51 protein-coding genes (1 of these 51 running past the window's edge) are annotated in these 57,671 nt (G+C 56.4%); 16 read left to right on the forward strand and 35 right to left on the reverse strand.

Annotated elements, in window-relative coordinates; all coding sequences use genetic code 11:
- Nucleotides 1-199 precede the first annotated feature (199 nt).
- Nucleotides 200-760: a D-glycero-beta-D-manno-heptose 1,7-bisphosphate 7-phosphatase gene (gene gmhB, locus QLG07_RS09930; RefSeq protein WP_282469141.1), complete on the reverse strand. Its 561-nt coding sequence runs from the start codon at nt 758-760 to the stop codon at nt 200-202.
- 190 nt (nt 761-950) lie between these two features.
- Here gmhB and metN point away from each other — a divergent pair, with 190 nt between their 5' ends.
- From metN to proS, 6 genes are all read left to right on the forward strand, one after another.
- Nucleotides 951-1,982: a methionine ABC transporter ATP-binding protein MetN gene (gene metN, locus QLG07_RS09935; RefSeq protein ID WP_099755068.1), complete on the forward strand. Its 1,032-nt coding sequence runs from the start codon at nt 951-953 to the stop codon at nt 1,980-1,982.
- The gene (locus QLG07_RS09940; RefSeq protein WP_048915019.1) at nt 1,975-2,628 is read left to right on the forward strand and encodes a methionine ABC transporter permease MetI; all 654 of its coding nucleotides are present in this window, start codon (nt 1,975-1,977) and stop codon (nt 2,626-2,628) included. The genes metN and QLG07_RS09940 overlap by 8 nt, the downstream gene beginning before the upstream one ends.
- Before the next feature lie 36 nt (nt 2,629-2,664).
- Entirely contained in the window at nt 2,665-3,480 is an 816-nt protein-coding gene (locus QLG07_RS09945; protein ID WP_048915018.1) for a MetQ/NlpA family lipoprotein, read from the forward strand.
- Nucleotides 3,481-3,617: 137 nt separating this feature from the next.
- Nucleotides 3,618-4,022: an Rcs stress response system protein RcsF gene (gene rcsF / locus QLG07_RS09950; protein WP_048915017.1), complete on the forward strand. Its 405-nt coding sequence runs from the start codon at nt 3,618-3,620 to the stop codon at nt 4,020-4,022.
- A complete protein-coding gene (tsaA, locus tag QLG07_RS09955) occupies nt 4,019-4,726 on the forward strand; it encodes a tRNA (N6-threonylcarbamoyladenosine(37)-N6)-methyltransferase TrmO (RefSeq protein ID WP_282469142.1) in 708 nt (235 codons plus the stop codon). Before rcsF ends, tsaA begins: the two co-directional genes overlap by 4 nt.
- A 92-nt stretch (nt 4,727-4,818) precedes the next feature.
- A complete protein-coding gene (gene proS / locus QLG07_RS09960) occupies nt 4,819-6,537 on the forward strand; it encodes a proline--tRNA ligase (RefSeq protein WP_191149489.1) in 1,719 nt (572 codons plus the stop codon).
- Between the two features lie 65 nt (nt 6,538-6,602).
- Here the strand turns inward: proS and QLG07_RS09965 are convergent, their stop codons facing one another.
- The 3 genes from QLG07_RS09965 to QLG07_RS09975 all read right to left on the reverse strand — a co-directional run bounded on the left by QLG07_RS09965 (nt 6,603) and on the right by QLG07_RS09975 (nt 9,846).
- Nucleotides 6,603-8,459: a M48 family metallopeptidase gene (locus QLG07_RS09965; RefSeq protein WP_282469143.1), complete on the reverse strand. Its 1,857-nt coding sequence runs from the start codon at nt 8,457-8,459 to the stop codon at nt 6,603-6,605.
- Between the two features lie 419 nt (nt 8,460-8,878).
- Nucleotides 8,879-9,295, reverse strand: coding sequence for an alternative ribosome rescue aminoacyl-tRNA hydrolase ArfB (gene arfB, locus QLG07_RS09970; RefSeq protein ID WP_048915013.1), 417 nt, complete (start codon nt 9,293-9,295; stop codon nt 8,879-8,881).
- Nucleotides 9,292-9,846, reverse strand: a complete 555-nt coding sequence (locus QLG07_RS09975; RefSeq protein ID WP_048915012.1) for a YaeQ family protein — start codon at nt 9,844-9,846, stop codon at nt 9,292-9,294. Before QLG07_RS09975 ends, arfB begins: the two co-directional genes overlap by 4 nt.
- A 132-nt stretch (nt 9,847-9,978) precedes the next feature.
- Here QLG07_RS09975 and QLG07_RS09980 point away from each other — a divergent pair, with 132 nt between their 5' ends.
- Both QLG07_RS09980 and rof read left to right on the forward strand, forming a co-directional pair.
- Entirely contained in the window at nt 9,979-10,188 is a 210-nt protein-coding gene (locus QLG07_RS09980; protein ID WP_099754171.1) for a YaeP family protein, read from the forward strand.
- Complete coding sequence (gene rof / locus QLG07_RS09985) at nt 10,166-10,429, forward strand: Rho-binding antiterminator (RefSeq protein ID WP_282469144.1); 264 nt, start codon at nt 10,166-10,168, stop codon at nt 10,427-10,429. The genes QLG07_RS09980 and rof overlap by 23 nt, the downstream gene beginning before the upstream one ends.
- 42 nt (nt 10,430-10,471) lie before the next feature.
- Here the strand turns inward: rof and QLG07_RS09990 are convergent, their stop codons facing one another.
- From QLG07_RS09990 to rpsB, 22 genes are all read right to left on the reverse strand, one after another.
- A complete protein-coding gene (locus QLG07_RS09990; protein WP_282469208.1) occupies nt 10,472-10,783 on the reverse strand; it encodes a cytochrome c in 312 nt (103 codons plus the stop codon).
- 22 nt (nt 10,784-10,805) lie between these two features.
- Nucleotides 10,806-12,107, reverse strand: coding sequence for a tRNA lysidine(34) synthetase TilS (gene tilS / locus QLG07_RS09995; protein WP_282469145.1), 1,302 nt, complete (start codon nt 12,105-12,107; stop codon nt 10,806-10,808).
- Nucleotides 12,108-12,356: 249 nt separating this feature from the next.
- Nucleotides 12,357-12,752, reverse strand: a complete 396-nt coding sequence (locus QLG07_RS10000; RefSeq protein ID WP_282469146.1) for a VOC family protein — start codon at nt 12,750-12,752, stop codon at nt 12,357-12,359.
- 80 nt (nt 12,753-12,832) lie between these two features.
- Nucleotides 12,833-14,983, reverse strand: coding sequence for a lysine decarboxylase LdcC (locus tag QLG07_RS10005; RefSeq protein WP_062820897.1), 2,151 nt, complete (start codon nt 14,981-14,983; stop codon nt 12,833-12,835).
- A 70-nt stretch (nt 14,984-15,053) separates the two neighbouring features.
- Nucleotides 15,054-15,779 carry a hypothetical protein gene (locus QLG07_RS10010; RefSeq protein ID WP_222941245.1) on the reverse strand — a complete coding sequence of 242 codons (726 nt, stop codon included), beginning with the start codon at nt 15,777-15,779 and terminating at the stop codon, nt 15,054-15,056.
- A gap of 120 nt (nt 15,780-15,899) precedes the next feature.
- Complete coding sequence (accA, locus tag QLG07_RS10015) at nt 15,900-16,859, reverse strand: acetyl-CoA carboxylase carboxyl transferase subunit alpha (RefSeq protein WP_048915006.1); 960 nt, start codon at nt 16,857-16,859, stop codon at nt 15,900-15,902.
- A 12-nt stretch (nt 16,860-16,871) separates the two neighbouring features.
- On the reverse strand, nt 16,872-20,354 hold the full coding sequence (gene dnaE / locus QLG07_RS10020) for a DNA polymerase III subunit alpha (protein ID WP_062818111.1): 3,483 nt from the start codon (nt 20,352-20,354) through the stop codon (nt 16,872-16,874).
- A gap of 30 nt (nt 20,355-20,384) precedes the next feature.
- The gene (gene rnhB, locus QLG07_RS10025) at nt 20,385-21,008 is read right to left on the reverse strand and encodes a ribonuclease HII (protein ID WP_099754172.1); all 624 of its coding nucleotides are present in this window, start codon (nt 21,006-21,008) and stop codon (nt 20,385-20,387) included.
- On the reverse strand, nt 21,005-22,150 hold the full coding sequence (lpxB, locus tag QLG07_RS10030) for a lipid-A-disaccharide synthase (protein ID WP_048915004.1): 1,146 nt from the start codon (nt 22,148-22,150) through the stop codon (nt 21,005-21,007). The genes rnhB and lpxB overlap by 4 nt, the downstream gene beginning before the upstream one ends.
- A 3-nt stretch (nt 22,151-22,153) precedes the next feature.
- Nucleotides 22,154-22,942 carry an acyl-ACP--UDP-N-acetylglucosamine O-acyltransferase gene (gene lpxA / locus QLG07_RS10035; protein ID WP_048915003.1) on the reverse strand — a complete coding sequence of 263 codons (789 nt, stop codon included), beginning with the start codon at nt 22,940-22,942 and terminating at the stop codon, nt 22,154-22,156.
- A gap of 3 nt (nt 22,943-22,945) precedes the next feature.
- Complete coding sequence (fabZ, locus tag QLG07_RS10040; RefSeq protein ID WP_048915002.1) at nt 22,946-23,401, reverse strand: 3-hydroxyacyl-ACP dehydratase FabZ; 456 nt, start codon at nt 23,399-23,401, stop codon at nt 22,946-22,948.
- A 160-nt stretch (nt 23,402-23,561) separates the two neighbouring features.
- Nucleotides 23,562-24,584, reverse strand: coding sequence for a UDP-3-O-(3-hydroxymyristoyl)glucosamine N-acyltransferase (gene lpxD, locus QLG07_RS10045; protein WP_048915001.1), 1,023 nt, complete (start codon nt 24,582-24,584; stop codon nt 23,562-23,564).
- Between the two features lie 3 nt (nt 24,585-24,587).
- Nucleotides 24,588-25,085: a molecular chaperone Skp gene (skp, locus tag QLG07_RS10050; RefSeq protein ID WP_048915000.1), complete on the reverse strand. Its 498-nt coding sequence runs from the start codon at nt 25,083-25,085 to the stop codon at nt 24,588-24,590.
- 124 nt (nt 25,086-25,209) lie between these two features.
- A complete protein-coding gene (gene bamA, locus QLG07_RS10055; RefSeq protein WP_048914999.1) occupies nt 25,210-27,615 on the reverse strand; it encodes an outer membrane protein assembly factor BamA in 2,406 nt (801 codons plus the stop codon).
- Nucleotides 27,616-27,670: 55 nt separating this feature from the next.
- Entirely contained in the window at nt 27,671-29,020 is a 1,350-nt protein-coding gene (gene rseP / locus QLG07_RS10060) for a sigma E protease regulator RseP (protein ID WP_048914998.1), read from the reverse strand.
- Between the two features lie 9 nt (nt 29,021-29,029).
- Entirely contained in the window at nt 29,030-29,887 is an 858-nt protein-coding gene (gene cdsA, locus QLG07_RS10065) for a phosphatidate cytidylyltransferase (protein ID WP_099754165.1), read from the reverse strand.
- A gap of 18 nt (nt 29,888-29,905) precedes the next feature.
- Nucleotides 29,906-30,658 (reverse strand): (2E,6E)-farnesyl-diphosphate-specific ditrans,polycis-undecaprenyl-diphosphate synthase, encoded by a 753-nt coding sequence (gene ispU, locus QLG07_RS10070; RefSeq protein ID WP_048914996.1) that lies wholly within the window; start codon nt 30,656-30,658, stop codon nt 29,906-29,908.
- Nucleotides 30,659-30,831: 173 nt separating this feature from the next.
- On the reverse strand, nt 30,832-32,046 hold the full coding sequence (ispC, locus tag QLG07_RS10075) for a 1-deoxy-D-xylulose-5-phosphate reductoisomerase (protein WP_282469147.1): 1,215 nt from the start codon (nt 32,044-32,046) through the stop codon (nt 30,832-30,834).
- Nucleotides 32,047-32,180: 134 nt separating this feature from the next.
- Nucleotides 32,181-32,738, reverse strand: a complete 558-nt coding sequence (gene frr, locus QLG07_RS10080) for a ribosome recycling factor (protein WP_048914994.1) — start codon at nt 32,736-32,738, stop codon at nt 32,181-32,183.
- 266 nt (nt 32,739-33,004) lie between these two features.
- Nucleotides 33,005-33,730, reverse strand: a complete 726-nt coding sequence (pyrH, locus tag QLG07_RS10085; RefSeq protein WP_048914993.1) for a UMP kinase — start codon at nt 33,728-33,730, stop codon at nt 33,005-33,007.
- A gap of 154 nt (nt 33,731-33,884) precedes the next feature.
- Nucleotides 33,885-34,736: a translation elongation factor Ts gene (gene tsf / locus QLG07_RS10090; RefSeq protein ID WP_048914992.1), complete on the reverse strand. Its 852-nt coding sequence runs from the start codon at nt 34,734-34,736 to the stop codon at nt 33,885-33,887.
- Nucleotides 34,737-34,907: 171 nt separating this feature from the next.
- Nucleotides 34,908-35,633 carry a 30S ribosomal protein S2 gene (rpsB, locus tag QLG07_RS10095; protein ID WP_048914991.1) on the reverse strand — a complete coding sequence of 242 codons (726 nt, stop codon included), beginning with the start codon at nt 35,631-35,633 and terminating at the stop codon, nt 34,908-34,910.
- A gap of 375 nt (nt 35,634-36,008) precedes the next feature.
- Here rpsB and map point away from each other — a divergent pair, with 375 nt between their 5' ends.
- The 4 genes from map (at nt 36,009) to QLG07_RS10115 (ending at nt 41,095) form a co-directional block, all read left to right on the forward strand.
- The gene (map, locus tag QLG07_RS10100; protein WP_099754164.1) at nt 36,009-36,800 is read left to right on the forward strand and encodes a type I methionyl aminopeptidase; all 792 of its coding nucleotides are present in this window, start codon (nt 36,009-36,011) and stop codon (nt 36,798-36,800) included.
- A gap of 91 nt (nt 36,801-36,891) precedes the next feature.
- Nucleotides 36,892-39,549 carry a bifunctional uridylyltransferase/uridylyl-removing protein GlnD gene (glnD, locus tag QLG07_RS10105; RefSeq protein ID WP_048914989.1) on the forward strand — a complete coding sequence of 886 codons (2,658 nt, stop codon included), beginning with the start codon at nt 36,892-36,894 and terminating at the stop codon, nt 39,547-39,549.
- A gap of 96 nt (nt 39,550-39,645) precedes the next feature.
- Nucleotides 39,646-40,470, forward strand: a complete 825-nt coding sequence (dapD, locus tag QLG07_RS10110) for a 2,3,4,5-tetrahydropyridine-2,6-dicarboxylate N-succinyltransferase (RefSeq protein ID WP_048914988.1) — start codon at nt 39,646-39,648, stop codon at nt 40,468-40,470.
- 232 nt (nt 40,471-40,702) lie between these two features.
- Entirely contained in the window at nt 40,703-41,095 is a 393-nt protein-coding gene (locus tag QLG07_RS10115; RefSeq protein WP_048914987.1) for a DUF3461 family protein, read from the forward strand.
- A 203-nt stretch (nt 41,096-41,298) separates the two neighbouring features.
- On the opposite strand, the gene degP is transcribed toward QLG07_RS10115, so the two are convergent.
- Both degP and dgt read right to left on the reverse strand, forming a co-directional pair.
- Nucleotides 41,299-42,741, reverse strand: coding sequence for a serine endoprotease DegP (gene degP / locus QLG07_RS10120; protein ID WP_048914986.1), 1,443 nt, complete (start codon nt 42,739-42,741; stop codon nt 41,299-41,301).
- A 140-nt stretch (nt 42,742-42,881) separates the two neighbouring features.
- Nucleotides 42,882-44,387 carry a dGTPase gene (gene dgt / locus QLG07_RS10125; RefSeq protein ID WP_282469148.1) on the reverse strand — a complete coding sequence of 502 codons (1,506 nt, stop codon included), beginning with the start codon at nt 44,385-44,387 and terminating at the stop codon, nt 42,882-42,884.
- Nucleotides 44,388-44,506: 119 nt separating this feature from the next.
- Here dgt and mtnN point away from each other — a divergent pair, with 119 nt between their 5' ends.
- From mtnN to QLG07_RS10140, 3 genes are all read left to right on the forward strand, one after another.
- Nucleotides 44,507-45,205, forward strand: coding sequence for a 5'-methylthioadenosine/S-adenosylhomocysteine nucleosidase (gene mtnN, locus QLG07_RS10130; RefSeq protein WP_187497551.1), 699 nt, complete (start codon nt 44,507-44,509; stop codon nt 45,203-45,205).
- Nucleotides 45,198-46,025: a vitamin B12 ABC transporter substrate-binding protein BtuF gene (gene btuF / locus QLG07_RS10135; protein ID WP_282469149.1), complete on the forward strand. Its 828-nt coding sequence runs from the start codon at nt 45,198-45,200 to the stop codon at nt 46,023-46,025. The genes mtnN and btuF overlap by 8 nt, the downstream gene beginning before the upstream one ends.
- Nucleotides 46,026-46,143: 118 nt before the next feature.
- A complete protein-coding gene (locus tag QLG07_RS10140; RefSeq protein ID WP_048914982.1) occupies nt 46,144-46,392 on the forward strand; it encodes a hypothetical protein in 249 nt (82 codons plus the stop codon).
- 56 nt (nt 46,393-46,448) lie between these two features.
- Here QLG07_RS10140 and erpA read toward each other — a convergent pair whose 3' ends face one another.
- Both erpA and clcA read right to left on the reverse strand, forming a co-directional pair.
- Nucleotides 46,449-46,793, reverse strand: a complete 345-nt coding sequence (gene erpA / locus QLG07_RS10145) for an iron-sulfur cluster insertion protein ErpA (RefSeq protein WP_048914981.1) — start codon at nt 46,791-46,793, stop codon at nt 46,449-46,451.
- Between the two features lie 96 nt (nt 46,794-46,889).
- Complete coding sequence (gene clcA / locus QLG07_RS10150; RefSeq protein WP_282469150.1) at nt 46,890-48,305, reverse strand: H(+)/Cl(-) exchange transporter ClcA; 1,416 nt, start codon at nt 48,303-48,305, stop codon at nt 46,890-46,892.
- Between the two features lie 169 nt (nt 48,306-48,474).
- Here clcA and hemL point away from each other — a divergent pair, with 169 nt between their 5' ends.
- Complete coding sequence (hemL, locus tag QLG07_RS10155) at nt 48,475-49,755, forward strand: glutamate-1-semialdehyde 2,1-aminomutase (RefSeq protein ID WP_048914979.1); 1,281 nt, start codon at nt 48,475-48,477, stop codon at nt 49,753-49,755.
- A gap of 100 nt (nt 49,756-49,855) precedes the next feature.
- On the opposite strand, the gene fhuB is transcribed toward hemL, so the two are convergent.
- From fhuB to fhuA (QLG07_RS10180), 5 genes are all read right to left on the reverse strand, one after another.
- Complete coding sequence (gene fhuB / locus QLG07_RS10160; protein WP_282469151.1) at nt 49,856-51,832, reverse strand: Fe(3+)-hydroxamate ABC transporter permease FhuB; 1,977 nt, start codon at nt 51,830-51,832, stop codon at nt 49,856-49,858.
- Nucleotides 51,832-52,710, reverse strand: a complete 879-nt coding sequence (gene fhuD, locus QLG07_RS10165) for a Fe(3+)-hydroxamate ABC transporter substrate-binding protein FhuD (protein WP_282469209.1) — start codon at nt 52,708-52,710, stop codon at nt 51,832-51,834. The genes fhuB and fhuD overlap by 1 nt, the downstream gene beginning before the upstream one ends.
- Before the next feature lie 15 nt (nt 52,711-52,725).
- Entirely contained in the window at nt 52,726-53,520 is a 795-nt protein-coding gene (fhuC, locus tag QLG07_RS10170; RefSeq protein WP_048914976.1) for a Fe3+-hydroxamate ABC transporter ATP-binding protein FhuC, read from the reverse strand.
- A 48-nt stretch (nt 53,521-53,568) separates the two neighbouring features.
- The gene (gene fhuA, locus QLG07_RS10175; protein WP_282469152.1) at nt 53,569-55,770 is read right to left on the reverse strand and encodes a ferrichrome porin FhuA; all 2,202 of its coding nucleotides are present in this window, start codon (nt 55,768-55,770) and stop codon (nt 53,569-53,571) included.
- A gap of 178 nt (nt 55,771-55,948) precedes the next feature.
- Nucleotides 55,949-57,671: the 3' portion of a ferrichrome porin FhuA gene (gene fhuA, locus QLG07_RS10180; protein ID WP_282469153.1), read on the reverse strand. The gene runs 443 nt beyond the window's last position; 1,723 of the gene's 2,166 nt are visible here — the last part of the coding sequence; the start codon falls outside the window, past its right edge — the gene reads right to left on this strand; the stop codon is at nt 55,949-55,951.

The raw sequence follows: 57,671 nt of genomic DNA on the forward strand, positions 1-57,671 counted from the left end.
CGCTTTCCTCCTTCGGAGTCAACTTCTTTTTGAGAAGTTTTTCCGGCGGTTCAGATACTTCCTGAACCTCCTGAGCCGCTGGCCTGTAAGCCGTTGTGCCGTCTCAGTGGTTGCGCATTATAGACAGGCGCTTCGGGAACGCAAGCAGTAATCTTAACTTTTTTACTGCCTGCTGAAAGTTCACGCGAAACGCTGCTTTTTAGCCCTGTTTGATACGTGCCGGCAGCTCTTTCAGGCTATTTAGCACCAAATCGGCTGCGGCTTCGCCTTCAGCAGTGACGGGCTTACCGCTACGCACTAATACTTTTTTACCCACTCCAGCAGCTTTTGCCGCCAGCATGTCTTCAATCTTGTCGCCAACCATATAAGAAGAAGCCATATCAATGTTCAGCTCCTGCTGAGCAGTGAGCAACATTCCCGGCTCTGGTTTACGGCAGTCACAGGACTGGCGCAACTCTTCTACTATTGCTTCAGGATGATGCGGGCAGAAATAGATACCGTCGAGGTCGACATCGCGGTCGGCCAGTGACCAGTCCATCCATTCGGTCAGCTGCATAAACTGATCTTCACTAAACATGCCACGGGCAATACCGGACTGGTTAGTCACCAGCACCAGCGCAAAGCCCATCCTCTTCAGTTCACGCATGGCATCAATGACGCCATCGATAAACTCGAAGTTATCGATTTCAGAGACATAACCGTGATCGACATTAATAGTGCCGTCTCGATCGAGGAAAATTGCGGGGACCTTGTCAGCCACGTAGTAACTCCTGCTACAAAATTTGCCGTAGAGTATCGCATGATTGCCTGAAAAGAGAGAATGGCAGTTTGAATGACTTCGATTGATTTAGACGTCTGGATGCCTTAACATCCACTCGCCATCCCGGAAGCGCGGGATGGATTGATCATTTACGCCACGGATAATTCCCATCACGATAATAAATAACTCAATGATAAAACTTTCAAATATCACCAAAGTGTTCCAGCAGGGTTCACGAACTATCACAGCGCTGTCGGATGTCAGCCTGCACGTTCCCGCCGGACAAATTTATGGCGTGATCGGCGCATCCGGTGCGGGTAAAAGTACCCTGATCCGCTGCGTTAATCTGCTGGAGCGCCCCACTTCCGGTAGCGTGCTGGTTGATGGTCAGGACCTGACTACCCTTTCAGAAGGGCAGCTCACGCTGGCTCGCCGCCAGATTGGTATGATCTTCCAGCACTTCAATCTGCTGAACTCACGCACCGTAGCCGGCAACGTCGCGCTGCCGCTTGAGCTGGGAAATCTGTCCAGAACCGAAATTAAAGCGCGCGTCAGTGAGCTGCTGGAGCTGGTCGGCCTGTCAGACAAGCATGACACCTGGCCAGCAAATCTTTCCGGCGGCCAGAAACAGCGCGTGGCCATTGCTCGTGCGCTGGCCACCAATCCCAAAGTGCTGCTGTGCGATGAAGCCACCAGCGCGCTGGACCCGGCAACCACGCGCTCAATCCTCGAACTGCTGAAAGATATCAACCGTCGTCTGGGCATTACCATCCTGCTGATCACCCATGAAATGGATGTGGTGAAACGCATCTGCGACTGCGTGGCCGTCATCAGCAATGGCGAACTGATTGAGCAGGATACCGTCAGTGAAGTGTTCTCCCATCCGAAGACGCCACTGGCGCAGCAGTTTATTCAGTCAACGTTGCATCTGGACATCCCGGAAGACTACCTCAAGCGCCTGTCGCCAGAAGCGAGTGCGACCACCGTCCCTCTGCTGCGCCTGGAGTTTACCGGTCAGTCTGTCGATGCGCCGCTGCTTTCTGAGTCAGCACGCCGTTTTAACGTTAACAACAACATTATTAGCGCGCAGATGGATTACGCCGGTGGTGTGAAGTTCGGCATCATGCTGGCGGAGATCCACGGTGAGGCAGCCGACACCCAGGCCGCCATCGCTTTCCTGCACGAGCATCATGTAAAGGTAGAGGTATTAGGTTATGTCTGAGGCAATGATGTGGTTACTGGGCCGGGGCATTTGGGAAACGCTGATGATGACCTTTGTCTCTGGCTTTTTCGGCTTCGTGTTGGGCCTGCCAACAGGCGTTCTTCTCTATGTCACTCGCCCGGGTCAGATTGTGGCGAATGCCAAACTCTATCGCGTGCTCTCCGCTGCGGTAAATATCTTCCGCTCGATTCCGTTCATTATCCTGCTGGTCTGGATGATCCCGTTCACGCGCATTATCGTCGGCACCTCCATTGGTTTGCAGGCCGCTATCGTGCCGCTGACCGTTGGCGCTGCCCCCTTTATTGCCCGCATGGTGGAAAATGCGCTGCTTGAGCTGCCAACCGGACTGATCGAAGCTTCCCGCGCAATGGGGGCCACCCCGTTACAGATCATCCGCAAGGTTCTGCTGCCGGAAGCACTGCCGGGTCTGGTGAATGCCGCTACTATTACTCTGATTACCCTCGTCGGCTACTCAGCAATGGGTGGCGCCGTCGGCGCAGGCGGTCTGGGTCAGATTGGCTATCAGTATGGCTATATCGGCTATAACGCCACCGTGATGAACACGGTATTAGTCCTGCTGGTTGTTTTGGTGTATTTGATTCAGTTCTGTGGCGATCGCATTGTTCGTGCGGTCACCCACAAGTAAACACAACAGTAATTTCTCTCTATTTAAGGAAGGGATATGTCTTTTAATCTTAAAACGTTTGCCGCAGTAGGCGCTCTGATTGGTACCCTGGCGTTAGTTGGATGCGATCAGAAAGAGAAAGATCCAAACCACATCAAGGTTGGTGTGATCGTTGGTTCTGAGCAGCAGGTTGCCGAAGTGGCAGCCAAAGTGGCGAAAGAGAAATACGGTCTGGATGTTGAGCTGGTGACCTTCAATGACTACGTACTGCCGAACGAAGCGCTGAGCAAAGGCGATATTGACGCCAACGCCTTCCAGCATAAACCTTACCTCGATCAGCAGATTAAAGACCGTGGCTACAAGCTGGTTTCCGTGGGTAGCACCTTTGTTTACCCAATCGCGGGTTACTCTAAGAAGATCAAATCTCTGGACGAACTGCAGAACGGCGCACAGGTTGCTATCCCGAATGACCCCACTAACCTCGGCCGTTCCCTGCTGCTGCTACAGAAAGTGGGCCTGATCAAACTGAAAGAGGGTGTTGGCCTGCTGCCAACCTCACTGGATGTGGTTGAGAACCCGAAAAACCTGAAGCTGGTAGAGCTGGAAGCACCGCAGCTGCCACGTTCACTGGACGATCAGCAGATCGCACTGGCAGTGATCAATACCACTTACGCCAGCCAGATCAACCTGACTCCAGCGAAAGACGGCATCTTTGTTGAAGACAAAGACTCCCCTTACGTTAACCTGATCGTGGCGCGCGAAGACAACAAAGACGCGGAAAACGTGAAGAAATTCGTGCAGGCTTACCAGTCTGACGAAGTCAACGACGCCGCTAATAAAGTGTTTAACGGTGGCGCAGTAAAAGGCTGGTAACCAGCCGCATGCGGGCAGCGCCAGCTGCCCGCAGCTCAATAGATATTGCCAGATGTGCCTGCCTGATGCTCTCCGCTTGTTATTTCCGTTCCAGCTTGCTTCAATAACGCCACTTTATCGATCATGAGGATTTTCCCATGCGTTTTTTACCGCTCTGTTTGTTAGCGCTGACGCTGACAGGGTGTTCGTTATTCCCTAAGCCCTATGAGCCTGTTAAACCTTTTCCGCAGTCAACGCAGACCGATGCTTCCCAGGCGAAACCTGCCGCTCGCCCTGCCCCGGTAAAACTGTATACCGATGCTGCTGACCTGGTGAGCAAGCCTTTCCGTGACCTGGGTGAAGTGTATGGCGACGATTGCCAGAGCAGCTCACAGGACTCACCGCCGAATCTCGCCACCGCGCGTAAACGTATGCAGATTCGGGCATCCGCTATGAAAGCCAACGCTGTGCTGGTGCATAAATGTGAGATCGTCACCGCTGCGCAGGGCTGCTATCGTCAGGCGATTTGCCAGGGCTCCGCACTGAAAGTCAGCAATCAATGAGTGCATTCTCCTTCTCCCAGATTGGTGTGATCCACTCTCCGTGGAAGGAAAAGTTCGCCGTTCCCCGCCAGCCTGGTTTGATTCAGGATGGCGGTGGAGAACTCCACTTCGCAGCGCCGTATAACCACCCGGAAGCCGTGCGCGGCCTGGAAGCGTTCAGCCATCTGTGGCTGCTTTTTGTCTTCCATCAAACGATGGAAGGCGGCTGGCGCCCAACGGTCAGGCCCCCGCGCCTGGGCGGTAATACCCGCATGGGCGTGTTTGCCACCCGTTCGACCTTCCGCCCTAACCCCATCGGCATGTCGCTGGTCGAGTTAAAAGGTATTCGCGTTGAGAAGCAGCAGGTGATCCTCGAACTCGGCAGTCTGGACCTGGTCGACGGCACGCCGATCGTCGATATCAAGCCGTACCTCCCCTTCGCTGAGGCGCTGCCCGATGCTCGCGCCGGATTTGCCCAGCAGGCTCCGCAGGCGGACATGCCGGTGAGCTTTACGCCTGAAGCGCAGCAGCAGCTGGCTCTGCATCTGCGCCACTATCCCCACCTTGAGCGTTTTATTCAGCAGGTACTGGCGCAGGACCCACGTCCGGCCTATCGTAAAGGGGAAGAGCCCGATCGCGAATACGCCGCCTGGCTGCTGGAGTTCAACGTGCGCTGGCGCGTTACGCTTAGCGGCACCGAAGTAATTGCCATCGACCCACGTTAATTTCTTCCGGCATCTTTTGAGTCACCTGTCACGCTGGTACACTAGCGTCCACGTTTTTTTTGGCTCTCTGCGTTCATATGGAATCGTAACTCATGCGTACTACTCAATATCTGCTCTCCACACTTAAGGAGACACCTGCCGACGCTGAAGTGATCAGCCACCAGCTGATGCTGCGCGCCGGGATGATCCGTAAACTGGCTTCCGGCCTGTATACCTGGCTGCCGACGGGTTTGCGCGTGCTGAAAAAAGTCGAAAATATCGTGCGCGAAGAGATGAATAACGCCGGTGCGATTGAGATTTCCATGCCGGTGGTGCAGCCCGCGGATTTGTGGCAGGAGAGTGGACGCTGGGAGCAGTACGGCCCGGAACTGCTGCGTTTTGTTGATCGTGGCGAGCGTCCGTTTGTTCTCGGCCCAACGCACGAAGAGGTGATCACCGACCTGATCCGCAACGAGCTGAGCTCTTATAAGCAGCTGCCGCTGAACCTGTTCCAGATCCAGACTAAATTCCGTGATGAAGTGCGCCCGCGCTTTGGCGTGATGCGTTCACGTGAATTCATCATGAAGGATGCCTACTCGTTCCACACGACCCAGGAGTCGCTGCAGGAAACCTACGACGCCATGTATCGCGCCTACAGCCAGATCTTCACCCGCATGGGTCTGAATTTCCGTGCGGTGGATGCCGACACCGGTTCGATCGGCGGCAGCGCTTCTCACGAGTTCCAGGTGCTGGCACAGAGCGGTGAGGATGATGTGGTGTTCTCTACCGAGTCAGACTACGCGGCAAATATGGAAAAAGCGGAGGCCGTTGCTCCTGCTGCTGGCCGCGCTGCTGCGACTCAGGAGATGACGCAGTTCGCTACGCCGAACGCCAAAACCATCGCTGAGCTGGTTGAGCAGTATAATCTGCCGATCGAAAAAACCGTGAAAACGCTGATGGTAAAAGCCACCAAAGAGAGCGGCCATACGCTGGTTGCCCTGCTGCTGCGCGGCGACCACGAGCTGAATGAAATCAAAGCGGAGAAGATTGATATCGTTGACGCGCCGCTGACTTTCGCCACGGAAGAAGAGATCCGTGCGCTGGTCAATGCAGGTCCAGGTTCACTCGGCCCGGTCGGTCTGAATATGCCGATCGTTGCGGACCGTACCGTTGCGGCAATGAGCGACTTCAGCGCGGGTGCCAATATTGACGGTCAGCACCTGAAAGGCATCAACTGGGAACGCGACCTGCCATTACCACGCGTGGCCGATCTGCGTAACGTGGTTGAAGGCGATGCCAGCCCGGACGGAAAAGGCACGCTGCTGATCAAACGCGGCATCGAAGTGGGCCATATCTTCCAGCTCGGGACGAAGTATTCCGAAGCGATGAAAGCCTCGGTGCAGGGTGAAGATGGCCGTAACCAGATTATGACCATGGGCTGCTACGGTATTGGTATTACCCGCATCGTGGCCGCAGCCATTGAGCAGAATCACGACGAGCGCGGCATCATCTGGTCCCCGGCGCTGGCACCTTTCCAGGTGGCTATCCTGCCAATGAACATGCAGAAGTCGTTCCGCGTCAAAGAGCTGGCGGAAGAGCTGTACAGCACGCTGCGTGCCAAAGGCATTGATGTGATTCTGGATGACCGCAAAGAGCGTCCGGGCGTGATGTTTGCCGATATGGAACTGATCGGCGTGCCGCACACCATCGTCATCGGCGACCGTAATCTCGACAGCGAAGAAGTGGAATACAAATCACGCCGTGAAGGTGAGAAGCGTATGATCAAAACCAATGAAATCGTTGATTTCCTGGTGAGCGAGCTGGCGGTTTAAGATTCCCCCCGCTGAGCCACACGTTCAGAGATAAAAAAGCCACCGCATGCGGTGGCTTTTTCTTTTTAGCTGAGCGCTGTCACAGCCTGGTCTTGCTCCTGTAGCGCCCGCATCGTCTGATGGCGCTGCCAGTAGTGACTCAGGGTGTATTTAAACACCTCAATATCCTTCTTCACGCCAGGCAGACGGATCTCAGTGCGTTTTTTACCCGCTGCATTAGGCTGAACGTGTTGCAGGTACAGCACGTCAGTGCCAAAGCGGCGAATCACATTGATATTTTTGATGTTATCCCACGGCAACAACTCGGCGGTCAGTGGCTTTACAATCCCCTGATACGCGATCTCAATCTGGCTACCATCTTTCAGCGTCCAGGCAACCGGCGGAAAATGCTTCAGCACCAGCGCCGTCTCTTCCTCTCCCTCAGGCAAATAACGCCATGCCAGGCTGACTTCATGGGCGGAAGAGAAGTCACGCTCATATTTCTGCCACAGATGTTGCTCAATCTCTGCCGCTACCGGCATCAGGTCAACCCAACTCTCCGTCGGTAATTGCGCCGCGATCGCGGCGTAGCCGGTTTCATCCACCGTATAGCCGACGTTGCGCATACGCTCTGCCAGCGGTGGGTGTGAATCAAACGGGTGCGGCACATTCTGTTCACGCATCATGCCGATAAAATCCGGTGAACTGACGTGCTGTGGCAGGCCCTGAGCAATCGCTTTGCTGATACCCAGTTCATTCTGATGCAGGGTTTTATTATCAAACAGGGTCTGCTCAACTTCGCTGCGATAGCTGGCATAAGCAGAGATTTTAATCAGGGACTCGACAATCGCCGCAGGGGCAATCAGGCTGGCGGCATTACGGTCGGCAACGAATTCACGCTGGCGGCTGTTGCGCTGCCACGCCAGTTCAAACAGCATGCGATAGAGGCAAAGGGGATAATAGACCATCACCGTAGAGATATCTTTTCTCATCAGATGGAGGTACTGATCAAAACGATGGAGTTTCGGCCCCAGTAAGGCACCTGATGCCGTATCGCCTGCATGCAGATGGGTTAACTCATGCACCATGACGCCATCAGCCTGCGCGGTAGTCAACTGGCGCAGCAACGGGATGCTGACATACAGCTTGCGGCCGTCAAGGGCCTCTCCTTCGAGGCTCAAAGGCGCTTCGGTCACATAAAAGTTGGTATCGATACCGGCAATAATATGGTCCGGTGGTGCCGTTCCGACCTGCGAGGCCAGCGTATCAATGCGCGCCCACAGGGCCGGCGCTGCCTCACGCGTCACCACATCGCCTTCAACATCCTCTTCCGGCGGCAGCTTTTTGAAGATGCCCCTGATCATATAGTACATCGCGACCAGCACCAGCAGCCCCATCGCCATCACCAGCTTCGGATAATAGGTTTGGGTAAAGAATGCCGTTCCCCAGAAGGAGAGCCAGACCAGCATTCCCCCCTGAACCAGCACTTCCAGCGCACTCGCCAGCATCAGGAACGGACGTGCCAGCGTCAGGCTTTGCAACTGACCCTGACGACTTTTAAATGCCAGCATGCTGAACAGCACAATCATGCCCAGCATGACGACGCCGCCCACCAGCGTCCAGAAGGCCACTTTATCGATCATCCAGAACTGCCACAGCTCCGATTTCTCCGCACAGACGGCACTCTTATAGTCGAGCAGATCATCCGGCACTGGGCCACACGCGCTGGACGGCGGGTTCTGATGCAGGAAAGTGGTGAGTTTATTGACGTCCTGGCCCTGACCACGTGCATCATCAATAAAGAGCGCACTGTATTCCTGATCCAGTTGACGCGTGCCATATTCGGCAAACAGCAGCGTAATAGTGGGGATGAGAAAAAGCGTGACTAAAAGCCAGAGGAATACCCGGGTATATCCTTTTTTCAATGCCGTTAATTCGTTCAAGATAATAAACTCGCAATTTGTGTGTTAAAAGAAAAAGCTGCTTATATCAGGCAATAGCGAAAGAGAGATCTCTCTGCAGAATGAAAAATGGCGTGAGATCCTTCTCTGGTCATGCGTCAGCTATATTAAAACTTAGGGGAGTCAACACGACCATAAGACAATATTTTAACAGGTGCAACAAGAGGTTAACGTTGCTTTAGGATTATTTACCTGGCGCAGGAAAAGAGTGCCGTTGCAGAACGGGGAATACTCTGCAACGGAGGAGATTAATTTGAGTTAATTACAGATAAGACCTTTTAAATCACCCGGTATTATTGGCGGAATACCGTTCCGGCACTGACAGTATCTTGCGCTTATTCGCCGTCAGATGATTGAGAACAGCAGCTTTCGGCGTCGCTGCGGCAAAAAAAATAAATAACTCAGTCGCCGCGCACTTTGCCGCGCAGCGATTTGGTCGAAGCTTTGCGTGCTTTACCTTCCAGCCGACGTTTTTTGGACGCCATCGTCGGGCGCGTTGCCCGGCGAGTCTTCTCCACCACGGTGAGTTCAACAATCAGATTTTCCAGCCTTTTCAGCGCGGCTTCACGATTCATCTCCTGGCTGCGATACTCCTGGGCCTTAATAATCACCACCCCTTCCGGGGTGATCAGATGGTGGCTAACCGCCAGCATACGCTGCTGATAAAACTCAGGCAGGCTGGAAGAGCGAATATCGAAGCGCAGGTGGATCGCCGTCGAACTCTTATTCACGTTCTGGCCACCGTTGCCCTGCGCCCTGATCGCGGTGATCTCGATTTCGGCATCCGGAATAGTGACGTTACGTGATAAAACAATCATGTGCGCTTTCCGGCATCCAGCCACTGCTCGAACTGAATTTCCAGATGATGACTGTTATCTGACAACCAGATAGTGCCATCCTGAATAGTGGCCTGCAGCGTCATCGAACGCGAGGCCAGCTGCACCAGGGCGCTGAGCTGCTCGTCGCTGATATAGCGAATGGTCAGGTTATCATGCTGGGTCAGCTTATTCTGGTTCTGCTGCCACCACGGCTGAGCGGCGCGACCGTTGTAGGTATACAGCCAGACGTGCTGCGAGCGGCTACAGGCCTTTTTGATTCGGCGCTCTTCCGGCAGGCCGAGATCAACCCACACATCAATGCCGTTATGGTCGTTCAGCTGCCAGATTTCCGGCTCATCTTCCGCGCTCAGGCCGCGGGTGAAGGTCAGGCGTTCGTTGGCATGAACCAGCCATGCCAGCAGGCGCAGCATCAGCCGCTCTTCCGTTTCCGAAGGGTGACGTGCCAGCGTCAGCGTGTTGTCGATAAACACGTTACGGTCCATGTCGGCGACATTGACGGTAGCTTTATAAATCGTAGCTTTAAGTGCCATGAGGTTCCTTATTTCAATTCGCGCCTATTGTAACCTGATGAGTGAGCAAATCACCCGCTTGCGGGCTGATTTCCGATAAATGGCTGTGCTATAGTCGGATAATCGCCAGAGAAAACTCTGAAGGAGGTGCATGTGCCAAAGTATTGTGAGTTAGTTCGCCAAAAATATGCCGAGATAGGCAGTGGCGATCTGGGATACGTGCCGGACGCATTAGCGTGCGTGTTGAAAGCACTTGATGAGGTAGCGGGTAATCCTGAGCTACACTCTTCCATCAGGGAACAGGCAGCTTTTGCTGCCGCAAACTTATTGGTGAGCGACTATGTTGACGAACGAAGCGTATAAACCGATCAACTGTGATGACTACGACAATCTGGAACTCGCCTGCCAGAACAGCTGGCCCCTGTCGCTGACGCTGAAAAATGGCGAACAGCTGACGGCCAAAGCTAAAGATATGGTGTCGCGCAAAAACGTTGAATACCTCAGCATTGAGATCAATGGCGAGGAGCGCCAGCTGCGCCTCGACCATATCGACACCTTTAGCCACCCTAACCTGGGTACTGTAAAGGTCAGCGAGTCCGATTAAGCCCCGTTTTAGCCTGGCGGATCGACGATCCGCCTCTTCATCCTAAGGTTTCAACCCCGCGTAATACGCCGCCAGATCGGCTATATCCTTATCGCTTAGCCCGGCAACGAAGGCCTTCATGACTTCCGCCTGCCCGCCGCTGCGCGCACCGCTTTTGTACGCCTGTAAAGCCTGTTCAAGATACGCCTCATGCTGCCCGGCAAGGCTGGGATAGACTGGCGCAGCCGCTTTGCCGTCGGCGCCGTGGCACGCCATGCAGCGGGCTGATTTCTCCTGTCCGGCGCTGCTGTTGCCCGCGCCGAGCGCAGGCAGGCTGCACGCCAGCAGCATCAGCGCCAAAAGTCGGGTACTCATCATTGATCTCCAGTCAGTTATTTTAGCGGCACCAGTGCAGATGCCAGCAGGCTTCATTTTCCAGCGGCGCGCCCTCGCGGGTGACAAAAACGCCAATGGCGGCAATCAAACGATCGCCATAAAAAAGTAACGGGGTGCGCTCACGCAGCCAGGGCGCAACGGCCAGCTCCTGCCACAGCTTTTTCAGCGGGCGGCTGCCTGCACGCCCCTGGATGTGAAAAGCCCCCTGCGCCTGAAAACGAATAGTGACCGCTTCAGCAGGCTGCGGCGCACGCAGCGCAATGCCATGCGCCCCCAGCTGCAGCTGGCCCAGCCCGTCGGGCAGCGCTAATGGCTGCCACGGTGGCGGCCAGTTCAGGCGGATCTCACGCAGCGGCGGGTAAAGCGGTAGCCAGTAGAGGCGATCGCGGAAGCGGCGGATTTGATGGCTGCCCAACCGCAGGCGCGGCTCTGCATCCTCACGGCTGCATGCCACTTCCTGCCAGAGCCGCTGTAATGCCTCGCGCGACGGCATGCTGGCATGATGAGTGGCGATCCAGCGCCGCAGCAGCGCGGCCCGCCGTGCATCGCTCATCTCCAGCAGCGGCGCAATCGACAATGCCCCCTGCTCGTCCACCAGCAGGGCCAGCGATTCGGCCAGCAGCTCATCAAGCAGCTGCTCCTGCTCGCCGCACAGCGCGGCGCTGCGTGCCACGGCGCTGGCAAAATGCGGCCAGCGGTCATTGAGCAACGGCAGCACCTTTAAACGCAGAAAGTTGCGGTCATAGCGCGGGTCCTGATTGCTGTCATCCTCAATCCATGACAGCTGGTGATGCTGCGCCCACGCTTCCAGCTGGCTGCGGCTTACTGCCAGCAGCGGCCGCAGATGGCGATGTTGCCCCAACCAGTGCTGCTGGGGCATCGCGGCCAGACCCGCCGGGCCGCTACCGCGCTTCAGGGCCAGCAGCACCGTTTCACTTTGGTCATCAAGGTGCTGGGCGGTCAGCAGCGCCTCGTCCGGCAGCAGCAGCTGGCTGAACGCGTCGTAGCGCGCGGTGCGGGCCGCGGCTTCGATCCCGCCTGCGCGCGCATCAATCTGCACTTTCACCACCTCAAGCGGCACCTGCCACTGCGCGCACTGCTGCTCACAGTGTGCCACCCAGCTATCCGCCAGCGGATTCAGCCCGTGATGGATATGAACCGCCCGCAGCTGCAGCTCCGGCCGCTGGTTTCTCAGCAGCACCAGCTGATGCAGCAGCACGCTGGAATCCAACCCACCGCTGTAGGCCAGCAGCACAGCAGGCTGTGACGCAAGTGCGCGTTCAAGGTGGGCGATGGCAAACATGGGCGTTCCTGCAATAATGAAAAGGCTTAAATTATCGAATAATTGGCGCCCCTCGGGGGCCGACTTTGGCTGCAGCAAGGCAGCAAGTCAATGACAAATCGGTCAGGAACGGATTTGAACAGCACGGGTGCTGCCCGCAGGGTCAGCCCCAGGGAAGAGGCTCATTCATCTCCGGGAGCTTACGCCAGTGAGTGACCGGGTTGAATGCACGCAGCTCACGCAGCTGCGGCTTCAAGAATGACGGCTATTTTAAGCCTGGTAGAGCTCCAGCGGCAACCCATCCGGATCGTTAAAAAAGGTAAAACGCTTACCGGTCAGTGGGTCGACGCGGATCTCCTCACAGCGCACGCCGTGGGTTTCCAGATACTGCTTTGCGGCGTCAATATCATCGACGCTGAAGGCCAGATGGCGCAGACCACAGGCTTCCGGCTGCGTCGGGCGCGCGGGCGGCTGCGGGAAGGAGAACAGCTCAATTGTATAGTCACCATTCAGCGCCAGATCCCCTTTCCACGAATCACGCGCCTCACGGTAGACTTCTTCCATCAGGGTAAAACCGAGAATATTGCAGTAAAAATTACGACTGGCCGGATAATCCCGCGCAATAATCGCGATGTGATGCACTTTTTTTAACTGTAAACCTGACATACCTGCTCCTGTTAAACACTTCTCCGTCACGTTATCCGGCCCTCTTCGATAGCGCAATGGCATGATTCTGGAAAGCGATATCAGATAATGGCGTCCGCTTTCAGCACCCGCACCAGATACTGCCCCTCATCGGTCAGCGTCGCGCCGTGAATATCGGTTTCAAAGCCCGGATAGTGCTGCCCAATGGTACAGAGCATCAGCAGGAAATCGAGCACCGCCCGGCTCTGTTCGGTAATCACCTCCCCTGGCATTACCACAGGCACGCCCGGCGGGTAAGGCAGGATCATATTGGCCGAGATGCGCCCGACCATTTCGCTCAGCGGCACGGTCTCAACATTGCCCTTCACCTGCTGCTGGAAAGCCTGATGCGGCGTCAGCTTCATCTCCGGCAGCGTGGCAAAGGCCTGCAGCATCAGGCGCGGCAGATCGTGCTGGCGGATCAGGCTATGGATCCCCTGCGCCAGATCCTGAATGCGCGTATGACGGTAGAAGTCCGGATCCTCAGCATACAGATCCGGCAGCATATTCTTCACCCGCAGGTTGAGATCGTACGCGCGTTTGAACTCGGTCAGCCCGCGCAGTACGCTCATCGCCTTGGTTTTATCAATGCCGATGCTGAACAGGAACAGCAGATTGTACGGCCCGGTTTTCTCCACCACCACGCCGCGCTCATCGAGGAACTTCGCCACCAGCGCCGCCGGGATCCCCTGTTCCGCCATCTCGCCCAGCTCGCTCATACCCGGCGTCAGGATCGTCACCTTGATCGGGTCGAGGTACATATGGTCGGCATCAGCATCGCGGAAGCCGTGCCACTCCTCTTCACCGGGCTGAATAGGCCAGCACTCCGGTTCATCAACCCCTTCCGGCTGCCAGATATCAAAGAACCAGCCGTCCGACTCTTCACGCAGGCGCTGTACTTCGCGGCGGAAATGCAGCGCCCGCTCCACGGAACGGTTAATCAGGCGCTTGCCGGGATTGCCGCGCAGCATCGCGGCGGCAGTCTCTATCGAGGCGACAATCGCATAGTTTGGCGAGGTGGTGGTGTGCATCATGTAGGCTTCATTAAAGGTCTGTTCGTCGTACTCGCCTTTAATGTGGATCAGCGAAGCCTGCGAGAACGCCGCCAGCAGCTTATGCGTCGACTGCGTTTCGTAGATCACCTTGCCCGGCGTGCGCTCGCCGCTCATGCCGCTCAGCCCCTGATAGATCGGGTGGAAGTTGGTGTACGGCACCCACGCAGAATCGAAGTGGATCGACGGCACGTCCAGCGTCTCTTTAATGTACTGCGTGCTGTACAGCAGCCCGTCATAGGTGGAGTTAGTGATTACCGCATGCACCGGCCAGCTGGCGCGCGGCGTTTGCGCCACTTTCAGCGCGATACTCTCTTTGGTGAATTCGCGTTTGGGGATGCCGCCGAGGATGCCGAGCGCGTTACGCGTCGGTTTTAGCCAGATAGGAATAATGTCGCTCATCATCAGCAGATGAGTCAGTGATTTGTGGCAGTTGCGATCCACCAGCATCGTGCTGCCCGCCGGAGCAGCGTACATGCCGACGATTTTGTTCGACGTTGAGGTACCATTTGTCACCATATAGCTCTGCTCCGCGCCGAAGGTACGGGCAACATACTCCTCAGCCTCAAGATGCGGGCCGGTATGATCGAGCAGCGAACCCAGCTCGGTGACGGAAATAGAGATATCTGCTTTCAGCGTGTTCGCGCCAAAAAAGTCATAAAACAGGCTGCCAACCGGGCTTTTCTGGAAGGCCGTTCCCGCCATATGCCCCGGGGTACAGAAGGTGTACTTGCCCTCTTTGACATAGGTAAATAGCGCTTTGGTCAGCGGTGGCGTAATGGTATCGATATATTCATCAGTATAGTGGCGGATGCGCTGCGAGATCTCTTCGGCGGCGCTCAGCGCATACTCGAAGAACCACAGGGTCATGCGCATTTCGTTAATGCTGACGTCCATCGTCGAATGAGTATTGATAAAGGCATACAGCGGCAGATATTCATTTAGCTGGTTGATTTCGCTGCACAGTTCGAGGCTGTGCTCGTCCCAGTCGAACACCACGCCGCAGATACGCGGATTATGCTCAATCAGTTTTAGCAGGTCGCTGGCATCGTGCGGATAGATGGTCTGAAAGCCCTGGAGTTTTAACGCGGCGTCAAGCTCTCGGATGGGTTCATCTTTGTAAAAGGCGTTTTGCGGTCCCACGATCGCGATAATATTCAATGCTTATCTCCTGCTGTAGGGACGAGGCACGCCTCGTCCGATACATAATCAAAACATAAGCATAGCGGATTTAGCCCTGCGGGTAAGCCTTCGCAATGTTTGCCTGCGCACTCATCGCCAGCTGGGCGGCGACATCCTGCAGCACATAGAGGTCGCGGCGACGCGTCCAGCTCTGGTCAGAGTGCACATCGTACCAGGCTGGCAGGCCAATGCCCCTCGGAGCAAACCCCTTCACCTTGCGCCCGGCACAGGTGAGAATGCAGCGCTTGACGTGGTCGCGATGACCGATCACTGCGGCCTTGCCCATTGAAGCCGGATCGTTGTGGTAATACTTCTCGACGATCTCCTGCACCACGCCGTCAGTGCTCAGGTACACCAGCTTGCCTGTGTCATCCCAGTAGGGTTCGATCGAGATAATATCTTTACGCGGGATGTACGAAAACTCCGGCTCATACAGGCAGCGGGCAATTTCCCACTGCACAAACATCGGCAGGTGTTTTTTATGCCAGACGGCAGCACAGCAGCGCGCCAGCTCTCTATTCATCGGCCCCGGCAGCGCCAGCTTGTCAGGATCATGCTCGGCGTTTGGACGGTTACCAAAGGCAAAAGCAATCAACAGGCTGGCCTCATGAATAAAGCCTGAAGGCGGGGTCATATTAAAACCGGCATCGGTGATAAACGGCGCCAGAATCTCTGCGGTACGGCGATCGCACAGCTGCTCGCTGAGCTTATGGATGGCCTCGTGTTCAAAGTTAGCGCACTGAGAGGCACAATGGGTGAGAGGTTGATTTTCCATCTTATGTTTCTTCCTGTGGTTGAGAGGAAACCTAAGACTAAAGTAAGGAGGGGCAGGCGACCACGCGCCAGGAGATGGCACAACGTAAAGCAGGGGCGCGGTGTGCCGCGCCCCACAGAATCAAGCGTAACCGTAGCTCATCAGACGCTGATAACGACGGTCCAGCAGTTCGGCTTTGGTCAACTTATCCAGCTCGGCCAGGTCGGACAGCAGCTGAGCCTTCATCGTTGCGCCAATCGCCAGCGGGTCGCGATGCGCGCCACCCAATGGTTCAGGCAGCACGGTGTCGATCAGCTTCAGCTCTTTCAGGCGCGGGGCGATAATGCCCATCGCTTCCGCCGCCAGCGGTGCTTTATCTGCGCTTTTCCACAGAATAGAGGCACAGCCTTCCGGCGAGATCACCGAGTAGGTGCTGTACTGCAGCATGTTGACTTTGTCACCCACGCCGATAGCCAGTGCACCACCGGAGCCGCCTTCGCCGATAACGGTACAGATCACCGGAACCGTCAGGCCAGACATCTCACGCAGGTTACGGGCGATGGCTTCAGACTGACCGCGCTCTTCTGCACCGACGCCAGGGTAAGCACCCGGGGTGTCGATAAAGGTGATGATCGGCATGTTAAAACGCTCGGCCATCTCCATCAGACGCAGCGCTTTACGGTAGCCTTCTGGCGCTGGCATACCGAAGTTACGACGGATCTTCTCTTTGGTTTCACGCCCTTTCTGATGACCAATGATCATCACCGGACGGCCTTCCAGACGCGCAATACCCCCGACGATAGCTTTATCATCAGCGTAGGCACGGTCGCCCGCCAGTTCGTCAAAGTCGGTAAACACATTGCGGACATAGTCCAGCGTATACGGGCGCAGCGGATGACGCGCGAGCTGCGCGATCTGCCAGGCACCTAAATCGGAGAAGATTTTACGTGTCAGCTCCACGCTTTTATCGCGCAGACGCTGAACTTCTTCATCCAGATTAATATCCAGTTTTTCATCGTGACGGCCAACCGACTTAAGCGAATCGATCTTCGCTTCAAGTTCTGCGATTGGCTGTTCGAAATCCAGGTAATTAAGACTCATAATAATCCTGTTTTAGTCAAACTCCAGTTCCACCTGCTCCGATCCTATCAACGACCGAAGATCGTTCAGCAAACGATCGCTCGGCGACACGCGCCAGGTTGCACCGAAGCGCAACTTCGCCCGCGCATCCTCTCTCTGATAGTAGAGATGTACCGGAATTGTCCCCGAACGATGGGGTTCCAGGGATTGACGGAGACGGTTCAAAAGCTGGTCATCAATTTGCCTGTCCGTCAGCGAGATAGCAAGCCCGCGCGCATATTTTTCGCGTGCTTCATCAATGTCCATCATATCGCGGGCCATCATTTTAAGCCCGCCGTTGAAGTCATCGAAGCTGACCTGCCCGCTAACGATCAGGATACGGTCCTTCTCCAGCATATGCTGGAACTTATCTAATGCATCTGTAAATAACATCACTTCCAGACGACCGGAACGGTCATCCAGCGTGCAGATGCCAATACGGTTGCCGCGCTTTGTCACCATCACGCGGGCCGCCACCACCAGACCGGCTGCGGTGGTCATTTTACCACGCTCGGTCGGGTGCATGTCTTTCAGGCGCTGTCCACCGACATAGCGCTCAATCTCTTTCAGATACTGGTTGATGGGGTGACCGGTCAGGTATAGCCCTAACGTTTCACGCTCCCCATCCAGCTGAATCTGTTCCGGCCACGGCGTGACGTCGGAATAGGATTTCTCGACCTGCTCTGGCGCTTCGGCCAGCACGCCGAACATATCGGCCTGGCCAATCGCTTCCGCTTTCGCGTGCTGATCGGCGGCTTTCAGCGCATCGGGCAGCGCGCTCATCAGCGCCGCACGGTGCGGGCCTAAGCGGTCAAACGCCCCGGACATAATCAGCTTTTCCAGCACCCGCTTATTCAGCTTTTTGGTGTCGGTACGCGCACAAAGGTCAAACAGCTCGCGGAAATAACCGCCTTCGTTACGCGCTTCGATTATCGCCTCGATTGGGCCTTCACCGACGCCTTTAATGGCGCCGATGCCGTAAACAATTTCGCCGTTCTCGTTGACGTGGAACTGATACTGCCCGGAGTTAATATCCGGCGGCAGCACCTTCAGCCCCATGCGCCAGCACTCATCCACCAGCCCGACCACCTTCTCGGTGTTGTCCATATCGGCGGTCATTACCGCTGCCATAAACTCGGCCGGGTAGTGCGCTTTCAGCCACAGCGTCTGATAAGAGACCAGCGCATAGGCGGCGGAGTGCGATTTGTTAAAACCATAACCGGCGAATTTCTCCACCAGGTCGAAAATCTTGATCGCCAGCTCACCATCGATGCCGCGCGCTTTCGCACCGTCTTCAAAGCCGCCACGCTGCTTAGCCATCTCGACCGGGTTCTTTTTACCCATCGCACGGCGCAGCATGTCCGCGCCGCCCAGGCTGTAACCCGCCAGCACCTGAGCAATCTGCATCACCTGTTCCTGATACAGGATAATGCCGTAGGTCGGCTCCAGCACCGGTTTCAGCGACTCGTGCTGCCACTGAATGTCCGGGTAGGAGATCTCTTCACGGCCGTGCTTACGGTCAATAAAGTTATCTACCATGCCCGATTGCAGCGGACCGGGGCGGAACAGGGCGACCAGCGCGATCATATCCTCGAAGCAGTCGGGCTTCAGGCGTTTGATCAGATCTTTCATGCCGCGTGATTCGAGCTGGAACACCGCTGTGGTTTCCGAGCGTTGCAGCATATCGAAACTTTTTTTATCTTCAAGCGGAATCGCCGCGATATCGATCGGCGGCTCGCCCTCTTTTTCACGCCTGGCGTTAATCATCGCCAGCGCCCAGTCAATGATGGTCAGCGTTCGCAGCCCCAGGAAGTCGAACTTCACCAGCCCGGCATATTCCACATCATTTTTATCAAACTGGGTAACCGGATGATTACCGTTTTCGTCACAGTAAAGCGGGGCAAAATCGGTAATTTTAGTCGGCGCGATCACCACGCCGCCGGCGTGTTTACCGGCGTTACGCGTCACGCCTTCCAGCTTGCGCGCCATGTCGATCAGCGCCTTAACCTCTTCATCTGCCTCATAGATTTCCGGCAGCTGTGGTTCAGCAGCAAAGGCTTTTTCCAGCGTCATGCCCGGGTCAGGCGGCACCAGTTTCGAAATGCGGTCGACGAATCCGTACGGGTGCCCCAGCACGCGCCCTACGTCGCGGATGACCGCTTTCGCCGCCATGGTCCCGAAGGTAATAATCTGCGATACCGCCTGGCGACCGTACATATCGGCCACGTGCTCAATCACCAGATCGCGCTTCTCCATGCAGAAGTCGACGTCAAAGTCGGGCATCGAAACACGTTCCGGGTTGAGGAAACGTTCGAACAGCAGGTCAAACTCCAGCGGGTCGAGGTCGGTAATTTTCAGCGCGTAGGCCACCAGAGAACCGGCACCGGAACCACGTCCCGGCCCCACGGGCACGTCGTTATCCTTCGACCACTGGATGAATTCCATCACGATCAGGAAGTAGCCCGGGAAGCCCATCTGGTTGATCACGTTAAGCTCAATTTCCAGACGTTCATCATATTCTGGCCGCTTTTCGCGGCGTACCTGCTCGTCCGGGAACAGGAACGCGAGGCGCTCTTCCAGCCCCTCGCGCGATTTCATCACGAGGAAATCTTCGGTGCTCATTTCCCCGGTCGGGAACTGCGGCAGGAAGTATTCGCCAAGGCGAATGGTGACATTGCAGCGGCGGGCTATCTCAACGCTGTTTTCCAGCGCTTCAGGGATGTCCGAGAACAGCTCGCACATCTCCTCTTCCGTGCGCATATACTGCTGCGGGCTGTAGCTGCGCGGGCGTTTCGGGTCGTCAAGAGTGAAACCATCATGAATGGCAACGCGTATTTCATGCGCGTCAAAGTCTGACTCCTGCAGGAAGCAGACCTCGTTGGTGGCCACCACCGGGATGCCGTTGGCAATCGCCAGCTCCACCGCGGCGTGCAGATAGGTCTCTTCGTCCTGACGACCGGTACGGATCAGCTCAAGGTAGTAGCGATCGGCAAAATGTTGCTGATAAAACGCCAGACAGTCGGCAACCAGCGCCGTGTTGCCGCGCAACAGCATTTTGCCAACATCGCCACGACGCCCGCCGGACAACAGAATAATCCCCTGCTGATGTTCAACCAGCCAGTCGCGATCGATCGTTGGGCCTGCCGGACCATAGCCACGCTGGTAGGCGCGCGAGATCAGCAGCGTCAGGTTTTGGTAGCCTTCGTTATCCGCTGCCAGCACGGTGATATGCGACAGCTCGTCACCCATTGCTTCACTGGCAACATTAAAATCAGCGCCGATAATCGGCTTCATGCCCTGACCGTGAGCCGTGCCGTAAAACTTCACCAGGCCGCACAGGTTGGTGAAGTCGGTAATCGCAATCGCCGGCATTCCCAGTTTCGCTGCGTTTTTCACCAACGGGCCCGTTTTGGCTAGCCCATCGATCATGGAGTAGTCGCTGTGAACGCGTAAATGAATAAAACGAGGTTCGGCCATCTGGGATTCCGTTAAAACTAGGGATGAAAATTACAGCGTGCGGACTACCGACGCGCTGACTTCGGCATCCAGCAGCGCATTGCGCACCGGGGCAAAACTGCGGCGATGCTGCGGAGTCACGCCATGCTGCGTCAGTTTTTCCATATGTAGCGCGGTTGGATAACCTTTGTGCTGAGCGAAGCCATATTCAGGATACAGCAGATCGAGCTGTGCCATCTCACGGTCGCGCGTCACTTTTGCAATAATCGAGGCGGCGCTGATTTCGCGCACCAGACTGTCGCCCTTCACCACGGCCTGGCTCGGCATCGGCAGCGGCGGGCAGCGATTGCCGTCAATCAGCACAAAGTCCGGCGTCAGGTGCAGCCCGGCAACCGCACGCTGCATTGCCAGCATGGTGGCGTGCAGGATATTGAGCTGGTCAATCTCTTCCGGCTCGGCACGGCCCAAACTCCAGCTTAACGCTTTCTCGACGATCTCATCAAACAGCGCCAGACGGCGTTTTTCCGACAGCTTTTTTGAATCGGCGAGCCCGATAATCGGACGAGCCGGATCGAGGATCACCGCGGCGGTGACCACGGCGCCCACCAGCGGACCACGCCCTACCTCATCAACGCCGGCAATCAGCGCGGCATTAGGGTAAATAAATTCACTCACGGGCATAACTCCAGTACGGCAGCGGCGGCCTGTTCGTCGGCATTCCAGCGGATCTGGTGGTGCAGCTCGGCAAAGGTTGCCAGCAGCCGATCGCGCGTTTCACCGGCAGCCAGCAATGGCTCTAACGCAGCGGCCAGCTGCTCAGGCTGGCACTCATCCTGCAGCAGCTCTTTCACCAGTTCGCGCCCGGCCAGCAGGTTCGGCAACGAGACATAATCGGTTTTCACCAGACGTTTCGCCAGCCAGAAGGTAAACGGCTTCATGCGATACCCCACCACCATCGGGCATTTTGCCAGCATGCACTCCAGCGCGGCAGTGCCGGAAGCCAGCAGTGCGGCATCGCTGGCCACCATTGCGGCGCGGCCTTTGCCGTCCAGCAGGTGCATCGGCAGATCGGGGGCAACTTCGGCTTTAATCGCTTCAAACTGTTCGCGCCGCTTGGGGTTCACCAGCGGCACGACGATCTCCAGCTGCGGATATTTCGCCCGCAGCAGCATCGCCGTCCGCAGGAAGTCAGCGCTGAGCATTTCAACTTCTGCCCCGCGACTGCCCGGCAGCAGAGCCAGGCATACTGCATCTGACGCAATACCCAGCTCGCGGCGTGCCGCCTGTTTATCCGGTTCAATCGGCATCGCATCAGCCATGGTATGGCCGATAAAACGACAGGGAACATTGAAGCGATCGTAGAAGGCTTTTTCAAACGGCAGGAACGCCAGCACCAGATCGGTGGAGCGGCCAATTTTGAACACGCGCTTCTGGCGCCACGCCCAGACCGAAGGGCTGACGTAATGAATGGTACGAATACCCTGCTGTTTCAGCTTCCCTTCGAGAGTGATATTGAAATCAGGGGCATCAATGCCGACGAAAACATCCGGCTTCAGGGCGGTAAAGCGGCGGGTCAGGTCGCGGCGGATGTGCAGCAGGCGACGCAGACGGCCCAGCACCTCAACGATGCCCATAACCGCCAGCTCTTCCATCTCATACCAGGCTTCACACCCTTCGGCCTGCATCAGCGGGCCGGCAACGCCGACAAAACGTGCGTCAGGATGCTTCTCTTTCAGCGCGCGGATAAGACCGGCACCAAGAATATCGCCGGAGGTTTCTCCGGCGACAAGGGCAATCGTTAAGGGATGCTTTGGCATGAGTTAACGAATCAGACCCCTTGTGGAGCGGGCAAAGAAGTCATAAAACGGCTGAACTTCCGGATGCGCTTTGGCGATTTCAGCAATCTCCGGCTTCACTTCATCCAGCGTCTTGCCGCTGCGGTACAGCAGCTTATACGCAGCAGTAATCGCATGCAGTGCCTCTTTGCTGAAGCCACGGCGCTTCAGGCCCACCAGGTTAACGCCGAACGGCGTGGCATGGTTGCCCTGAGCAATGACGTAAGGAGGAACGTCCTGCGCCACACCGGAGCAGCCGCCGACCATCACGTGCGCGCCGATAACGCAGAATTGATGCACCGCCGTCATACCACCAATGATGGCATGATCGTCCACTGAAACATGGCCCGCCAGCGTCGCGTTGTTGGCCAGAATACAGTGATTACCCACCACGCAGTCGTGCGCCACGTGCGCATTCACCATCAGCAGATTGTCGTTGCCGACTTTCGTCAGCCCTTCAGCCTGTGAGGTGCCACGATGAATGGTCACGCTTTCACGAATGCGGTTACGGTCGCCAATCTCAACCCGGGTAGGTTCACCCGCGTATTTCAGATCCTGATTAGCTTCACCGATCGAAGCAAACTGGTAGATGGTGTTGTCTTTACCTATTGAGGTGTGACCATTGACCACTACATGAGATTTCAGAACGGTGCCTTCACCGATCGAGACGTTCGCACCCACGGTACAAAACGGACCAATCTGGACACCCGCACCAATAATGGCGCCTTCTTCTACGATCGAGCTGGGATGAATTACGGCGGTGCTATCAATCACGAATTAAGCCTCCCGGCTGCGGGCACACATCATCGTTGCTTCGCAGACAATTTTTCCGTCAACGGTGGCCACGCCTTTAAAGCGGGTTACACCACGGCGGGTTTTCTCGAAGGTGACTTCCATGATCATCTGGTCGCCAGGTACCACCGGGCGCTTGAAGCGCGCTTCGTCGATACCGGCAAAGTAATAAAGTTCGCCCGGTTCCAGTTTTCCAACGCTTTTAAACGCCAGAATACCCGTTGCCTGTGCCATTGCTTCCAGAATCAGCACGCCCGGGAAAATCGGTTTACCAGGGAAATGGCCCTGGAAAAACGGTTCGTTAACCGAGACGTTCTTTACTGCACGCAGAAACTTGTTTTCTTCGAAATCAAGTACGCGGTCGACCAGCAAGAACGGGTAACGGTGCGGTAAAAGTTCAATAATCTCTTCAATCTGCAGAGTATGAGTTTCAGTAGTCAAAATACTCTTCCTGTCCTAAAAATTCTGATGGCATCAATAACACGGCCTGCAACAATCTGTCGATCGTCTGCAGGCCGCAAATCATGTTCTGTACGCTTAGCTTTAGCTTTCCCTGCTAGCATATTGTATTTATGAAAGCCGGGCAGCGTGGTGCGATCGCTTAGTCTTTACCGACTTTACGCTCGATGGCTTTTAAGCGTTTGCTTATTTCATCGATGCTCAGCACCAGAGCTGCAGTTTTGCGCCAGGTTTTGTTGGGCTGTAACGGAATGCCGGAGGAGTATACTCCAGGTTCAGTGATAGGTCGCATCACCATTCCCATCCCTGTGACGGTAACTTTGTCACAAATTTCCATGTGGCCATTAATCACGCTGGCCCCACCAATCATGCAGTAGCGGCCAATTTTAAGACTGCCCGCCATGATGACGCCCCCCGCAACCGCGGTATTGTCACCAATCACGACGTTGTGTGCAATCTGGCATTGGTTATCTATGATAACACCATTCCCGATTTGGGTGTTATCCAGCGCACCGCGATCGATGGTCGTGCAGGCGCCAATCTCAACGCGGTCACCAATGATGACGGTGCCAAGCTGAGGGATCTTCACCCAATTGCCACGATCGTTAGCGTAACCGAAGCCATCAGCGCCGATCACTGTGCCTGACTGGATCAGACAGTCGCGACCAATCTGCACTTCATGATAGACAGAGACGTTGGCCCACAGGCGGCTGCCTGCGCCAATCTGCGTCTTTTTACCGATGAAGCAGCCCGGGCCAATAACCACGTTATCAGCAAGTACTACATCAGATTCGATCACCGCGTTAGCGCCAATCGAGACGTTACTCCCCAATTTTGCGCTCGCATCAATCACGGCACTTGGGGCAATGTTTTGGGCTGGCTGCGGCGTGGTGTCCAGCAGTTGCGCCATACGGGCGTAGGTCAGATACGGGTTTTTAACCACCAGCGCTGCGCCAGGGAAAAATTCACGGTCCGCTTCAGAGAGCACCACAGCGGAAGCCTGACAGGCTGCGAGCTGCTCACGGTAACGGCTGTTTGAGAGAAACGTGATCTGACCGGTTTGGGCGGATTGCATAGAAGCAATGCCGGAGATGGCGATATCGCCATCTCCGTGCAATTCTGCATCCAACTGCTGGGCTAAATCAGCCAGTCGAATTGAAGGCATGGCTTATTTAACCTGTTTCAGAACATCAGCAGTGATGTCTTTAGATTTAGCAGCATAAGCAACCGCGTTCTGATCGATAACAACGTCATAACCTTCGTCATCAGCAACTTTCTGCACGGCGTCCTGGATACGGCTCAGGATTTTATTACGCTCTTCCATCTGACGACGGCGGTTGTCCTGCTCGAAAGCCTGAGCTTTCGTGGAGAAGGCTTCACGCTGTGCCATCACGTCTTTTTCCATCTTACTGCGATCGCTCGCCTTCATGGTCGAGCCGTCACGCTGCAGACGCTGCATTTTGGCTTGCAGATCGCGTTCCATACCCTGCAATTCGGTTGCACGGCCTTTGAACTCGTTTTCCAACTGTTTCGCAACGGTCGCACGCGCTGGTAACTGTTGGAAAATGCTGGAAACGTTCACCACTGCAATTTTATCAGCAGCCTGAGCACCGGCGGAAACCGCCAGAGCAATACCCAGACCTGCGGCACACAACAACTTTTTCACTATAAAACTCCTTACCATCAACGTTTGTGTCACGGACACATGTGTTGCGCTTTATCGTGGCCCGCGTACGGGCCAGGATTAAACAGCGCGATACTCTCTTGCTACGCTTCCGTGCAAAGGCGAATTACCAGGTTTTACCAATGTTAAACTGGAACTGTTCGGCCTTATCTCCGTCATACTTTTTGAACGGCTGAGCGTATGAGAACACCAGCGGCCCCAGCGGCGACATCCATTGCAGTGCCAGACCGGCTGACATACGGATGTTGCTTGGATCGCTATAGTCTGGGATACCCGCCGCACGAGTTTCGGCAGTGTTTTCCCATTTGGTATCCCAAACGGTACCCGCATCAACAAACAGCGAGGTACGGACTGAGTTAGCATACTTCTCACTCAGGAACGGCGTTGGTGTAATCAGCTCGGCGCTGGCGACAGCCATCGCGTTACCGCCGATAGCATCATCAGAATTACATACCGGGCTGCTGCCAGAACAATCGGAAGAACCGTTGTTCAGGTAAGCCGCTTTAGGGCCGATGTTGTTAGAACGGAACCCACGTACGGAGCTGGAACCACCGGCGTAGAAGTTCTCGTAGAACGGCATCTCTTTACCGTTCAGACCATCGCCATAGCCTACGCGACCACGTCCCAACAGCACCCAGGTACGATCCTGATTCAGCGGCAGATACTGTTGTGTATCCAGCGTAGCCTTGTAGAAGGCATTATCAGAACCCGGAATAGTCACTTTACCATTCAGGTTAGTACGGTTACCTGACGTTGGGAAGAATCCGCGGTCAAGGGTGTTGTACGTCCAGCCGTAGTTAAAGGTGAAGTCATCCGCCGAGAAATCTTCATCGCCGGTCAGCGATGGGTTTTTACCGACAGAGCGCAGGTAACGCCACATGGCGATCTGCGGCTGCATGTTGGAGAGGCTGTTATGCACATAGCCCAGACCCACACGCAGGGTGTTATTTTCATTGACCGGGAAGCCCAGCGTGCCGTCTACACCGTAACTCTTGTTGGTATAGTCAGACAGATCGGCATCATCCGCTTTAAAGTCGTTATAGAAAACACGACCGCCCAGGCTGACACCGTCGACCGTGAAGTACGGGTCGGTCAGTGAGAATTCAGCATAGGTCTGATAGTCATTCTTGGTTCCGCTGATGCCAACGGTATTACCGGTGCCGAGCCAGTTATCCTGGGTCACGCCAGCCTGGAAGCTGACGCCGCTTTCGGTACCGTAACCGACGCCGAAGTTCAGCGTACCGGTGTTACGCTCTTTCACCTTGTAGACCACGTCAACCTGGTCAGGTGAACCCGGCACACGCTGGGTTTCGGTATCAACGGTTTCGAAGTAGCCGAGGCGATTCAGACGTTCTTTACCCTGCTCAACCAGATTGCTGCCTAACCAGGCACCTTCCATCTGGCGCATTTCACGGCGCAGCACGGAATCTTTCGAGGTATCGTTGCCCTCAAAGCGCACTTTACGCACGTAGTAACGGTTACCGGCGTCCACGTTGATACGCAGTTTAACGGTCTTGTTCGCGTCGTCGATTTCAGGCTGCGTCTGTACGCGTGGATACGCGTAGCCGTAACGGCCCAGCAGCTTCTTGATATCGTCTTCAATGCGCGTCACTTTCGAGCCGTTGTACAGCTCACCCGGGGTGATTTTGCTCAACGTTTCGATTTCGGCAGAGTGCCCCGCCAGGTTACCGCTAACGGTCACACCTGAAAGCTTGTACTGATCGCCTTCGTTGATGTTCACCGTGATGTAGATACCCTTTTTGTCCGGCGTCAGGCTGACCTGCGTCGAATCAATGTTGAAACGGGCATAACCGCGGTCCAGATAGAAGCTGCGCAGGGTTTCAAGGTCACCGGCCAGTTTTTGCTTCTGGTACTTACGGTCACCCACCACGTTCCACCATGGCACCTCATCACGCAGCTGGAAGCGGGAGATCAGTTCATCAGAGCTGTAGGCCTTATTACCGACGATATTAATCTGCTGGATCTTCGCAGAAACCCCTTCGGTAAACACCAGTTTCAGGTCAACACGGTTACGCGGCAGCGGAGTAACAACGGCTTTGACGCTGGCGCTGTATTTACCCACGCTGTAGTAGAAGTCTTCCAGGCCTTTCTCAATGGAGGAGATCGTGGTGCGATCCAGTGCTTCACCTACGCGCACGCCAGAGGCTTCGAGGTTCTGCTTGAGCATATCTTCTTTCACCGCTTTGTTGCCGGAGAAAGTGATGCTGGCAATCGTTGGGCGCTCTTTCACCTGAACGATCAGCGTGCCGCCGTCGCGCAGGACCTGAACATCCTCAAAATTCCCGGTCGCAAACAGCGCGCGAATGGTGTTACTGAGATCTTCATCGGAGACAGTGTCCCCAACGCGGACGGGCATACTGAGCAATGCCGCACCGACGGCGACTCGCTGCAGGCCTTCGAAATGAATATCCTTCACTACGAATCCGTCTGCACCGTATACGGTAGCGCTGCTAAGCAGCAGCGACGCTATGAGCAACTTTTTCATCGCCATCGTGTTTATGCATTCTTCCTAACTGGTTCTCGCGAATAGTTTGCCTGCTGGCAGACTATAGCCTTGAGAAATCATTGAATAGCGCAAGCCCCATTAACAGCACCAGCACAATCGAGCCGATACGATAACTGAAGTCCTGAACTCGCTCGGACACCGGCCCTCCCTTGATCTTTTCGATCAGCAGGAACAGCAAATGACCACCATCTAACACCGGCAGTGGGAACAGATTGATAATCCCCAGGTTCACGCTAATCAGAGCGAGGAACATCAGGTAGTAAATCAAACCATATTCCGCTGACATCCCAGCTCCCTGCGCGATCGAAATCGGGCCGCTGAGATTGTTCAACTTCACATCACCGACAATCAGTTTGCCTAGCATGCTTACCGTAAGCTTCATCAGCTGCCAGGTTTTTTCACTGGCCTCACCGATTGCTGCAAACGGGCCATACTGACGCACCGTTCTGTACTCATCTGGCAGAGGGACAATGCGCGGGATAACGCCGGCAAACCCTTCTGCTTTGTTACGAGGATTTACGTCCGGCGTCAGCGTCAAATCGACGGTGCTGCCCTGACGTTCTACCTCCAGCGCAATTTCTGTACCTGGATTGTCACGCACGGTGGCAACAAAACTTTGCCACTGGTCCAAAGGCTGACCATCGACTTTAACGATCCTGTCGCCCGCTTGCAAACCTGCCTTGCTGGCAGCGGAGTTCTTCTGCACCTGCGCCAGCACCGATTCGATCTGCGGGCCGCGCGGCTGGATGCCCAGTGAAGCCACCGGATCCTGCTTGTCTGGCTCAAAGTGCCAGTTGCGCAGGTTCACGGTTTTATCACGGGTCTGCTCGCTGCCAAATGGGGCGACGGTAACGACGGTACTCTCGTCGCCAATTCTCGCCACCAGCGCCATGCGCACAGCATCCCAATCAGGCGTTTCGATACCGTCAACGGCTTTAAGTTCCGTTCCTGGCGCAATTTGAGCTTCTGCAGCAGGTGAACCGCTCACTATTTCGCCAACCACCGGGCGCACGCCAGGTACGCCGATGATAAACACCAGCCAGTAAGCAAAAATGGCAAAGATGAAATTCGCTATCGGGCCAGCGCTGATAATCGCGGCACGTTGCAAAATGGTTTTATTGTTGAAGGCCTGATGGCGCAGTTCCGGCGGCACGCTCTCGACGCGCTCATCCAGCATCTTGACATAACCGCCGAGCGGGATCAGTGCGATAACATACTCGGTACCCTGCTTGTCAGTGCGCCGCCACAGCGCTTTGCCAAAGCCAATCGAAAAACGTTCGACTTTTACGCCACAGCGGCGGGCCACCCAAAAGTGGCCGAACTCATGCACGGTGATTAAAATCCCCAGCGCAACGATAAATGCAGCAAAACTCCAGAGTACGCTCAGCATAGTGTTTCCCTACAGCGTCCCAAAGACCAGCAACAGCAGGCAGGCAAATACCGGTACCGCAGCGGTGAGGCTGTCAATACGGTCGAGAATGCCGCCATGCCCGGGGATCAGGCTCCCGCTATCTTTGATGCCCGCTTCACGCTTGAACATACTCTCGGTCAGGTCACCCAGCACCGAGGCCAGCGCGGCGATAATCGAGCAAATCAGCAGTGTTGCAAGCGATACCTGCAGCGGGGCAAACACGCTGAACAGCCAGGAGATCAGTGCCGACGTCGCCAACCCGCCGAGGAAGCCTTCCCAGGTTTTGCCCGGTGAGACTTTTGGTGCGAGTTTGTGCTTGCCGAACAGCTTGCCAAACATATAAGCACCGGAGTCCGCTCCCCATACGAGAACCATCACGTACAGCAGCCACCAGGCGCCGGCAAAGTGGTCTTCCTGGTAGTGATACTGGCGCAGCGCCAGCATGCCCCAGAAGAACGGCACGATAGTCAGCAGACCGAATATCAGGCGAATGGCGCGTGAATGGCGCCAGAAGGTAGCAGAATGGGGATAGAACAGCACCAGCGCCAGCGCGACGATCCACCAACCGAGGGAAGCCCAAAGTGGGCCGCCAATCTGTGGCAGATGCACGGAGTGCTGGTAAGCAGGCAGTGTGAACAGCATAAAGGCCAGCAGCAGTCCGCACAGCAGCGCCAGCCAGACGCGCTGTGAGCGCGCTGCAAAGCCTGCCAGCTGGCCCCATTCCCATGCGGCCAGCATGCAGATCGCTAACAGGGTGATGGCAAACCCTAACGGCGGCAGCAAGAACAGCGCTGCAATGACGATGGGAATCAATATAAACGCGGTAATCAGGCGAGACTTTAACAAAGATTACCCCCAGTGCGCTTATGCGCCGCCGGGTGCTGCGCCGCCAAACCGGCGCTCTCGTTGTGCAAACGCATTCAGTGCACCTTCAAAAACTTGTTCATCAAAATCAGGCCAAAGAGTATCGGTAAACCAAAACTCTGCATAGGCGACTTGCCACAGCAGGAAGTTACTGATCCGATGCTCTCCCCCGGTCCTTATTACCAGATCCACAGGCGCCAGTTCATTCAGGCAGAGATGCGGTGCCAGGCTCTCTTCTTCGATCTGATCCGGTCGAAGAAGCCCTTCCTGGACCTGCTCTGCAATTTTTCTGACGCCATGGATAATATCCCAACGACCGCCATAATTTGCGGCTATGTTGAGCGTTAGTCCATTATTTTGTTGAGTAAGTTCCTCAGCACGGCGAATACGCTCCTGTAAACGAGCATTAAATCGGCCGATATCGCCGATAATTTTCAACCGGACATTGTGCTTGTGCAGACTTTTAACTTCGCTGTCGAGTGCCCAGACGAACAACTCCATCAGCGCTAAAACTTCCTGCTGTGGACGATTCCAGTTTTCGCTACTGAAGGCATAAAGCGTGAGTGCATCCAGCTTATTGCTGACGGCAAAACTCACGGCGCGGCGCACGGATTTCACTCCCGCTTTATGACCAGAAATACGCAGCTTGCCCTGGTTTTTAGCCCAGCGGCCATTGCCATCCATAATGATGGCCACATGGCGGGGACCGTTCCCCTGCTGGTCATCGGTTTTTAATTGATTTTCGGACGACATAACGCGTAACTATTTCCTTATTCAGAAATACAACGGCTTCTGAAATATCTCACCCGCCCGGCGCAAATGAACCGTACAAATACGATTCGCTTATCCGCTTTATCACGTCGCTGGCTCTGGACGGTGGGGCAAGACTATACCACCTCCGCCCAGCGCTCACAAATGGCGGCGCGTTAAAACGCGCTGACTCGCCCTGCCGCAAAACGTGGCAGCAGCGCTGTCGCTGCTGCGCGTGCCTCGCCGTCAATGGCAATCACCGCCTCAACGCTTTGCGGTTCATGACACTGCAGCGTTTCCAGCACCGCCACATTCAGCGCGGCGATATCGGTAAAGCGGATTTCAGACGCGAGGAAAGCGGCCACCGCAATCTCATTTGCCGCATTCAGCGTGGTGGTCGCCGCCTGCCCGGTGATACTGGCATCAATCGCCAGCTTCAGGCAGGGGTAACGTGCGTAATCAGGTTCAGCAAAGGTCATTGCCGACATGCGCGTAAAATCGAGTGGTTGGGCACCTGAGTTTACGCGCTGCGGCCAGGCCATGGCATGAGCGATTGGCGTACGCATATCCGGCGAACCGAGCTGGGCAATGACGCTGCCATCACGGTAGCGCACCATCGAATGGATCACCGACTGCGGATGCAGAATGACTTCCATCTGGGCGTCTGTGGCATTAAACAGCCAGCGGGCTTCGATATATTCCAGGCCTTTATTCATCATGGTGGCCGAATCAACGGAGATTTTTCTCCCCATCGTCCAGTTAGGATGCGCACACGCCTGGTCGGGCGTCATATGGCTTAATTCAGCCAGCGGCGTGTCACGAAACGGGCCACCTGACCCCGTGAGGATAATGCTATCAATGCCATTATCCTCCAGAGAAGCGTACCCTAACTGCTGCTGGAGGGAAGCAGGCAAACTCTGAAAAATGGCGTTGTGCTCGCTGTCGATGGGCAACAGCTGGGCGCCGGAAGCGCTCACCGCCTCCAGAAAAAGGCGGCCGCAGGTGACAAGCGACTCTTTATTCGCCAGCAGCACCTGTTTTCCCGCGCGGATTGCGGCCAGGGTAGGCAATAATCCTGCCGCTCCGACAATTGCCGCCATCACCTGGTCAACATCATCCAGCGCGGCCAGATCGCAGATCGCCTGCTCGCCGCTCATGACTTCGGTCGCCAGATTGAGCTCTTTCAGACGAAGTCGCAGAGCGGTGGCGGCCCCGCTGTCTGACATCGCGGCATAAGTCGGGCGAAATTCAACGCACTGTTCAACCATCAGTTCGACGTTACGCCCGGCAACCAGTGCTTTAATGGCGAACAGATGGGGGTTAGCGCGCACGACGCCGAGCGTACTGGTACCAATAGATCCGGTTGAACCAAGGATGGTCAATTGCTTCATGAGGTTGCTCTGTATAAACCCGCTCAGGAGAAGAATCACCCTCTGCCGGGAAAGTTAACAAACGCAAAACGCCGCCAGACTGACCCTTCATACGAACGGTAATCTGTGCGGCGTTTCATCGGATTATGATGGGATCAGAAGTCCATCAGCTCCGCTTCTTTCTCTGCCAGCGCAGCATCAATTTTCTTGATACCAACGTCGGTCATTTTCTGGATCTCTTCCTGTGAGCGACGATCGTCGTCTTCACTGATCTCTTTGTCTTTCAGCAGCGCTTTCACTTTGTCGTTAGCATCACGACGCACGTTACGCACGGATACGCGGCCCTGCTCGGCTTCGCCGCGCACGATCTTGATCAGATCTTTACGACGCTCTTCGGTCAGCGCTGGCAGCGGAACGCGAATATCGGTGCCCGCTGACATTGGGTTCAGGCCCAGGTCGGAAGACATGATCGCTTTTTCAACTGCGTTGCTGATAGAACGGTCAAACACGTTGATTTTCAGCGTGCGGGAGTCTTCTACCGTGACGCTTGCCAGCTGGCGCAGCGGAGTAGCAGAACCGTAGTAATCAACCATGATACCGTCGAGGATAGCCGGAGATGCACGGCCAGTACGGATCTTGCTGATGTTGTTTTTGAATGCTTCTACGCATTTTTCCATGCGTACTTCTGCATCTTTCTTGATGTCGTTAATCACGTTGAAACCCTTGGATTCTGTTTGATCCACCAGCTTTCGACAGTGCCGAAAGCCGTTCAAATGCATTTAAAGATAACTCTGAGAGGCAGTATACTCTAAATATTTCGAGTCCCCTCATGGGGCCTACTGTTGGTGCAGGAAGGCGGCAAGTTCGTGAATCGCCAGCAGCATAGATCACTATGTGACTGGGGTGGACGAGCGTAGCCAACGCACATGCAGCTTGAAATATGACGAGTAATATACCTTATTTTAACCGCAGACTGATATCAATGCGTAATCAGCGTGCCTTCTTTTTCACCCATCACAACGCGACGCAGTGCGCCCGGCTTGTTCATATTGAACACGCGGATAGGCAGTGAATGGTCGCGAGCCAGCGTAAAGGCGGCCAGATCCATCACTTTCAGCTCTTTTTCCAGCACTTCGCTGTAGGTCAGCTGTTCGTGCAGGGTTGCATCCGGGTTCTTCACCGGGTCGGCAGAGTAAACGCCGTCAACCTTGGTCGCTTTCAGCACCACATCGGCTTCGATTTCGATGCCGCGCAGGCAGGCTGCGGAGTCAGTGGTAAAGAATGGGTTACCGGTACCGGCGGAGAAAATCACCACACGGTTGTTGCGCAGCAGGCTAATGGCTTCAGCCCAGCTGTAGTTGTCGCACACGCCGTTCAGTGGAATAGCGGACATCAAACGGGCATTGACGTAGGCACGGTGCAGTGCATCACGCATCGCCAGGCCATTCATCACGGTTGCCAGCATACCCATGTGGTCGCCGACAACGCGGTTCATGCCTGCCTGAGCCAGGCCAGCACCACGGAACAGATTACCACCACCGATCACCACACCTACCTGAATGCCCAGCTCTACCAGTTCTTTGACTTCCTGAGCCATGCGATCCAGCACGCTGGCATCGATGCCAAAGCCTTCAGCGCCTTGCAGGGCTTCGCCACTCAGTTTCAGAAGAATACGTTGATATACAGGTTTTGCATTGGTCGCCATGGTTTTTTTCCTGGAAGCTATGTCGAAAAGGGGTGTTGACTGTGTGCGGTATCATCCTAAAAGCGCCAGAGAAATGCTATTGGGATGAGACTGAAAATGCGCTGTCGAAAGACAGGCAAAAAAGAACCGCCGTTTGGCGGTTCTTTTAGAGCAATTAAGACTGCTTGGACATCGCCGCAACTTCTGCTGCGAAATCGGTCTCAGCTTTCTCAATGCCTTCACCCACTTCGAAGCGGATGAAGTTAGTGACGTCTGCATTTTTCTCTTTCAGTGCCTGACCCACAGTTTTTGATGGGTCAATAACGAAAGGCTGGCCAGTCAGAGAAACTTCACCGGTGAATTTCTTCATGCGGCCTTCAACCATTTTCTCTGCGATCTCTTTTGGCTTACCAGACTGCATCGCGATGTCCAGCTGAACCTGGTACTCTTTCTCTACCACTTCAGCAGACACGTCTTCTGGCTTAACGAATTCTGGCTTGCTCGCGGCAACGTGCATAGCCAGCTGCTTAACCAGCTCTTCATCAGCATTGGTAGCGGCAATCAGAACGCCGATACGCGCGCCGTGCAGGTAGGTACCCAGCAGGTCGCCTTCCAGGCTTGCAACGCGACGAATGTTGATGTTCTCACCGATTTTAGCAACCAGTGCAACACGCTCTTCTTCGAACTGGGCTTTCAGCACTTCAACATCAGTGATTTTGCCGGCAACAGCCGCGTCCAGCACTTTGTCAGCGAATGCCTGGAAACCAGCATCTTTAGCAACGAAGTCAGTCTGGCAGTTAACTTCCAGAATCACACCGTAGTTGCCTTCGATTTTGGTTTTGATCACGCCGTCAGCAGCCACGTTGCCTGCTTTCTTAGCCGCTTTGATTGCGCCAGATTTACGCATGTTCTCAATGGCCAGCTCGATGTCGCCATTGGCTTCAGTCAGCGCTTTCTTACAATCCATCATGCCAGCGCCAGTGCGCTCGCGCAGTTCTTTTACCAGAGCAGCGGTAATATCAGCCATTCTCTAATCCTCGGTTAGCTCAGCATCTGCAATTACAGAAGCCTTAACGGGAAACATTCTGCCCCGCTGAATTTTCTTTCAGCAAAGCGAACTCGAAAAAATAAAGGGGCCACAAAGGCCCCTTACAGATTCACATCTGATTTTTAAGGGCTCTTAACAGAGCAAGCCTTATTACTCAGCTTCAGCGAAGGTTTCTTCTGCCTGCTGAGCCAGGTCCTGAGAGCGACCTTCACGTACAGTGGTAGCCACTGCAGTCAGGTACAGGCTAACAGCACGGATTGCATCGTCATTACCTGGGATAATGTAGTCAACACCGTCTGGATCAGAGTTGGTATCAACGATAGCGAACACTGGGATACCCAGGTTGTTTGCTTCTTTGATAGCAATGTGTTCGTGGTCTGCATCGACAACAAACAGTGCGTCTGGCAGGCCGCCCATGTCTTTGATACCGCCCAGGCTGTTTTCCAGCTTGGCCAGTTCACGAGCGCGCATCAGCGCTTCTTTCTTAGTCAGTTTGTCGAAGGTGCCATCCTGAGACTGAGTTTCCAGATCTTTCAGACGTTTGATTGACTGACGAACGGTTTTCCAGTTAGTCAGCATACCACCCAACCAGCGGTGATTAACGAAGAACTGGTCGCAGCTCAGAGCGTGCTCTTTTACCGCTTCGCTTGCAGCGCGCTTAGTACCAACAAACAGAATCTTACCTTTACGGGAAGAGATCTTGCTCAGCTCAGCCAGGGCTTCGTTGAACATTGGTACAGTTTTCTCAAGGTTGATGATGTGAACTTTGTTACGCGCGCCGAAGATGAATGGCTTCATTTTCGGGTTCCAGTAACGGGTCTGGTGACCGAAGTGTACACCGGCCTTGAGCATGTCGCGCATGGAAACAGTTGCCATGATTACCTCTATAGATATAGTTTGGGGTTAAGCCTCCACGTATCCCGTACAACCGACCCATCGGCTCTTTCGAACCAGCAAGGCACCCCGGCGTAGGTGTCGATACGTGTGTGTTATTTACACATAGTGAGATTTATGCGTTTCTCAATCTGGCGAAGAGACTCACCGAACAGAGAATCGTCGGCGCGCTTTATACCATAAAGCCGCAGCTGTAGCCAACTATTGTTACCCTTGCGGCCCGAATTAAATGACTGCCGCAGGCCACAGCATGGCTGAGACCACAAACTGCAATTGGCAGCGTCGGGGCAGGCTGATACCATTGCAGCACTTTCTTTATATTATTGTCGACAATGACGACAAATGTGGACCGAATGAATGGCTATCTCAATTAAAACCCCTGAAGAAATCGAAAAAATGCGCGTTGCCGGTCGCCTGGCGGCTGAAGTGCTTGAGATGATTGAAGAGCACGTCAAGCCTGGCGTCAGCACCGGTGAGCTGGACCGTATCTGCCACGATCACATCGTCAACAAGCAGCATGCGGTCTCCGCCAGCCTCGGCTATCACGGCTTCCCGAAATCCGTCTGTATTTCGGTCAATGAAGTGGTGTGCCACGGTATTCCGAGCGACGAAAAAATTCTGAAGGATGGCGATATCGTCAATATCGACGTCACCGTAATCAAAGATGAGTATCACGGCGATACCTCAACCATGTTTATCGTGGGTAAACCGACGATTCAGGGCGAGCGCCTGTGCCGCGTCACCCAGGAGAGCCTCTACCTGGCCCTGCGTATGGTGAAGCCGGGTATCCGCCTGCGCACCATCGGTCGTGAGATCCAGAAGTTTGTAGAGGCGCAGGACTTCTCCGTCGTGCGTGAGTACTGCGGCCACGGTATCGGTAAAGGCTTCCACGAAGAGCCGCAGGTACTGCACTACGACGCAGATGACGGCGGCGTGGTGCTGCAGGCCGGTATGGCCTTTACCATCGAACCGATGGTTAACGCCGGTGATTACCGCATCCGCAGCATGAAAGATGGCTGGACCGTAAAAACCAAAGATCGCAGCTTGTCCGCACAGTACGAACACACTATTGTGGTAACGGAAAACGGCTGCGAAATTATGACGCTGCGTAAAGATGACACCATCCCGGCGATTCTGGTTGCGGAATAGTTACAGGGGCTGACCTTCTTTTCCCGGTTAGCCCGCATGCAGAATATCAGGCCGGCGCAAGCCGGTTTTTTTATGTCTTAGGGGCGGTGAAATGAATAAAGATGTAACTGAAGCCAGCATCCTGAAAAAGCTCACCAAAGCGCCACGACGCTGGGAAGACCGCGAGCTAAATCGCGATACGCTGAAGCATCACCTTGATGTTTTCCAGCAGCATCTGGCCGCCGCGTTCGACGCCGGGCAGGACGTGGAAAGCCTGATCGATGCGCGCACCCTGTTTATTGACCGCCTGCTGCGGCGGCTGTGGCGCTTCTTTGGCTTCCCGGAAAAAGAGGGCGTCGCGCTGGTCGCCGTTGGCGGCTATGGCCGTGGCGAGCTGCACCCGCTCTCCGATATTGACGTACTGATCCTCAGCCGCAAACCGCTGTCAGACGAAGATGCCCAGCGCACCAGCGATCTGCTAACCCTGATGTGGGACCTGAAGCTGGAAGTTGGCCACAGCGTGCGCACCCTCGAAGAGTGCCTGCTGGAGGGGTTATCTGACCTCACCGTCGCCACCAACCTGATTGAATCGCGCATGCTGACCGGCGACCTTGCGCTATTCCTCGAGTTGCAGAAGAACATTTTCAGCGATGGCTTCTGGCCTTCTGACCGCTTCTTCGCTGCCAAAATCGAAGAGCAGCAGGAGCGCCACCAGCGCTACCACGGCACCAGCTACAACCTGGAGCCGGATATCAAAAGCAGTCCCGGTGGCCTGCGTGATATCCACACGCTGCTGTGGGTCGCCCGCCGCCACTTCGGCGCCACTTCGCTTGACGATATGGTTGGCTTTGGTTTCCTGACCGAAGCCGAGCGTAATGAACTCAACGAATGCCAGAGCATGCTGTGGCGTATCCGCTTCGCCCTGCACCTCACCCTCACCCGCTACGACAACCGCCTGCTGTTTGACCGCCAGCTCAACGTGGCCCAGCGTCTTAACTATCAGGGTGACGTCAACGAACCGGTCGAGCGCATGATGAAGGACTTTTTCCGCGTCACGCGCCGCGTCGGTGAACTCAACCAGATGCTGCTGCAGCTGTTTGATGAGGCTATCCTCGCGCTCGGCACCGACGAGAAACCGCGGCCGATGGATGAGGAATTCCAGCTGCGCGGCACCCTGATTGACCTGCGGGATGAGACCCTGTTCGCCCGGCAGCCGGAAGCGATCATGCGCATGTTCTGGGCGATGGTGCGCACGCCGAAAATTACCGGTATTTACTCCACGACCCTGCGCCACCTGCGCCACGCGCGCCGCAATCTGACGCAGCCGCTCTGTACCATCCCGCAGGCGCGCGAGCTGTTCCTGTCGATCCTGCGGCACCCAGGCGCGGTGAGCCGGGCACTGGTGCCAATGCACCGCCACAGCGTGCTGTGGGCCTACATGCCGCAGTGGAGTAACATTGTTGGCCAGATGCAGTTTGACCTGTTCCATGCTTATACCGTTGATGAGCACACCATTCGCGTGCTGCAAAAGCTGGAAAGCTTTGCCGACGAACGCACCCGCCCGCGCCACCCGCTGTGCGTGGAGCTGTGGCCACGCCTGCCGCAGCTGGAGCTGCTGCTGATGGCGGCACTGTTCCACGATATCGCCAAAGGGCGCGGCGGTGACCACTCGATCCTCGGCGCGCAGGACGCGCTGGAGTTCGCCGAAATGCACGGACTGAATTCACGCGAAACCCAGCTGGTTGCCTGGCTGGTGCGCCACCACCTGCTGATGTCGGTGACCGCCCAGCGCCGCGATATTCAGGACCCGACGGAGATCCAGCAGTTCGCTGAAGTGATGCAGAACGAAAGTCGCCTGCGTTACCTGGTGTGCCTGACGGTGGCGGATATCTGCGCCACCAATGAAACGCTGTGGAACAGCTGGAAGCAGAGCCTGATACGCGAACTGTTCTTCGCCACCGAGAAGCAGCTGCGGCGCGGCATGGAGAACAGCCCCGACCTGCGCGAGCGCGTGCGCCACCACCGCCTGCAGGCGCTGGCGCTGCTGCGCATGGACAACATCGATGAAGAGGCCCTGCACCGTATCTGGGGCCGCTGCCGCGCGGACTATTTCCTGCGCCACACGCCTAACCAGCTGGCCTGGCATGCGCGCCACCTGATGAATCACGACCTCAGCAAGCCGCTGATCCTCGTCAGCCCGCAGGCGACACGCGGCGGCACCGAGATCTTTATCTGGAGCCCGGATCGTCCCTACCTGTTTGCCACCGTAGCCGGGGAGCTGGATCGCCGTAACCTCAGCGTTCACGATGCGCAGATCTTTACCAGCCGCGACGGCATGGCAATGGATACCTTTATCGTGCTGGAGCCGGACGGTAGCCCGCTGGCGCCGGATCGCCATGAGATGATCCGCCAGGCGCTGGAGCAGGCGATCTGTCAAACTCACTGGCAGCCGCCGCGCATGCGCCGACAGTCGGCAAGGTTGAAGCATTTTAGCGTTGATACCGCAGTGAATTTCTTACCCACACATACTGACAGACGAACGTATCTGGAATTAGTGGCGCTCGATCAGCCCGGGTTACTGGCACGCGTTGGCGAAGTGTTTGCCGACTTAAACGTGTCACTGCACGGCGCGCGCATCAGCACCATCGGCGAACGCGTCGAGGATTTATTTATCCTCGCCAACAGCGATCGTCGGGCATTAGACGCAGATTTGCGCGAAGTGCTGCAACAACGGTTGACAGAGGCCCTTAATCCAAACGATAAAGTGTGACCCAGATTTACTTTTTATCAGTGCCAGCGCGTGATTCTGCCGCAGCGGAATCGTTTTCGTTGAATATGCGTCGGCAAAACCAGGAAGAGACTAACTATGCAACAGTTACAGAGTGTTATTGAGGCTGCTTTCGAGCGCCGTGCGGACATTACCCCAGCCAACGCGGATACCGTAACCCGTGAAGCGGTTAACCAGGTTATTGCCCTGCTCGACAGCGGTGCCCTGCGCGTGGCTGAGAAGATCGACGGTCAGTGGGTGACTCACCAGTGGCTGAAGAAAGCGGTGCTGCTCTCTTTCCGCATCAATGACAATCAGGTAATGGAAGGCGCTGAAAGCCGCTACTACGACAAAGTCCCGATGAAATTCGCCGACTATGACGAAGCGCGCTTTAAGAAAGAGGGCTTCCGCGTGGTGCCACCTGCCGCCGTGCGTCAGGGTGCATTTATCGCCCGTAACACCGTGCTGATGCCTTCTTACGTCAACATTGGTGCCTATGTTGATGAAGGCTCGATGGTGGATACCTGGGCGACCGTGGGCTCCTGTGCACAGATTGGTAAAAATGTGCACCTGTCCGGCGGCGTGGGCATCGGTGGTGTACTGGAGCCTCTGCAGGCCAACCCGACAATCATCGAAGACAACTGCTTTATCGGCGCCCGTTCTGAGATCGTAGAAGGCGTGATCGTGGAAGAAGGCTCGGTGATCTCAATGGGCGTTTATATCGGCCAGAGCACCAAAATCTTTGACCGCGAAACCGGCGAAGTCCACTTCGGTCGCGTTCCGGCGGGTTCAGTAGTGGTTTCCGGCAACCTGCCATCCAAAGACGGTACCTACAGCCTGTACTGTGCGGTGATTGTGAAAAAGGTTGACGCCAAAACCCTCGGCAAAACCGGCATCAACGAACTGCTGCGTACCATCGACTAATCTCGTCTGCGGGCTGCCACGGCGGCCCGCCCTCTCCTGTAACGTTAACTTTACGTTTCTTCTACGAACTACCTCTTTCACGCCGCGAAACAAGTGATGCTATTGCGCACAATCTGAGCCATAATCCGCGCCAGAAAAATCCTGTTCTTAAATTAACCGATCCTTTTCCGTTTTTCGGATAGCGACTACATTGATCGCATCTGGATCGAGTGTCTCCTTAAAGGAAAATGCTATGTACGATAATTTGAAAGGTCTGGGCATTGCAACGCCGGAAGATATCGACCGTTACAGCCTGCGTCAGGAAGCGAACAACGACATCCTGAAAATCTATTTCCGCAAAGACAAAGGCGAGTTCTTTGCCAAGAGCGTGAAATTTAAATATCCGCGTCAGCGTAAAACTGTGGTGGCTGATAATGCCAGCCAGGGTTACAAAGAAGTGCAGGAAATTAGCCCTAATCTGCGCTATGTGATTGACGAACTGGATCAGATTTGCCAGCGCGATCAGGTAGAAGTCGATCTGAAACGTAAAATTCTCGACGACCTGCGTCATCTGGAAAGCGTTGTTTCTAATAAGATCGCAGAAATTGAATCAGACCTGGATAAACTGACCCGCAACGGTCGTTAAAATAAATAAGGGGTGACCAGACAAAATGTCACCCCTTACGTTTATAGTCCAATGTAAGGGCGGACCCTCTTTTTCGGTCCGCCCTTTTTCACATTTATAATCCTGTGTAGGGGCGGACCCTCTTTTTCGGTCCGCCCTTTTTCACATTAATAATCCTGCGTAGGGGCCGATCCTCTTTTCCGATCGGCCCGTTTCCACATAAATTACTGCATCAGCAGGTAAATGCTGCTGTCGCCACGCTGAATATTCAGCGCCAGTACCGATGGCTTAGTATCCAGGATTTTGCGCAGCTCACCCAGATTAGCAATTGCCTGCTGGTTAACGCCCAGGATCACATCGTCTTTCTTCAGACCGATGCGCGCCGCCGCAGAACCGGCCTTCACGCTATCCACCTTCACGCCTTTGGTTCCCTTCGCATCGTAGTTGCTGAGGTTAGCGCCTTCAATACCGGTGTAGATAGTACCGGAATCGACCTTGGCTGCGGTGCTCTGCTGCAGCGCCACGTTAACCTTCATCGGCTTACCGTCGCGGATCAGGCCCAGCTCCATTTTGGTGCCAACCGGCAGCGAGCCGACTTCAGCACGCAGCGCCGCAAAGCTGGAAATTGGCTTGTTGTTGAGAGAAACGATCACGTCCCCGGCTTTAATGCCCGCTTCCGCAGCGGAAGATTTAGGCAGCACCTGGCTGACAAATGCACCGCGCTGCGCGTCGACCTTCATCGCTTTCGCCAGCTCAGAGTTCAGCTCGGTGCCCATAATCCCCAGCTCGCCGCGTTTCACCTGGCCATACTCAACCATCTGACCGGTCAGGTTTTTCACCATGTTACTGGGGATAGCAAAGCCGATACCGATGTTGCCGCCGTCTGGCGCCAGGATCGCGGTATTAATCCCGATCAGCTCACCGTTCAGGTTCACCAGCGCACCGCCGGAGTTACCGCGGTTGATCGCCGCATCGGTCTGGATAAAGTTTTCGTAGTTTTCCACATTCAGGCCGCTGCGGCCAAGCGCAGAGACGATCCCCGAGGTGACCGTTTCACCCAGGCCGTACGGGTTACCGATCGCCACGGTGTAGTCACCCACGCGCAGCGCATCTGAATCGGCAATTTTAATCGCGGTGAGACCTTTGGCATCTTTCAGCTGAATCAGTGCGATATCGGAACGCGGATCTTTACCAATCACTTTGGCGTCAAATTTACGCCCGTCGCTCAGCTGCACCTGAATTTTGGTGGCGTTATCTACCACGTGGTTATTGGTGACCACATAGCCTTTAGCGGCATCAATCACTACGCCAGAGCCGAGCGCTTTAAATTTCTGCTGCTGGGTATCTGCTCCGCCGTTGCCTTCCGCCCCGCCGCCCTGACACATTGGTGAGGACTGGAACGGCGAACCGTCCTGACAGAATGGCGAGTTGTCGCCGAAGAACTGCTGGAACTGCTGCGGCATACGCTGCGTGCGCACCGTGGTGCTGCCTTCAACATTGATACTGACCACCGACGGCATCACTTTTTCCAGCATCGGTGCCAGGCTTGGCAACTGCTGAGTGGGCGTAGAAGATGAGGCGGTTTCAGCAGCGCTGGCAGATAACGGGCTCATTGCCAGCCCAATGCTCATGGCAAGGGCACTTAATACTAACGTGGTTTTTTTCATTAGATGGATTCTCAAGTATTCAGTTAAATAACCATTGCTGTGGTTGTGATGATGAGATTAACTTTTTAGCGCTAAGTTCATGTTTAAATATTAGGGAAAGGTAAAAAAGTATTGGCTCCCTTTACAAAACTCAGCACAGCTTATTCCACGGCCATCAGACGCCGATACTCATCCCAGGCGTACAGATCGGTCATCCCGCTAATGTAATCCTGTAACAGGCGCGCGCGATAATAGTATTCCCAGATAGCCTCTTCGTTTGGCGTTTTATCCAGTTTTTCCACGGCTTCACTGTAGGCGAGGCGAAAACGCGTTGAGAGTTTGTGAAACAGCCGCGTTTCAATCGGATACCCTTTCAGATAATCCTTCTCATTCAACTCGCTAAATTCTTCACGCGTTAACAGCAGCAGCGGGCGGTATATATCCAGCAGGCCGCTGATAACCCGATACCCCTGCAATTCCAGCTGCTCAACTTCCGGATGATTAAATACGTGGCGGAAGGCGACTTTTTTGAAAATATCCAGCAGCAGGCTGTGAGGACTGCCATCTTCCAGCAGCGCCTCGTTGAAATCGCCATGATAGACCGCGGGCAGATGATCGATGAAACGGCTGGCGGCGTGCGGCACGAGCTCCGCGACAGTATTGACGCGCAGATACATAAAGAACTGATCCTCGCGACTGAGGTTGGTCTGGCGGCTGCGTGATTTCTCCAGCGCGGTGGTCACCACCGTGGCAAACAGATCGCCCTGCTGATGATTCGGCCAGAGCTGGGACAGATGTTCATACAGCTGCTCAACGCTGAAGATTTTTTTCTCCACGGCATCTTCCAGATCCGCCACGCAGTAGGAGATATCGTCGGCCGCTTCCATGATATAGGTCAGCGGAAAACGGCTGCGCGGCTGCAGATCCAGCTGCTCGCGCAGGCGGCTGACATACTCCTCTTCCGCCAGATAGTAGCCGGGCTTTTTCATTAAATAGCTGTGGCTGTCCGGAACCGGACCGCTGTGCCAGGCCGGGCGAGTGTATTTCAAAATGCAGCCCACCTGCGCCCAGGTCAGATTCATCTTCATCAGCGTGTGCACCATGCGGATCGCCTGCGCATTGCCCTCGAAGTGCGACAAATCCTGACGAATATTTGCACGCAGCTCGTTCAGCCCATCGTCGCAGTGACGCAGCACCTCGGGCACACAGCGGTCGGGGCGCTGGCTCTCCGGCTGCCAGCCCGCATCCAGCTGCTGACGGAACCAGTCGTTGATCGCCGACTCGCCGAAATGACCAAACGGCGGATTGCCGATATCGTGCATCAGGCAGGCCATCTCGACGATGCTTTCAAACGGCGCGGTCAGCTGCGCCAGCCCCAGCGCGGCCAGCTGGCCCTGCTCCTGCAGGCGCGTCAGCACCTCTTTGGCGATATAGCGCCCAACCTGCTGCACTTCAAGCGAATGCGTCAGCCGGGTTCGCACGGCGGCATTGCGCTCCAGCGGGAAAACCTGGGTTTTCTGCTGCAGGCGGCGGATCGCCGCAGAGTTGATAATCCGCCCGCGATCGCTCTCAAATATGCGCAGAATTTCATGCTCATCCTTCGGCCCCTGATACGGACGATAGCGACGCTGCCAGTTAATTTTCGTGCGAAAGTCTATCGCGCTCATGCCTGTTCCCTCGGGTTAACGGTACGCATCACCGTCAGACGGATTATCACTGTAATGCTGCCATGATAGACTATGCGCCGAAATCATTGGCAAATTCTACAATTTTAGCGGGTATCCCTATGAAAGCAGGCATTATTGGTGCGATGGAACAGGAAGTTACGCTGCTGCGTGACAAAATTGAAAACCGTCAGACTCTGACCCTGGCGGGCTGTGAAATTTATACCGGAACGCTGAACGGTGTTGACGTGGCCCTGCTGAAATCCGGCATTGGTAAAGTCTCTGCCGCACTTGGCACTACCCTGCTGCTGCAGCTGTGCAAGCCGGACGTGGTAATCAATACCGGTTCCGCCGGTGGTCTCGCCTCCACGCTGAAAGTGGGCGATATCGTGGTGTCAGACGAAGTGCGCTATCACGATGCCGACGTGACCGCCTTCGGTTACGAGCCAGGCCAGATGGCCGGCTGCCCGGCGGCGTTCAAAGCTGACGACAAGCTGATTGCCGCCGCAGAGCAGTGCATTGCTCAGCTGGGCCTCAACGCCGTGCGCGGCCTGGTGGTGAGCGGTGATGCCTTTATCAACGGCGCTGCCCCGCTGGCACGCATTCGCAGCACCTTCCCACAGGCGGTGGCCGTGGAAATGGAAGCGACCGCCATCGCCCACGTCTGCCATCAGTTCAACACGCCGTTCGTCGTGGTACGCGCCATCTCTGACGTGGCCGATCAGGAATCCCACCTCAGCTTTGACGAGTTCCTGGTGGTCGCCGCTAAGCAGTCTTCATTAATGGTGGAAACCCTGCTGGCCCAGCTGGCTCGTGGCTAAACGCGTTCTCCCCCTGCTGCTGCTGTGGCTGGCCTGTGCCGCCACGGCAGCGCCGCGCGTGGTTACGCTGGCCCCCAACCTGACCGAACTGGCCTTTGCAGCGGGCATTACCCCGGTTGGCGTCAGCGCATTCTCTGATTATCCGCCTGCGGCGCAGCAGATCCGCGAAGTAGCAAACTGGCAGGGGATCAATACGGAGAGGCTGCTGGCGCTGAAGCCCGACGTGGTGCTCGCCTGGCGCGGCGGCACGCCGCAGCGCCAGGCTGACCAGCTGCAGTCGCTGGGGGTAAAGGTGGTGTGGCTGGCGCCGGACTCTATCGCTGAGCTGGTCTCCAGCCTGCGCCAGCTGTCGGTTTACAGCCCGCAGCCACAGCAGGCCGAACAGGCGGCAGATCGCCTGCAGCAGCAGTTTGCCGATCTACGCCTGCGCTATGCCCGGCAGCAGCCAAAGCCGGTTTTCATGCAGTTTGGCATGCGACCGCTGTTTACGGCAGCGGGCCATACTTTGCAAAATGAAGTACTGCAGCTGTGCGGCGGGGAGAATATCTTTGCCGATGCACGAGTGCCGTGGCCGCAGGTCAGCCGCGAACAGGTTTTAGTCCGCCAGCCGCGGGCAATTGTCATCCCCGGCGATGAGGCACAGGCGCAGCAGGTGGCGCAGTTCTGGCGCCCGCAGCTTGCGGCAACGGTGATTGCTATCAATGATGACTGGCTAAGCCGCGCCGGACCGCGTATGATTCTGGCTGCGCAAAAACTGTGCAGCCAGCTGTCACTAGCCGGCAAGCCCGGAGAACGAAAAATCACCGCTATGCGTGATTAAAGATCCGGCAATATTGGCCGTTAACTAAATAACGAGGCAGCGAAATCCGTACATAATCCGCCGCCCGTTTTATTGCTTTGAGTTAATTCCCCGGTTTAGACCACCAGGAAATCGTCATATGAAATCCGTTTATCTGGCTCTCGGGCTGATGATGACGGGTCATGCCTTTGCCGCTTCAACAACCGGCAGCATTGGCGTGAAATTAACCATCTACACGCAGTGCCGCGTCGATGGCAGCGCTGTTTCTGCCAGCCGCCAGCCGGATATTGCCTGTGGAGTACAGCCTGATGCCCAGCCGAAAATTACGCAAAACGTTGTTGAGGACAGTGCGGCTCAGAAAGTAAGGTTAGTTACCGTCGAATGGTAAAATTATCGAATGTAAAAAAAAGCCTCCCGGATGGGAGGCTTTTTTTTTAAGCGGGATCAGATGCTGAAGGAAGAACCACAACCACAGGTGGTTTTCGCATTGGGGTTGGTCACGATAAAGCGTGAACCCTCCAGCCCTTCGGTGTAATCCACCGAACCGCCCACCAGATATTGCAGGCTCATCGGGTCCACCACCAGCGCCACGCCCGATTTCTCAATCGTCATGTCACCGTCGTTAATCTTGTCGTCAAAGGTAAATCCGTACTGGAAACCGCTGCAGCCACCGCCGGTGATATACACACGCAGTTTCAGCTCCGGGTTGTCCTCATCGGAAATCAGGTTTTTGACTTTACTGGCCGCCGCATCGGTAAATTGCAGGGGCAGTGCTACATCGTCGCTCATGTGATACTCCAGTATGCTTTCAGGCCGGGTGCCTGACAGGTCACAAATCGACCATAATTGTTGTCATTATCTTACACACGGGTAGAGCAATCAAGCTCAGGCTGTACCACCCTGTGCGGTGGCATCGGCCGCTTCCTGTTTCTGCTGCTTAGCCAGAGTGCGGGCAAGCAGGGAGGAATACAAGGGCTGGCCGCCAAGAAACTGCGCCAGCAGCGTCGCCCCCAGGCAGGTAATAATCATCGGCAGGATCAGCTGGTAGTTGTCCGTCATCTCCAGCACCAGCACAATGCCGGTCAGCGGTGCGCGCACCGACGCAGCAAATAGCGCCCCCATTCCGGCAATAGCGAAGGTCGCCGCCTGCAAGTGATACTCCGGCAGCAGGGCCGCGCTGACAAGGCCAAACGCCGTGCCAAGCACCGTGCCGAGCGCCAGCATCGGGGCAAAAATCCCGCCGGGCGCCCCGGAGCAGAAACAGAGCAGCGTGGTCGCCAGACGAATGATAAAAATAAACAGCAGCGTTCCGGCGGTGTAATTTCCTGCCGCCACCAGCGGGATCAGCCCGGAGCCGCCGCCGGAAGCCGCAGGCATGACCAGCCCCAGCACGCCGCAGATGCCCGCCAGCAGCGCCCCGATCAGCAGCACCTTACTCATCCTGCCACCGTGCAGGCGTTGAAACAGATCCTGAATGCGAAAGATCAGCTGATTAAACGTCACGCCCACCACGCCAATGACCATCCCCAGCAGCAGGTAGAGCCACAGCGTATTCACCGGCGCATCCGACAGCCGCCCCACTTCGATCACCGCCCGGTCGCCGTTAAACACCCGGAACACGATGCTCGACATAATCACCCCGATAAACACCGCCTTAATCGAGATCAGGCTATAGCGAAACTGCAGGCGCATCTCTTCGATAATAAACAGGATACCGGCCAGCGGTGCGTTAAACGCCGCCGACAGCCCCGCCGCCGCCCCCGTCGCCAGCAGCGAGTGCCGCGCTTCGGTACTCTTCATGCGGAAGATATCCAGCAGCATACGGCCGATATTGCCACCCAACTGCACCGTCGGGCCTTCCCGGCCCAGCACCATCCCGGCGCCGAGCGTCCCCATCCCGCCGATAAACTTCACCGGAATAACCCGCCACCAGCGCACCGGGCGCAGCTCCTCCAGCGCACCTTCGATTTCCGGGATCCCGGAACCTGCGGCTTCAGGGGCGAACGCGCGCACCAGACCATAGCCAACCGCCGCCAGCAGGGCGGAAATGATAAACGCCAGCGGGTACATCACCAGCGGATGCTGGCTGAATGACGCCAGCATCCCGACGCGCTGGCCGATAATCCAGTTCACCGCGTGTTCAAAGCCAACGCCGACCAGGCCGGTCAGCGTTCCGGCAATTCCGGCCATCACCAGCACCGCCAGCGGCGTTTTATCGCGCCGCAGCAGCAGGCGCAGAAAATCGCCGCGCCGGGCAGGCACCACGTGCAAATCATCAGTTGAGGTGGAGTGCTGAGTCATAGGCCATTCATTTTATTGTAAAGATTGGTCAATATCTTACCTGTTCTCGCCAGTAAAGCCCGCGCTTAATTTCTCTCTAATCGTGTCAGAATCAGCAACAGCCTTTGGCTGACTCGCGAAGTTACCTTAGAATAGACGGGTTTTTTAATGAATGATCAGGAGCGGTTCCATGAGTAAGTCTGAAAACCTGTACGCTCAGGCGCAGCAGTTAATTCCCGGCGGCGTCAACTCGCCAGTGCGAGCCTTTAACGGCGTGGGTGGCGTACCGCTGTTTATCGAACGCGCTGACGGGGCTTATCTGTTCGATGCAGACGGTAAAGCCTATATCGACTATGTCGGCTCCTGGGGCCCGATGGTACTGGGGCACAACCACCCCGCCATCCGCAACGCGGTGATTGAAGCGGCTGAACGCGGCCTGAGCTTCGGCGCTCCCACCGAGATGGAAGTGAAAATGGCGGCGCTGGTCACCGAGCTGGTGCCGACCATGGATATGGTGCGCATGGTGAACTCCGGGACTGAAGCCACCATGAGTGCGATTCGTCTGGCGCGCGGCTTTACCCATCGCGATAAAATCATCAAGTTCGAAGGCTGCTACCACGGCCACGCTGACTGCCTGCTGGTAAAGGCGGGTTCCGGCGCCCTGACTCTCGGCCAGCCTAACTCCCCTGGCGTGCCGGCGGACTTTGCCAAACATACGCTGACCTGCACTTACAACGACCTCGACTCCGTACGCGCGGCCTTTGAGCAGTATCCGCAGGAAGTGGCCTGCATCATCGTTGAGCCGGTCGCCGGCAACATGAACTGCATTCCGCCGCTGCCGGAGTTCCTGCCGGGCCTGCGTGCGCTGTGCGATGAGTTTGGTGCGCTGCTGATCATCGATGAAGTCATGACCGGCTTCCGCGTAGCGCTGGCGGGGGCGCAGGCTTATTACGGCGTGGAGCCGGACCTGACCTGCCTCGGCAAAATCATCGGCGGCGGCATGCCGGTAGGTGCCTTTGGCGGCCGTCGTGAAGTGATGGAAGCGCTGGCGCCTGGCGGCCCGGTTTACCAGGCGGGTACGCTGTCCGGCAACCCGATCGCCATGGCCGCAGGCTTCGCCTGTCTGACCGAAGTGGCGCGCACCGGTACGCATCAAACCCTGACCGAGCTGACCACCCGGTTGGCTGACGGCCTGCTGGCGGCAGCGAAAGAGGAGAATGTCCCGCTGGTGATTAACCACGTTGGCGGCATGTTCGGCCTGTTCTTCACCGACGCCGACAGCGTGACTCATTATGCCGACGTGCAGCAGTGCGACGTTGAGCGCTTTAAGCGTTTCTTCCATCTGATGCTGGAGGAGGGAGTTTATCTGGCCCCGTCCGCATTTGAGGCCGGCTTTATGTCGCTGGCGCACAGCCCGGAAGATATTCAGCGCACCATCGACGCGGCACGTCGTAGCTTCGCGAAACTGTAAACCACCATGCCATGGGCCGCTGGGCTCAAACGGTAATCTCCGGGCGGGGCATGCGCCGCCCGGACAACATCCGAGAAGGTCAGGCATGCCTGACCTTTTTTTATACCTTGCGCAACAGATAGATAAAGTAAGGCGCGCCGATAAAGGTCGCCAGCAATCCGGCCGGGATCTGATCCGGGAAGGAGAGCATCCTTCCGCACCAGTCTGCCGCCACCATCAGTCCACCTCCCAACAGCGCCGCCATCACCTGCTGCGGCAGCGCCCGGCGGAAGCCGAGCATGCGCGCAATATGCGGGGCCATCAGGCCGACGAAACTCAGCGGACCGATAGTCAGCGTGGCCGCTGCCGTCAGGCAGGCCGCCAGCAGCAGCAGCGCCAGGCGCGAGGGCGTCAGCGCCACGCCGACAGCGCGTGCCGTCGCCCCGCCAAGCGGCAGAATGGTCAGCCAGCGGCGGCACAGCGGCACCAGCGCCAGCAGGATGGCGGCAATGATCAGCGTTCGCTTCGCCTGCAGCGCATCGATTTGATAGGTCGAACCGGAAATCCACGTCAGCAGGCCAGCCATCCGCGGGTCGCCGCTCGCCAGCAGCAGCATCAGCAGCGTGGCAAACGCCGTGCTCAACGCCATCCCGGCCAGCAGCATGCGCTCGGGGGAGAAACCGCCGCGTCCGGCGGCAATCGAGATAATCAGCAGCGTCACCGCCGCGCCGAGGCTACCGGCCGGCAGCAGCCAGCCAAAGGCATCACCCGGCACGATAAACAGCATAATCACCACGCCAAACGCCGCGCCAGAGCTGATGCCCAGCACTTCCGGGCTGGCCATTGGGTTACCGGTCAGGCGCTGCACCACGCAGCCCGCCACGCCCAGCATCATCCCGGTGGCCAGCGCCGCCAGCATACGCGGCCCGCGCCACGGCAGCAGCTGATGCCACAGGTCCCCGCTCGCCCACACCCAGCCGTGCGCGTCGCGGCCAAAGCTCAGCGCCACCGCACTCAGCAGCAGCAGTACGCCGCCGCCCAGCAGCGCCCACCACAGCACGCGGTGGCGCTCGGCAGGAACGTTATCACCCTGATTCATCGCCGGCGGCAGCGAAGCGGTGCGCAGGCGCGGCAATAGCCACAGCAGCAGCGGCGCCCCGATCACCGCCGTCACCGTGCCGGTGGAGATCTCGCCCATTTTATCCGCCAGCCACAGCACGCTCTGGTCCGCCAGCCACAGCAGCAGCGCACCAATCAGCGGCGCCACCAGCAGGCGACCAATCAGACGGCGGAAGCCGAGCATTTTCGCCAGCAGCGGCGAGAAAAGGCCGATAAAGCCGATAATCCCGGTGGCATTAACCAGCGAGGCACTGATCAGGATAGCCAGCGCCAGCACCGCAAAGCGCGCCAGCGAAATCCCCAGGCCAAGATTTTTCGCCACGCCGTCGTCCAGCCCCATCAGGGTCATCGGGCGCAGCAGCAGCAGCGTCAGCAGGACACCGCCCAGCAGGCGCGGCCAGAGGAACTCGACGTTGCTCCAGTCCATCTGGTTCAGCGATCCGGTGCTCCACAGAAACATGTTTTGCAGCTGGTCATGATTGAAGATAGCGAAGATCTGATTCACCGCGCCGCAGTAGAGAGACAGCACCAGCCCGGCGAGGATCAGCGTTACCGGCGACATCCGTTTGCCCCACGCCACGCCAAACACCACCACGCCAACCGCGATGGCACCAAAGGTCGCCGCCAGCTGCTGCGTCAGCATGCCGCCCGGCACGCTCCACAGCGTCACCACGGTAATGCCCAATTGCGCCCCGCTCGCCACGCCCAGCGTCGCCGGTTCCGCCAGCGGATTGCGCAGCACCTGCTGGAACAGCAGCCCCACCAGCCCCAGCCCGGCGCCGGCCAGCAGCGACAGCGACAGGCGCGGCAGCAGGCTGTAGTGGAATACCATCTGCTCGATACTGTTCATATCCGGCGCGCGCAGCGCCGTCAGCCACTGTTCGGCAGGCAGCTGGTGTTGCAGGTTGGTGAGCGTCAGCGCCAGCGCGGCGATAAACAGCAGCAGCAGCAGCGCGATCGGTAAACGGTACTGGCGCATCACTCCCCTCCCAGCACGCGGTCAAGCGTATAGAGCAGCTGCATCGCCGAGAGCGTCGCGCCATAGAACCAGACGCGCGGCACTTCGGTGAAGCGCTGCGCGCGCACAAAGGGCATCGAACGCCACAGGTCGGAGGCGGTCACCTGTTTCATCAAATTTGCATTGCCGTGCTCGAAGCAGATCGCCTCAACATCGTGCTGATCTGCCAGTCGTTCAATTCCAATCACCGCACTTCCCCAAAAGGTGGTCTCACCCTGCCATGCATTCACCAGCCCCAGCGCATCCATCACCTGCTGGAACAGGCCGTTGGCGGTGAAGACAATCGCATGACGCGGGTCGAGAATAGACATCAGCAGCAGCGGCCGCTGCTGGCGGCGGGCCAGGCGGGCCTTCACGCGCGCGATCAGTGCATCCAGTGCGGCCAGATGGGCTTCAGCCTGCGGCACGCGGTTGATGCGCTGCGCCAGCGCCATCAGCGACTGACGGGCGCTGGTCAGCGGCTTGCCGTTACCGTCGTTAAAGGTGAAGCCCATGCCCGGCGCGATGCGCTGAAAACGTGTCGGATCCGGGCCATAACCTTGTGAAAAGAGGATCAGCGAGGGCTTCAGCTGAGTGATTAGTTCAAGGTTCGGTTCGCTACGCAGCCCCACATCCACCACCGACGGCGGCAGGACCGGCTCCCCCACCCAGTTGCGATAACCGTGCAGTTCAGACGCGCCAGTGGGCGTCACGCCAAGCGCCATCAGCAGTTCAAGCGGTAGCCACTCCAGCGCAATAATGCGCTGCTCATCAGCAGCATATGCAGAGCGGGGAAGCTGGGCCAGCAGCGGGGAACAGGCCAGTGCCGTCAGCAGACGGCGACGCGAAATATCCGGCATCACAACATCCAATCCTTAGTAAACAAAACTCACCGGCGCGCCGCCATTCGGGTGCGGTAAAATACCCATCGGGATACCATAAATCTCCCCCAGCACGTCACCCTGCATGATCGCCTGCGGCTCGCCCTGGGCGATCATCTCACCGTGGCGCAGCGCCACCATATGATCGCAGTAGCGGGCCGCCATATTGAGATCGTGCAGCACCGCGATCACCGTCAGGCCCCGTTCACGGCTGAGACGCTGGATCAGCGCCAGCACGTCAACCTGATGGGCGATGTCCAGTGCCGAGGTCGGTTCATCCAGCAGCAGACAGCGGCTGTTCTGCGCAACCAGCATGGCAATCCATGCGCGCTGACGCTCGCCGCCGGAGAGACTGTCGACCAGACGGCTGGCCAACGGTTTCAGGCCGACCAGCGCAATCGCTTCATCAACACGCTGACGATCCTCCGCGCCATAGCGCCCTAGCGCGCCGTGCCACGGATAACGTCCAATCGCCACCAGCTCGCGTACCGTCATCCCTTCCGCAGCGGGAAGCTGCTGCGGCAGATACGCCACTTCGCGGGCAAAGGCTTTGCTGCTCCAGCTGTCGAGCGGCTGCTGGTTAAGTCGCACCTGCCCTGCTGATGCCGCATGGTGGCGACCGAGCATTTTTAACAGCGTCGATTTTCCGGAGCCGTTATGGCCGATCAGGCCACACACTTTTCCGGCGGGAAAGGCCAGCGACAAGGGCTGTAACAGGGTTCTGCCCGGTACGGCAAAGCTGACGTTATCCAGGGTGAAGGTGGTTTCTGTAGCAGACTGATGTGGCATGGTTTTCTTCTGATTGGCGGGCGCAGCGTACCGCGCCCGATGAGAGAGTTAGAAACGGAAGGTGGCGGTACCCACAATCTGACGTTCCGCGCCCCAGTAGCAGGCGTGCTCGCGGTAGCAGCTGGCCACATACTCGCGGTCAAACAGGTTATTGACGTTAACCCCCACCGATGAACCCGGCAGGCCAAAGCGTGCCAGATCGTATTTCACGACCGCATCCACCAGCGTATAGCCCGCGACGTCGAAGTTCTGATTAGCATTGTTAACGTCGGTTGGCCGATACAGACCTTTGCTCTCACCGACGTAACGCAGACCGGTACCCAGCGTCAGGCCGGAGAGCGCCGTTTCGTGGAAGGTGTAATCACCCCACAGTGACGCCATATGCTTCGGCACCTGCACCGGGGTTTTACCACGCAGATAGTTGTCTTCGGTGTATTCCGCATCGGTATAGCTGTATGAAGCCGTGACGTTGACGTTGGCATTGACGGCGGCCTTGGCTTCAAATTCAAAGCCGCGTGAGCGGATTTCGCCCCCCTGTACGCTGAAAAGCGGTGCGGCCGGGTCACCCATCAGATTGTTGTTTTTGGTCAACTGGTAGATCGCCCCGGTCAGCACAATCGGGCGATCTTTCGGTACGTATTTCACCCCGGCTTCATACTGTTTGGCGCGCGATGGCTGGAAAGTTTCGCCGCCGAGCGTGGTGCCGGTATTCGGGATAAATGACTCGCTGTAGCTGAAGTAAGGGGCAATGCCGTTATCGAAGACGTAGTTAACGCCGCCGCGCCAGGTGAAGGCCTGGTCGTGGGTTTTATTCTCGCTGCCGTTACGGTCAAAGGCGGACATGGTGAGGTAATCGTAGCGCCCGCCCAGCGTCAACACCCAGCGGTCCCACTCCATCTGATCCTGCGCATACAGACCGGTCTGTTCCTGTTTGTTAAGATACTGGTACGGGAAGCCCGCTCCCACCATTTGATCATTGCCATATACCGGGTTCAGCGCGTCGAGAGGAGTGGCTGAACCAAAAATGGCATCGATATCGTTACGCGAACGCTGGTAATCCACGCCCATCAGCAGCGTATGGTCCAGCTGCGCGGTAGCAAACTTCGCCTGTGCCTGGGTATCCACGGCAAACTGGTTCAGCTTTTCCTGCGAATGTGCGTAACCGCGATCGATAGTGTTGTTTGCCGTATTCAGGCCGTTGCCATAGATGCTGAGGTAATCAGTACGCATCTGTGCGTAACGCAGGTTCTGGCGCACGGTCCAGGTATCGTTGAACGCGTGGTCAAAGCTGTAGCCCACCATTTTGGTGTTGCGCGAGATTTTATTGCTCGCTTCACCCTCATCAAAATCGGTTGGCAGCTTATGCTGATTGCCGTTGGCATCGGTAATGGGCACTACCGTGCCTTCACGCGGCAGCCAGCCGTAGTAGCCGGTTTCCGGCTCGTTCTGGAAATAGCTCAGGAAGGTGAAATGGGTGTTTTCATCCGGCTGCCAGCTAAACGATGGCGCAATGGTGTAGCGCTTCTCTTTGTTCATCTGCTGCTGCGCATCGGCGCTGCGCGCCAGGCCGGTCAGGCGGTAAGAAAACGCTTCGTTATCATCCAGCGCACCGCCGAAGTCAAAGCCGGTGGAAAACAGGTTATCGCTACCCATCTGGAACTGCACTTCACGCAGGGTCTCCGTGGTTGGCCGCTTGCTGACCATTGCCACGATACCGCCCGGGTTACTTTTTCCGTACAGCACCGAGGTCGGTCCGCGCATCAGCTCGACGCGCTCAAGGAAGTAAGGGTCAATGGCAAATTCAGAGTAGTTATCACCCTGCAATTTCAGGCCGTTCAGATACTGGTTGGTATTGGTTTCGCTAAAGCCGCGAATAGAGAGCGCATCAATCACGTTGGAGGCACCGCGGTTGCCCACCATTACGCCGGTGGTGTAGCCCAGCGCTTCTTTCACCGACAGCGGCTGATGCGTCTGCATCTCCTGGCTGGTGACCACGGAAACCGACTGTGGGTTTTTCTCAATTGGCGTCGCAGTTTTGGTAGCGGTGGCGCTGGTTTTAGCGGCGATGGTTGGCGCTGGCCCCCACGGACTCTCCTGCGGCGCGCTGCTGGCATTAGCGTTTACGGTAATGGTGTCGTCAGCGGCAAAGGCAGCGCCGCTGGTCAGGGACAAGGCAACCAAGACTGCCAGCTGGCGTTTCGCCGTCTTTACGGTATTGAAATCAGTGGAAAAATTGCGCGTGTTGGCCATTGAGCTTTCTCTGAACAAGGATTGTTGAATGTGAAACGAAACGATAATTATTATTATAACGCTCGGATAATATGCGAAACGAAGCAGCTTTCGCAAGGGAAAAGCCACGCCCGGCGCGGCTGCGGGCAGAGTTTACCCGTCAGCGGCACGCGGAATTTTGCGCAAGGTCAGGAATGATTTAATAGCGGAAGGTGATGGTTGCGATGATACGGCGGTCTCGACCCCAGTAGCAGGCATAGCCAGACATGCAGCTTGCCACATAATGACGATCGAGTAAGTTATTAATATTTAACGCTACATTTGAACCCGGTAAGCCAACACGCGCCAGATCGTAGCGCATTACCGCATCCACCAGCGTGTAGGGTTTAACCTTGAAGCTGTTGGCCGTATCGCCCCAGCTGCTGCCGACATAACGCACGCCGCTGCCCAGCGTCAGGCCGCTCAACGCCGTCTGGTGGAAGGTATAGTCAGCCCATAAAGAGGCCATATTGGCGGGTATCTGATACGGGCGGCGGTCTGACTGCTCGCTGCCGTCTCGAGCGTAGCGCACGTCAGTAAAGGTATAGGAGGCGCTCAAATTGAGGTTGAGGTTTACCGCCGCTTTAGCCTCAAGCTCCAGGCCGCGCGATCGCGTTTTACCCGCCTGCTTGCTGAAAGACCCCATCCCCATTCCGGCACCGACGCTGGTATCCACCACCAGATTTTTATTTTTCACCAGCTGAAACAGCGCCGCTGTCAGCACAATCGGGCGATCCTGCGGCACAAACTTCAGGCCGAGCTCATACTGCTTGCCGCGTGAAGGTGAAAAGGTCTGATGATGGACATCGGTGCCGGATGTCGGTTGAAAAGACTCGCTGAAGCTGAAGTAAGGTGCAATACCGTTATCAAACAGATAATTCACGCCGCCGCGCCAGCTAAACTGCTTATCGTGACGACGGTTGGTGCTGCGCGCAACTCTGTCAAAGGCTGAGGTCATTGCCCAGTCATAACGTCCGCCTAACGTCACCACCCACCGTCGCCACTGCGCCTGATCCTGCGCGTAGATCCCGGTTTGCTGCTGGCGATCCAGCGTTTTTTGCGGCATCCTCCCAAATTCCGGGATGGTGTCATCGCCATATTGCGGGTTGAGCAGATCAAGCGGATTGGCGAGACCGTAAAATCCGTTAATATCATCGCGCATATGCATATAGTCGATGCCAAACAGCAGGCGATGATCCAGCGGACCGCTGGCTAATTTCCCTTCCATCTGGGTATCGACATCAATATTGCTCAGCCGCTCGTCAAAATGCGCTGAAGAGCGCATCAGGGTCTGCGGCGCAATATAACCTATGCCGTTGAAGCCGGTGCTGTGCGAGTCCAGATGCATATAGCGCATATTCTGCCGCACCTGCCAGCTGTCGCTGAGATCGTGTATCAGGCGATAGCCAGCCAGGTTCTGCGTATGCTGATAGCGCCCGCTGCGCTCGCCATCGCTAAAGCGGGTCGACAGTTTATGCTGCTTACCATCCGCAGTGACAAACGGGTCCACCGTGCCCTGACGGGGCAGCCAGCCGTTATACCCTGACTCGGGTTCATGCTGAAATTGGGTTAACAGCGTCAGGCTGGTGTGCGCATTTGGCTGCCAGCGAAAGGAAGGCGCAACCGCATAGCGCTTCTCGCGCGCATTCACCTGCTGCGCGTCGTTACTGCGGGCCAGCCCGGTCAACCGCCAGCTATAGCGCGGGTCATCATCGACAATATCGCTAAAATCGAAGCCGGTCTCATACAGATTCTGGTTACCCATCTGAAACTGGATCTCGCGCAGGCGCTCTCCCAGCGGCTGTTTGCTCACCAGCGCAATCAGCCCGCCGGGGCTGCTCTTGCCATACAGCACTGAGGCAGGCCCGTGCAGGACTTCAACG

Source organism: Erwinia sp. V90_4 (assembly GCF_029967685.1).
Lineage (GTDB): Bacteria > Pseudomonadota > Gammaproteobacteria > Enterobacterales > Enterobacteriaceae > Erwinia > Erwinia aphidicola.

What these genes read in the sequence shown, in the direction of transcription:
- QLG07_RS09975 (WP_048915012.1), bottom strand. Translation starts at nt 9,846, where the DNA reads ATGGCACTTAAAGCTACGATTTATAAAGCTACCGTCAATGTCGCCGAC.
- hemL (WP_048914979.1), top strand. Translation starts at nt 48,475, where the DNA reads ATGAGTAAGTCTGAAAACCTGTACGCTCAGGCGCAGCAGTTAATTCCC.
- fhuC (WP_048914976.1), bottom strand. Translation starts at nt 53,520, where the DNA reads ATGCCACATCAGTCTGCTACAGAAACCACCTTCACCCTGGATAACGTC.
- map (WP_099754164.1), top strand. Translation starts at nt 36,009, where the DNA reads ATGGCTATCTCAATTAAAACCCCTGAAGAAATCGAAAAAATGCGCGTT.
- QLG07_RS09990 (WP_282469208.1), bottom strand. Translation starts at nt 10,783, where the DNA reads ATGAGTACCCGACTTTTGGCGCTGATGCTGCTGGCGTGCAGCCTGCCT.
- QLG07_RS10115 (WP_048914987.1), top strand. Translation starts at nt 40,703, where the DNA reads ATGTACGATAATTTGAAAGGTCTGGGCATTGCAACGCCGGAAGATATC.
- mtnN (WP_187497551.1), top strand. Translation starts at nt 44,507, where the DNA reads ATGAAAGCAGGCATTATTGGTGCGATGGAACAGGAAGTTACGCTGCTG.
- rpsB (WP_048914991.1), bottom strand. Translation starts at nt 35,633, where the DNA reads ATGGCAACTGTTTCCATGCGCGACATGCTCAAGGCCGGTGTACACTTC.
- QLG07_RS10000 (WP_282469146.1), bottom strand. Translation starts at nt 12,752, where the DNA reads ATGTCAGGTTTACAGTTAAAAAAAGTGCATCACATCGCGATTATTGCG.
- fhuA (WP_282469152.1), bottom strand. Translation starts at nt 55,770, where the DNA reads ATGGCCAACACGCGCAATTTTTCCACTGATTTCAATACCGTAAAGACG.
- ispU (WP_048914996.1), bottom strand. Translation starts at nt 30,658, where the DNA reads ATGTCGTCCGAAAATCAATTAAAAACCGATGACCAGCAGGGGAACGGT.
- fhuD (WP_282469209.1), bottom strand. Translation starts at nt 52,710, where the DNA reads ATGCCGGATATTTCGCGTCGCCGTCTGCTGACGGCACTGGCCTGTTCC.
- degP (WP_048914986.1), bottom strand. Translation starts at nt 42,741, where the DNA reads ATGAAAAAAACCACGTTAGTATTAAGTGCCCTTGCCATGAGCATTGGG.
- rcsF (WP_048915017.1), top strand. Translation starts at nt 3,618, where the DNA reads ATGCGTTTTTTACCGCTCTGTTTGTTAGCGCTGACGCTGACAGGGTGT.
- arfB (WP_048915013.1), bottom strand. Translation starts at nt 9,295, where the DNA reads ATGATTGTTTTATCACGTAACGTCACTATTCCGGATGCCGAAATCGAG.
- QLG07_RS10140 (WP_048914982.1), top strand. Translation starts at nt 46,144, where the DNA reads ATGAAATCCGTTTATCTGGCTCTCGGGCTGATGATGACGGGTCATGCC.
- glnD (WP_048914989.1), top strand. Translation starts at nt 36,892, where the DNA reads ATGAATAAAGATGTAACTGAAGCCAGCATCCTGAAAAAGCTCACCAAA.
- metN (WP_099755068.1), top strand. Translation starts at nt 951, where the DNA reads ATGATAAAACTTTCAAATATCACCAAAGTGTTCCAGCAGGGTTCACGA.
- clcA (WP_282469150.1), bottom strand. Translation starts at nt 48,305, where the DNA reads ATGACTCAGCACTCCACCTCAACTGATGATTTGCACGTGGTGCCTGCC.
- erpA (WP_048914981.1), bottom strand. Translation starts at nt 46,793, where the DNA reads ATGAGCGACGATGTAGCACTGCCCCTGCAATTTACCGATGCGGCGGCC.
- pyrH (WP_048914993.1), bottom strand. Translation starts at nt 33,730, where the DNA reads ATGGCGACCAATGCAAAACCTGTATATCAACGTATTCTTCTGAAACTG.
- dnaE (WP_062818111.1), bottom strand. Translation starts at nt 20,354, where the DNA reads ATGGCCGAACCTCGTTTTATTCATTTACGCGTTCACAGCGACTACTCC.
- bamA (WP_048914999.1), bottom strand. Translation starts at nt 27,615, where the DNA reads ATGGCGATGAAAAAGTTGCTCATAGCGTCGCTGCTGCTTAGCAGCGCT.
- rseP (WP_048914998.1), bottom strand. Translation starts at nt 29,020, where the DNA reads ATGCTGAGCGTACTCTGGAGTTTTGCTGCATTTATCGTTGCGCTGGGG.
- lpxB (WP_048915004.1), bottom strand. Translation starts at nt 22,150, where the DNA reads ATGCCAAAGCATCCCTTAACGATTGCCCTTGTCGCCGGAGAAACCTCC.
- QLG07_RS10010 (WP_222941245.1), bottom strand. Translation starts at nt 15,779, where the DNA reads ATGGAAAATCAACCTCTCACCCATTGTGCCTCTCAGTGCGCTAACTTT.
- lpxD (WP_048915001.1), bottom strand. Translation starts at nt 24,584, where the DNA reads ATGCCTTCAATTCGACTGGCTGATTTAGCCCAGCAGTTGGATGCAGAA.
- dapD (WP_048914988.1), top strand. Translation starts at nt 39,646, where the DNA reads ATGCAACAGTTACAGAGTGTTATTGAGGCTGCTTTCGAGCGCCGTGCG.
- tsaA (WP_282469142.1), top strand. Translation starts at nt 4,019, where the DNA reads ATGAGTGCATTCTCCTTCTCCCAGATTGGTGTGATCCACTCTCCGTGG.
- rof (WP_282469144.1), top strand. Translation starts at nt 10,166, where the DNA reads ATGTTGACGAACGAAGCGTATAAACCGATCAACTGTGATGACTACGAC.
- accA (WP_048915006.1), bottom strand. Translation starts at nt 16,859, where the DNA reads ATGAGTCTTAATTACCTGGATTTCGAACAGCCAATCGCAGAACTTGAA.
- tsf (WP_048914992.1), bottom strand. Translation starts at nt 34,736, where the DNA reads ATGGCTGATATTACCGCTGCTCTGGTAAAAGAACTGCGCGAGCGCACT.
- fhuB (WP_282469151.1), bottom strand. Translation starts at nt 51,832, where the DNA reads ATGCGCCAGTACCGTTTACCGATCGCGCTGCTGCTGCTGCTGTTTATC.
- QLG07_RS09940 (WP_048915019.1), top strand. Translation starts at nt 1,975, where the DNA reads ATGTCTGAGGCAATGATGTGGTTACTGGGCCGGGGCATTTGGGAAACG.
- ispC (WP_282469147.1), bottom strand. Translation starts at nt 32,046, where the DNA reads ATGAAGCAATTGACCATCCTTGGTTCAACCGGATCTATTGGTACCAGT.
- dgt (WP_282469148.1), bottom strand. Translation starts at nt 44,387, where the DNA reads ATGAGCGCGATAGACTTTCGCACGAAAATTAACTGGCAGCGTCGCTAT.
- QLG07_RS09945 (WP_048915018.1), top strand. Translation starts at nt 2,665, where the DNA reads ATGTCTTTTAATCTTAAAACGTTTGCCGCAGTAGGCGCTCTGATTGGT.
- proS (WP_191149489.1), top strand. Translation starts at nt 4,819, where the DNA reads ATGCGTACTACTCAATATCTGCTCTCCACACTTAAGGAGACACCTGCC.
- tilS (WP_282469145.1), bottom strand. Translation starts at nt 12,107, where the DNA reads ATGTTTGCCATCGCCCACCTTGAACGCGCACTTGCGTCACAGCCTGCT.